Below are 52127 nucleotides of genomic sequence, written 5' to 3'. Positions count from 1 at the left end.
GCTTCGGCATCCTCCTGCGTATAAATGTCATTGGTGATGACGCCCACTGAACAAGCATCGCGCAGGGCTTCAGACAATGCAGCGGTCAAAGTGGTCTTTCCGGCTCCAACCGGACCACCGATGCCAACGCGAAGAGGGCCGTTCATACTGCTCATGTTCGGAATATCCTTGAATACTGTGTTTCGTGTCTCATCGACGCGATGTCCGTCAGGAACGTAGTCGAACTCAATTCTTCCAAACCTGCCACTTGCGTACTTTCGGTGATATGAGCGCATAGCGGTTTCTTGAATATTCGGCTCGTCCGGAAATGCTCTTGCAATAACGTCGAGAGGGGCCCGGAGTACTCAATACGTAACAAACCTGCTTGCGGACCTCCGGGTGTGTTGCAAAAGAAAAGTACGCCATCACTAGTTCGGCAAATGAGTTGGCCGCTTTCAACCAAGGCACGATAGCGTTCACCGCCTCTTCGTCCGTGTCATCACAACCCAGTTCGATTAGCAAAGATGTCTTCCAGCCAAGCTTCAAAACGCTGTTTGGCTACCGCATCCGCTTTTGTGTTTTGCCCTGAAATCAAATAGTGGCTCTGTTCTATTGGAACTGCTTCACCAACTATGGCGACCTTTCTTCCGGTCTCAACTGCGGTTTTGGCAAACCTCTCGATAACGATCGCATTGCCGCCACCTGCGGCCACGATGTCCACTGCGGCAATTGTCGTGTCGACCACAAAGGTTGATGCGAATTGGGTTTGTCGAACCCCGATTGCGGAAAAATACCGTTCCCACATTTGCTGGAAGCCCAGAATGTGAATGAGTGGCCGTTGTTGCAGATCTTCGATGGAAGGGGTTTCTTCCTCGACCTTCTTGGGGGCAATAGGGACGATACGTTCAGTAGATATTTTCCGAGAGGGGATTTCATTCCAATCGCCACTTCCTGTCCTCAGTTCGACATCGACATTTTCGCGGCCTGCGGATTCAGCCCAAATGTTCGAGATCAGCTTTATGGAAATATCGGGATGAATCCGCAAAAACTCTGGCAACCTATGGGCGAGAAACAAGGTCGCCGTGGATATTGGCGCACGCACGACCAGCTCGTGCTTCTGGTTTGATCCGAAAAGGCTGATCGTTGACAGATCGATGTCTCTTAGGGCTTGCCGCACAGAAAAAGCGTATGCCTGACCAACTTCGGTCAGGCTTAGGTTTCGTGCGGCGCGATAAAACAAGGGGCAGCCAAGTTGTGCTTCCAGCGAGCGGACATGCAGGCTGAGTGCCGATTGCGTGATACCCAGCTCGGCTGCGGCAGCAGTAAAGCTCAGATGCCGCGCGGCGCATTCAAAGGACCGAAGCCAGATAGGGTTAGGAGATTGCGGCATTCTTAGCACCAAAAATTTTCGCTGATACTTGCCGATTTTATTCGTTTTACACAATGCCATCAACGTTTGTACTTTTTGCGAAGTAACATCTTTGCCGATCATCCGGCGGGAAATGAAACAGGGAACCACGCGCATGAAAGTTGGATTTATTGGTCTTGGAAATGTCGGCGGGAAACTCAGTGGCAGTTTGCTGCGGAACGGCATTGATCTAACGGTGCATGACCTCAACCCCGAACTTGTGGATGATTTCGTTTCGCGTGGGGCGGCTCGGGGTGAAAGCCCGGCCCAACTGATGCGCGATTGCGATGCTGTTATCACTTGCCTGCCATCGCCCGCTGCCTCGGATGCCGTCATGCAACAGATGCTGTCCGAGGTGAAGCCTGGCAAAATCTGGATGGAGATGTCCACCACTGACGAAGCCGAGGTCAAACGCCTGGGCGCAATGGTGATGGATGCGGGTGGTGCAGCCGTGGATTGCCCGGTATCGGGCGGATGCCACCGTGCGGCGACGGGCAATATCTCGATCTTTGCGGGCTGTGACCGTGCTACGTTTGACCGCATCGCGCCTTTCCTGAAAACCATGGGGCGCCGCATTCTGCACACTGGTGATCTGGGCTCGGCTTCGGTTTTGAAAGTGGTGACGAACTATCTGGCCACGGCCAATCTTGTCACTTGCTGCGAAGCGCTGGTCACCGCCAAGGCGGCCGGTATGGACCTCAACACGACCTATGAGGCGATGAAAATTAGCTCCGGCACGTCATTCGTACATGAAACCGAAAGCCAGGTGATCCTGAACGGCAGCCGGGACATTTCTTTCACCATGGATCTGGTCAAAAAGGATGCCGGTCTGTTCCAGCAGGTGGCTGACCGTCACAATGTGCCGCTGGAAATCTCGCCTATGCTGGTTCAGATCTTTGAGGATGGCATCGAACGCTATGGCGAGCGTTGTTTTTCGCCCAACATCATCAAACGTCTGGAAGAGGCCACTGGTCTGGACATTCTCGCCCCCGGTTTCCCGCCGGAAATGACGGATGATGAGCCGGAAGAACCCGGTTACGAGGTGATCCCGCAAGGCTCCGAGCGCAAAGCCGCTGAATAGGAAAGGGACAGCGGTTTTGAAACGGATCTATACTTTTGGAGGGCACCCGGCGACGCGTAACTTGACGGTGGCGGATATCTCAGTGCTATTCTGATCGTGCTGATCTTACCCAGCCATACTGTTCACATGATTTTCCTCGGCTATTGGCTGATGCTGGGCGCGGCATCTTCGCATTCGGGATATGAGGCGATCTGGGCGCGTGATCGTCAGGCCCTGCTGATCGGCGCATTTTTTCACCAGCTTCATCATCGCTATTACGAGTGCAATTACGGCAATGCGGAAATGCCCTGGGACAAGTGGTTCGGGACGTATCATGACGGTTCCGAGGACGCCACAAAGCGTACTCGGAACCGTAAGCGTGAAATGCACGCTAGCGGCAGATAACCAAAGCTCCAAATACTGAAGTTCGTTTGCAATGCGTTGGTCGGATTGGGCTCACTTTCGGGAGCTTCTGTCGGGAAGACTTCGCTAAAAGAGGGCAGAAAAAGTTTTCCCTATTCAAAGAGATAGAAGCGTTTTGCTGTGCCGTGGAAAACATCGTCCTGGTTTGATGCCGGGATGAGTTCCTGGTGCCTGGAAACAACTTCTTTGTAAGTTGAACTGAGGCTGTCGACCGGAAAATTCGACCCGAACATGCAACGGTCGGCACCAAACTGTGACAGGCAGGTTGCAACGATTGGTGAGACGCTTTCAGCGCTCCAGTTATGATCAAACATTCCGAGGCCGGAGAGTTTGCAACAGACTTGCGGGAGGTTTGACAACGACATTAACCCGTCCGCCCATCTCTGCAAGCCTTGTGCGGTTCGGTCGTGGGGGGACCCTGCATGGCAAAGAGCAATCCGGGTTTCTGAGGCCTGCGACAACACATCTGCGGTCATTTCCATTAACTCAGGCAGCAGTTGAAGATCGAAGGATAGCCCGCGTGAGCCCATTTGTTTCAGTCCAGCCAAGAACTTTGGGTCTTCAAGCAGCGTGTTTGTGCCGGTGATTGCATCCTCGCCCGGAGCACGGCCGATAATCTGACGAACGCCACGTACAGACGGCAGGGTTTGAAGCCGGTCGAGTTGTTTGTCCAGATCATCAGCGGTCAGATCGCAGAACGCCACTTGCACCAATGGCCAGTCCGGGAACTGGTCGGCCACTGATTGCACCCATTGCGCTTCGGCCCAGGGGTCAGCCGCGCCGACCTGAATATGTACCGAAGCGCCGAAACGCTCGGCTTCGGCGTCTGCGCGAAACTCCGGCAGCAAATAGTTTCGTTGGATGGGGGAGGGGTCGCCAAAGAAACGCGCGACGCCCTTTTCCATGAGCCAAGGGTAGGTCACGGCAGACAGGTCCCACAAGTGGTGATGCGCATCAATCCTCATGGTGTTTCGATCCCTGTGGTGCGTTCCAGAATATCGACACCTTGCGCTTTCCAGAAGTGCAACAGGTCGATGAAGACCCAGTTCTCCGCCAGTTTGTCACCAGCGCGGCGATAGATATCGATCACCCTGAATTCGCCGGGTTTGTCGGTTGCTGGCATGCCCATGAACCCGCCGGACGGAGTGGCCGTGAAGTTGGGCCAGCCAAAGAACCCTCCATAATGCCCCTCGGCCAAACGGCAGACATGATTGGTCTTTGATCGGTCTGCGAATGAGGCGCGGAACGGGCCTGAGTGCTGCTTGGCATAGCGTTCTATCGTGTAGGTCGCGCCGATCCCTTCGGGTCCCCACCAGATCATGTCTTGGTGCCAAGTTTGGGCCAATTCATCCTCAAGCGACAACCCACTGTCCCATTGGCCGAGATCCGAGATCATCGCGTTGATGACCGCCAGGGTCTTTTCGCCTTCTTCAGCAGGTTGTGCGTTCAGCAGCAGGCCGTTATGGGGTCTTGGTCCGGGTTGCACCAAATGCGTCGCGGTTTGCGGAGGGAACGGGTTTTGCCCGGCTTGCACCATCAGGTGCGGTATGTCGAAATACATCGCTGTTTCGACAATCCTGTCACCGGCGACCTTGTAGAACGCGCAATAGCGCAGTAATGCCAGCTTGCCAGTTGGGCGAATGCCCAGCCACGGGCGATCGAACAGCCCCATCAAATGCCCCATGGACACGACCCAGACATCAGCATCGTCCCGCAGAGAGTTTTGCCCCGCAAACAGGATATCTACACGGTTTTGCACGCGGGTCAGGCTGCTTTTTAGTGGCTGCCAGAACTGCCGGGCAACCTGTTCGGGGTCATTGATTTTGTTGAATGGATGAAAGCCGCGCCACTTCAGTTCCGGGGCGCAATATTGGCTCATTACCTTCGGGATTTCTTGTTCTGTCGCGGAATCCAACGCGGTGTGAAACGCAGAGACGAGTTTTTTTTCTGTCTGAAAGGTCACGGAATTTGCCATTGTGATCAAAGTTTTACGAGAGGCACGAAGCCGGGTTGAGTCGGGTATTTGCGTTAGTTTTGCATACGTATGCAAAAAAGTCTTGCCTGAATTGACGTATGCGAATTACAGTTTTGCAAACGTATGCAAAATGATTCCTTGCAGGGGGCACCATGGCGGAAATTCAATTGCGGAACGTCGGCAAGCGATGGGGCTCATTCGTTGGGGTTCACAATTTCGACCTGACCATTGCAGATCGCGAGTTTCTGGTACTGCTCGGCCCCTCGGGCTGCGGCAAGACCACCACGATGCGGATGATCGCTGGACTTGAGGACGTGACCGAGGGCGAAATCCTGGTCGATGGCAATGTGATCAACGATCTGGAGCCGAAGGACCGCGACGTTGCGATGGTGTTCCAGAGCTATGCGCTCTACCCGAACATGAACGTCTATGAAAACATCCGCTTTCCGCTGAAGGTGCGCGGCATCGACCCGTCGACCCACGACGAAAAGGTACGCCGCGCCAGCGCGATGGTAGAGCTGGACGATTTTCTGCATCGCAAACCCGCCGAGCTATCAGGTGGTCAGCGACAGCGTGTAGCACTCGCCCGTGCCATTGTGCGCGAACCAAACGTGTTCCTGATGGACGAACCGCTGTCGAATCTTGACGCCAAACTGCGGGTCTCGACCCGGGCGCAGATCAAGAACCTCAGTCACGAGCTGGCGGTGACGACGATTTATGTGACCCATGACCAGATCGAAGCGATGACGCTGGCCGACCGCGTTGTGGTGATGAAACAGGGCGTGGTGCAGCAGGTCGGCAGCCCCACGGAAATCTATGACATGCCGGCAAACACGTTTGTGGCCAGCTTCATCGGTTCACCCGCGATGAATTTGATGGATGGCGACGTTTCAGGCGGAATGTTCCGTGCCGAACACGTCGAAATCCCAGTGGATGCCCCAGACGGTCCTATGACGCTGGGCTTCCGCGCCGAGGATGCCAGCCTTGCCGAAGGGCAGGGCCAAATCACTGCACCCATTTACACGCTGGAATTGCTGGGCGACGCGACCATGATTTCGGTGCGGGTCGGTGGTGCTCTGGTCTCGGTCAAAGCCGATAAAGCCTACCGCGCCGAGATTGGCGAGCCGGTCTCGTTCTCGGTGCCGCAAGAAATCTGTCACCTCTTTGAAGCTGAAAGCGGTGCGCGGATTGGGGAACACCCCCACAAACAGCCCAAACGGGCTTAACACCGGTCCGGACGTCGACGACGGACCGATCCTGACAGGGAGAAACGCATGAAACTCAAGACGATCCTTATGGCAGGTGCCATGTCCATCGCCGCCACCGGCGCATGGGCGGAATGCGCCTTCGAAAACGACGTGCCACTGAAGTCGCTGTCCGCCGGGTTTGAAGCCTGGAAAGCGGTCACCGATGCGATGGCGGAATGCGGCAACTTCAGTGCTTCGCTGGACCAGGAATTCCGTGAAAAGCAACCCGAGGCCTTTGCGGCTGATCCCGCACTTTATCAGATCGGCGGTGTATCGAACGCAACACTGGTCCCCTTGCTGAACGCGGGCACGATCCGCCCGCTGGACGATCTGGTTGAAAAATACGGTCAGGACTTGCTGCCTAACCAGTTGATCAAGGTGGACGGCAAGACCATGGCCATTGCGATGATGGTGAACGCTCAGCACCTGATGTATCGCGATGATGTTCTGGCCGAGCTGGGCATCGAAGAACCCAAAACATATGGCGACGTTCTTTCTGCTGCCGCCAAGATCAAAGAAGCCGGCGTCATGGACTATCCCATCGGTGGGACGTTCAAAACCGGTTGGAACCTTGGCCAGGAATTCATCAACATGTACCTGGGCGAGGGCGGTTCGTTCTTTGGCGACGGCAACATGCCTGCAATCAACAACGAGCAGGGCGTGGCCGCGCTGGAAACACTGAAGGCCATGACCGAGTATATGGACCCGGAGTATCTGGTTTCTGACTCGACCTATGTTCAGCAGCAGTTCCAGCAGGGCAAGATCGCCATGGCCAACTTGTGGGCCAGCCGTGCCGCAGCCATGAACGATGAGGCCGAAAGCCAGGTCGTTGGCAAGGTGACCATGGCCGCGGCTCCAATGGGATCGGCGGTTCCGGCGACCACAATCTGGTGGGACGGTATTGTTCTGGCTTCGAACATGAGCGACGAAGAAGCGGATGCTGCCTTCCGCGTCGCACTTGAGGGCATGGACACCGATACGGTCAGTGCGAACAACGATGTCGCCGTATGGCTGAGCACGGCCTATTCGGCAGGTCCTTTGGCTGCAGGTGCTGCAGCGTCCGCTGAAGGCGGTGCCAAGGCTTACCCGGCTTCCGGTCCTATGGGCATCATGCACACCTCGTTGGGTAACGGACTGGCGGACTACCTGACCGGTGCCAAAGACGCACAAACGACTCTGGCTGATATCGAGGCAGACTACGTCACTGCCGCGAAAGAAGCAGGCCTGATCAGCAACTGATCCTCTCATGGGAGGGCTCTGGCCCTCCCATCCCTTTCCCCCGAGAACCATTAGAAAGGCAGAGCCATGAACTTCCGGACATTTGCTGCTTTTGTCGGTCCCTCTGTCTTTATGATGCTTCTCTTTATCGCGTTCCCTTTGGTCAGCGTGTTCCAGCAGAGTTTCTATGTCACCCAGCCGATCTATGAGACCGTCGAAAAGGAAACCTGCACCCCTGGTTTTGTGACGCAGACCTGCGTGACTGAGCAGGTGTCACAACCGAAGCTTGACGAGCATGGCGAGATCATTACGCAAACCCAGTATGTCGGGCTGCAAAGCTATCGGAATGTTTTGGAACCTGAACGTGCATGGCGTGCCATAAGCGACGGCAGTTGGCATGTGCTGTCGACGATCAATTTCTGGAAGGCCCTGCGGTTCACGCTGACATTTACTCTGATCACTCTGCCGCTGGTGGTCGGTTGCGGGCTAGGGATCGCGATCCTGATCAACAATGCCGCGCGATCGATCCGCGGACCGGTGATTTTTGTCTCACTACTGCCATTCATCATCACGCCGGTGATCGGAGTGTTGTCAATCAATTGGCTGTTCCGTGGCGACGGTATCCTGACTGCGATGATGGAATGGTGGCTGAATCGCGATATCGCCCTGTTTGCCCAAGCCTGGACCATAGAAGTTCTCATGATGATCTACCGCGTCTGGCACGTGGCGCCCTTTGCGGCCATCATCTTCTATGCCGGTCTGCAAACGGTCAACCAGGACAGTCTGGAAAGCGCTGTTATCGATGGGGCAACACGCTGGCAGCGGCTGAAATATATCGTCATCCCGCATCTGATGCCGCTGATCATCTTTGTATCGATGATCCACCTGATGGACAGCTACCGCGTGTTCGAAGAGATCGTTGGTTTCTCGAGCCAAGGCTACGTGATCTCACTGCAGTGGCTGACATTTGACTACCTGACGCCGGATCAGGCGGGCAACAGGTCGATCAGCCGGGCCTCAGCCAACTCAATGCTGACCATGATTGGCGTTGTCATCCTGCTTATCCTGCCGCTGCGCCGCACATGGCGTGATCATAAAGGAGGCCACTGACATGTCCTCGCGCGCGCTTCGCCAACCGCTCAGCCTGCGGCTGACCTCGAACATCTTTCTGGCGCTTTGGTGCCTGATCGCGGCCTTCCCGATCTTCTGGATCGTGGTGATGAGCTTCAAGTCGCCGGTCGATGCGTTCGACAGTAACGCGTTGAACGTGATTTTTGGCCCGGCCACGCTGGGCGTCGGTAAGGGACTGTCGCTGCTGGATATTATTCTGGGTGTCGCGGTGATCTGGGCGACGATAATCATCGCCACCAAAACCCTACCGTCGATGGTAAAATCCTACTCGAAGCCCGGACAGGAATGGTTCGGCTGGGTCATTGGCGTACTGGTCGTTTTGGTGGGCTTTCTCGTAGTGTTCTTTATTGTCCTGCCTGCCATTCTAAGCGTGCTCAACCCATGGTTCGGGCCCTTGGGTCGGGACGTGCTTGGCCTGACCACGGAACACTACAAAACCGTCTGGATCGACCGGGGTTTTTCGAACAATTTCAAAAATTCGCTGATTGTGACAACAGGCGTGGTGACAGTCTCGCTGACCGTAGGCACGCTGGCGGGCTATGGTCTGGCGCGCTCGGGTTCGACCCTGGCGTTCTGGATCCTGATCGTGGCGCTGGTGTTCCGCGCGCTACCGCATTCGGTACTGGTGGCCGGTTATCTGCCAGTGTTCATCAATTCGGCCGAATGGCTGGCCCCGATCCTGGGTGAAAATGCACCGACACTTTACGGCAAGCCATTTGCGGTGATTGCTGTTCTGGTTGCGATCAATCAGCCATTCACGATCTGGATGCTGCGCTCGTTCTTTCAGAATATCCCGGCAGAGCTGGATGAGGCCGCGCGCGTTGATGGTTGCAGCCATTTTCAGGCCTTCCGCCGTGTGATCATGCCGGTAATGTGGCCGGGGGTGATCACCACAGGTCTGTTCAGCTTCCTGCTGGCTTATAACGACTTTCTTGTCACTGCACTGCTGCTGGACGCGCAGAACCAGACCATGGTTCCCGCCATTGTCGGCATGTTCAACCGCGAGACGACTACAACCGACCAAGTGGTCGCGGTTGCCGCCGCCGTGTCGATCACTGCGCCGCTGATCTTCCTTGTGCTGATCTTCCAGCGCCAGATCGTCAGCGGTCTGACAGCCGGAGCGGTCAAAGGCTAATGAGCAACCATGCACGCCATAACGCCATGTCGCGCCACCCGGCGCTGAACAGGATGCCGAGGGACTTTCTGAGTATCGGGGCTGTGATCCCCAAACTCTCTCTCTGGCAACCTGAAAGGACATAGACATGAAAGGTTCCCGTCCCGAACAAGCGGTTCTGACCCGCGACACGGACATGAGCAAAACCGAAGACACGCGCCGCGTGATCGAAACCATGGTGGATGGTCTGAACGATCACCGCATTGATGACATCGGAGAATTCTTCACCCAAGGCTTCCGCTGGATGGGCAATCAAGGCTGCGGCACCAAAACCGGGCTGAAAGAGTTTCAGGAAAACTGGCAGCGCCCGTTTCAGGCGGCGTTTTCGGACAAGACCTGCATCGATGAGGCCCGTCTATACATGGGCGAATGGGCAGCAGCCTTTGGTCGTCAGGAAGCAACCCATACGGGTGAGTTTCTGGGCATCGCCCCTACCGGCAAGCGGGTCGAGATCCGCTACATGGATTTTTGGAAAGTCGTTGACGGCAAGATCGTCGACAACTGGGTGAATGTCGATTTCGCACATGTCGCGGCGCAACTGGGCGTCGACCTGTTCAACGGCCAAGGCTGGGAAGCATTTGACCGGGGTGAGAAATGTCCACCCCGGCCCGAAAACTGAGGATTGGAAACATGGCAATCGAGTATCTTAAACGCGGCAAATCCGATGCGGACCGGGCGGAAGATGATGCCAAGACCCGCGCCGTGGTTGAGGCGACGCTGAAAGACATCGAAACCCGCGGTGATGCTGCGGTGCGTGAGTTGAGTGAGAAGTTCGACAACTACTCGCCAGCCTCGTTCCGCCTGAGCCAGAAGGAAATCGATGACTTGATCGGTCAACTGACCGATAGGGAACTGGCCGACATAAAATTCGCACAGGAACAGGTGCGCAACTTTGCGCAGGCTCAGCGGGATTCAATGCTGGACATCGAGGTTGAAACCCTGCCGGGCGTGATCCTTGGCCATAAGAACATCCCCGTACAATCGGTCGGGTGTTACGTCCCCGGCGGCAAGTTCCCAATGGTGGCGTCGGCCCATATGTCCGTGGCCACGGCCTCAGTTGCCGGTGTCCCTCGGATCATTGCCTGCACGCCTCCGTTCAAAGGCAAGCCGAACCCAGCAGTGATTGCGGCCATGCATTTGGGTGGCGCGCATGAGATCTACGTTATGGGTGGCATTCAGGCCATTGGCGCGATGGCTTTGGGCACTGAGACTATTGATCCGGTTCACATGCTGGTTGGCCCCGGTAACGCCTTTGTCGCGGAAGCCAAGCGCCAGCTGTTCGGGCGCGTCGGTATTGATCTGTTTGCAGGTCCCACCGAAACTATGGTGATCGCCGACGAGACCGCAGCAGATGCCGAGCTGTGCGCAACCGACCTGCTGGGGCAGGCCGAACATGGCTATAACAGCCCCTGTGTGTTGCTGACCAACTCTCACAAGCTTGCCAAAGAGACACTGTCCGAGGTGGGCCGCCTGTTGCGTATCCTGCCGACTGCAGACACAGCGAAAGTGTCATGGGATGAATATGGCGAGGTGATCGTCTGCGACACATATGATGAGATGCTGCAAGTCGCAGATGACATCGCCTCGGAACATGTGCAGGTGATGACGGATCGCGACGATTGGTTTCTGGAGAATATGACCTGCTATGGCGCGTTGTTCCTTGGTCCACGCACCAACGTGTCAAACGGGGACAAGGTGATTGGTACGAACCACACCCTGCCAACGAAGAAGGCTGGGCGCTATACCGGTGGGCTTTGGGTTGGGAAGTACCTGAAAACGCACAGTTATCAGAAAGTTCTGACCAACGAGGCGGCGACACTGATCGGCGAATACGGCTCACGTCTGTGCATGTTGGAAGGTTTTGTAGGCCACGCAGAACAGTGCAACGTCCGCGTGCGTCGCTATGGCGGCATCAATGTGCCCTATGGCGAACCCGCGCCTTATCGGGATGCCGCTGAATGAGTGATAGGCATACTCAGCATAAGGCCCTGATCGCTCCGCTCAGGGCTGCGATGTATGATTTTTCCGAGGCCGGTGTTCGCGCGGCACTGGCCGAGGTAACGGCCTCGGACGCTGTTTTCCACCTGTGCCATCCCTTTGGCGACAGCATTGGCAGCGACGCTTTCTATGACTGCGCCTATAAAGACCTGTTGACTGCCTGGCCCGATCTGGAACGGCGGGATTACATCGTCATGGGTGGACCGGATGAACATGGTTCTGACTGGATTGGATGCGGCGGCTACTACACCGGTACATTCACCGGCCCGTGGCTGGACATCCCGCCGACAGGTCACCAGGTCACCATGCGGTTTCATGAGTTTTACCGTTTCGAAAACGGCAAAGTTGCTGAAATGCAAGCCCTTTGGGATATCCCCGAGGTGATGATGCAGGCCAATGCCTGGCCCATGGCCCCCAGTCTTGGCCGCGAATGGCATGTGCCCGGACCGGCCGCGCAGGACGGGTTGGTGCCTGGGCCCTGCAATGAGGCCAAAGGCAAAGAGACCTGCAAGCATATCATCGACATGCTGGAGCACCTCAAGAAACACCCGTCGCAAGGCGGCCCTGAGGTGATGGAGATGGAGCGGTTCTGGCATCCCCGTATGAACTGGTACGGCCCCTCAGGCATCGGCACCGGACGGGGCTATGCAGGCTTCCGCAACTGGCACCAGATTCCGTTTCTGAACGGGATGCCGGATCGCGGGCAGTACGTGGACGATATCACCTATCACTTCTTCGGCGATGGCGAATACGCTGCCGTGACCGGCTGGCCTAATATGATCCAGACTGTCACTGATGACGGATGGATGGGGATCGCGCCCTCGGGCAAGAAGATCACTATGCGCAGCCTCGATTTCTGGCGGCTGGAAAACGGGCGCATTCGTGAAAACTGGGTGCTGGTCGATCTTCTGGATGCGTATCGCCAGCTAGGCGTTGACGTCTTTGCCCGTCTGCGGGAATTCAACAAGGCCCGAAACATTGGGCGCATTGATATACCGAATGGAATGAGCTGATGACTGAACTGCCGCGCACCCCTTCGTTTTCCCTCACAGGAAAGACCGCCCTGGTGACAGGGGCCTCTTCGGGCATTGGGCAGGGCTGTGCCGTGGCGCTGGCCGAGGCGGGCGCGCATGTCGTCTGTGCGGCCAGAGGCGAAGATCGGTTGAATGCAACTGTCGCTGCTCTGCAGGCAGAGGGGTGGTCGGCCGAGGCGCTGGTTCTGGATCAGGGCGATCTGGATGCGCTAAAGCAGCTTTTTGAAACGCGCAGCTTTGATGTCGTGGTGAATTCGGCCGGGGTTGCACGGCACAGTGCTGCTATTGAGACAACGCCTGAGGATTTCGATGTTGTAACGGGCGTCAATCTGCGTTCGGCTTACTTCCTGTCGGCCTATGCCGCTCGTGCCTTGATCGAGGATGAAAGGCCAGGTTCGATCATCCACATCTCCAGCCAAATGGGGCATGTTGGAGGGGTCGAACGGGCGCTCTATTGTGCGACCAAGCATGGGCTTGAGGGGATGGTAAAATCGATGGCCATCGAATGGGGCAAACAGGGCATTCGGATCAACACGGTCTGCCCGACGTTCATTCGAACGCCTCTGACCCAATCCACCTTTGACAACCCAGAACGCGCCGCATGGATCATGGACAAGATCAAACTGGGTCGCGTGGGCGAGGTCGAGGATATCATGGGTGCGGTACGCTACCTTGCCTCGGATGCCTCAGCGCTGGTTACAGGCACTTCGATGTTGATTGACGGAGGTTGGACGGCAGACTGATGGCTGAGAAAGTAACATCACTTCAGGTCGCCCAGCTTGCCGGTGTCAGCCAGTCTGCCGTCAGCCGCGTCTTCACGCCCGGTGCCTCGGTCAGCAAGAAGACGGAAGAGAAAGTGCGCAAAGCCGCGACCGAACTTGGCTATCGCCCCAATGTGTTGGCGCGCGCGATGGTGTCGGGCAAAAGCCGCATCATTGGTTTGGTCGTCGCCTATCTGGACAACTATTTCTATCCCGAAGCGCTTGAGAAGTTGTCGAACGAGTTGCAGGAGCAGGGGTATCACGTCCTGATCTTCATGGCCTCCAGAACCGCCGGAAACATTGACGACGTTATGGAGGAAATTCTTGATTATCAGGTTGATGGCGTGATCCTGGCCTCGGTCGCGATGTCGTCCGATATCGCAACGCGGTGCCAACAAGCTGGTGTGCCGGTCGTACTGTTCAACCGTAGTCAGGATATCGACGGGATCACCTCGGTGACCTCTGACAATTATTCCGGCGGTCGCAAGGTCGCCGAGTTCTTTGTTGCCGCAGGCCACAGTCGCATCGCTTACATTGCCGGTTGGCAGGGTGCCTCAACCCAGCGAGACCGCGAGGCCGGTTTTCGCGCCGCACTCGGTGATGCAGGTCAGGATTTGTACGCCTACGAAATCGGAGAGTTCCTGACCGAAAATGCGCGATTGGCCGCGCGCCGCATGTTTGACGTTGAACCGCAAAAACGACCCGACGCGGTGTTCGTCGCCAATGACCATATGGCGCTTGCCGTGATGGACGTCGTTCGGTTTGAACTCGGAATGCGTATACCAGAAGACGTTTCTATCGTTGGATACGATGACGTACCGCAGGCCGGATGGCTTGCCTATAACCTCACCACCATTCGTCAACGCGCCAACCTGATGGTTGCGGAAACCGTTGATGCCTTGTTGGACCATATTGAAAACCCGGCAGTTGCCGCAGCCCGCAAGGTCGCGATTGATGGACCGTTGATCGTGCGCACCTCGGCACGGCTGCCCAAAGGCTGGACCCCGCAAAGGATGAAAACATGAAAGGCTTTGATCCCAAGTTCCGGGATTTTCCCGACTATATCATCGGAATTACCAAAGAGATCTGGGAAGACCGGGGCATCGCAACCCTGCACGAGTATTACAGCGAAGATATCGTCGTTCGCTCACCCGGTTCGGTGGTTTTGGGAAATCAGAATGTGATCGGCGCCACGATGGCGACCCTGGCCGAGTTTCCGGATCGGCAGTTGATGGGTGAAGATGTGATCTGGTCGGGCACGCCGGAAGAGGGCATGCTGAGCTCTCACCGCATCCTTTCCACGGCCACGCATCTGGCCGAGGGGGTTTACGGCAAACCTTCGGGTACAAAACTATGCTATCGAATTCTGGCCGACTGCCACGCCATCGACAACCAGATCAACGACGAATGGTTGATCCGCGATCAGGGCGCGATTGTGCGGCAGATGGGCTGGGACCCAAAGGAATACGCCGCTGATCTGATTGCGCGCGAGGGCGGTAAGGACAGCTGTACCAAGCCTCTGACCCCCGAAATCGACCAGCCCGGCCCCTACAAGGGTCGCGGAAATGATAATGCGTGGGGGCAGCGATATGCTGATATCCTGACCCGGATCATGAACGCCGATATGGGCGCAATCGCGGCCGAATATGACCGTGCGGTGCAGTCTGAATATGTGGGCGGCGTCACGGGGCATGGCTGGGATGCCGTCGACCGGTTCTGGATGGGGCTTCGGGCGAGTTTTCCGAATGCTGAATTCAAGATTGAACACCAGATCGGGCGCGACGACCCGGATATGCCGCCGCGATCAGCAATTCGCTGGAGCCTTTGGGGTAAGCATGACGGCTGGGGCATGTTCGGGGCGCCGACAGGGGCACAGGTTTACGTCCTCGGGATCAGCCATGCCGAGTTTGGCGCACTGATTGCGGGGCAGCCGCAGTTGCGCCGTGAATACACTCTGTTCGATGAAACCTCGGTCTGGAAACAGATCCTGTTGCAGAGCGGGGAGGTCTGAGTGGCCCGTCCGGTCGCATATCGTAACCTTGCAGGTGGTCTGCGTGAAACCGGAGCCCGTCGACGTTTCCATATGTTCCGTCAAAGCCTGCGGGCGCGGCGGCTGAATCTGCGCCCGCCAGGGGAGTGAGCGCCTGTGCCGTCTGAGCACACGAGCTTGCATTCCTGAAAACAAAAAGTCGGATCATACGTTATGACCAAATCAGCCATCACTTCCCGCATTGTCCGCTACGGCGAGCTACAACCCTGTAAAACCGCATTTATCGATGCCCATACGCCGGGCAGCGATCAGAAAGAGAATTTCACGATCATCGGCGGTGGCGTCTCGGAATCTCCAGATCAGCACGTGCACATCACCGACAAGATCGGCTTCAACATCGGTGCCGCGGGTCAGCCGCCGAAATGCCGGAACTCACTGCACAGCCACACAACGGCCGAGGTTTTCTTTGTTGCCAAAGGACGCTGGCGCTTTTTCTGGGGCCGTTATGGCACCGCTGGTGAGTTCATCGCCGAGGAGGGCGATATTTTCAACATCCCTACCGGCATCTTCCGTGGTTTTGAAAACGTTAGCCAGGACTACGGTATGATCATGGCGATCCTAGGCGGTGACGACGCGGGCGGGGGCGTGACTTGGGCCCCTCAGGTCATCGAAGATGCGCAGGCGCATGGTCTGATGCTGGGCGACAATGGCGTTCTGTACGACACCAAGAAAGGGCAGGAGTTGCCTCATAATGTGCACCCAATGCCCTTGCTGACCGAAGAGCAGTTGAAGGGCTACCCTGAGGTTCCGGTTGAGGAAGTCGTCGGCAAATATGTTGCACGGTATTGGGATTTGATGGCGTTGTCGGCCAACAAGCCTGCGCAGGTGATTGGTGAGAGCGGGCTGATCAAGGATAAGCCGGGGTTTGCGGTAGACTTTCTTGGCCGGGGGTCCTCTGTGACCGAACCGATTGCGGCGGATAAACCTGTGGTTCTGATGCCAGCCAGCGGTCACTGGCATATCTCGATCGACGGGCACGAAGCCACAATTTCGACAGGTGACACGGCTCTGGTTCTGCCCGGTGAATCCTATAGCATTCAGCCATCAATGACCGGGCAGGCGGGCCTGTACCGGATCACTGCAACCGATGAACCGGCAGGAGCGACCTGGACAGGATGAGCGCAGACCCGAACGACACCCAAGCCATATATGAGCGGCAAGCCACAGAGTATGACAAGCGTCGCTCAAAAGCCCTTTTCGAGGCGCGCTGGCTGGCGCGCTTCACGGCCAGCCTCAAATCGGGTGACCACGTACTGGATCTGGGCTGTGGCACAGGCGATCCCATTGCGCGCTGGTTTATGGCCGAAGGGTTTGACGTCACGGGTGTCGATTTTTCCGCAGCCATGCTGGCCATCGCCAAAGAACGCTGGCCGGACGGGGATTGGCGGAAAGCTGACATGCGGGATTTTGAGCTGGATCAGCAATTCGATGGGATCATCGCCTGGAACAGCTTTTTTCACCTGACGGCAGATGAGCAGAAGGGCTGCATCACCCGCATGGCACGCCATTTACATAACGGTGGAATGCTGATGCTGACCGTAGGTCCACGCGCCGGGGAAGTCAGCGGCACGGTCGGATCAGAGCTTGTCTACCACGCCTCGTTGTCCCCGGCCGGTTATGCAGCGTGCCTTGAAGAGAACGGGCTGCAATTGACCGGTTTTTTGGCCGAAGACCCCGAAACCCAAAGCCATACTGTGCTGATGGCACGAAAACTGTAAGGAGGTCTTTATGGCCGTAAAAACCACACATGTTGGGTCTTTGCCCCGAACACAGGACGTCGTGGATCTTATCTTTGCCAGGGAAAACGGTGAACCATATGAAGCAGCCGCGTTTGACACGTGTATGACCGCCGCAGTCTCTGAAACGGTGCGCAAACAGGTCGAAGCCGGCGTTGATATAGTCAGCGACGGTGAGACTTCGAAGATTTCTTATGCGACCTATGTCAAGGACCGCTACACCGGGTTTTCCGGTGACAGCCCTCGAAACGCGCCGGCAGATTTGAAGATGTTCCCCGGATTTTTGCAGCGGCTGGCCAATGATGGCGGCACGCCGCAATACGCCCGACCAATGTGCACCGGCGAGGTGCGATCAAAAGGGCAGGGCGAGTTAGAGAAAGACATTGCCAACCTCAAAGCGGCTATGGCGCAGCATGGGGCCGAGCGCGGTTTCATGAATGCCGCGTCCCCGGGCGTGATCTCTTTGTTTTTGCAAAATGATTTCTACTCCACGCGTGAGGCATATCTGGCGGCGCTGGCCGATGCCATGAAGGAGGAATACGAAACCATCGTGGCCGCTGGTCTGGATCTGCAACTGGATTGTCCCGACCTGGCCCTGTCGCGCCATATGCTGTTCACAGACCTTTCAGACGACGCGTTCGTCAAAATCGCCGATATGCATGTCGAGGCGCTTAACCACGCGCTTCAGAACGTCCCGCACGATCGCGTGCGGGTACATATCTGCTGGGGCAACTACGAGGGTCCGCACTGCTGCGATATTGCGATGGACAAGGTGTTCAGCACCCTGATGGCGACCAAGTCGCGCTATGTCCTGTTTGAGACCTCGAACCCGCGTCACGCCCACGAGTGGACCGTGTTCCGCGACCGCAAATCTGAGATACCCGATGACAAGGTTCTGGTCCCCGGGGTGGTCGACACCACCACCAATTTCGTCGAGCATCCCGAGCTTGTGGCCCAACGGATCGAACGTTTTACGGGAATCGTCGGCGCGGACCGGGTGATAGCAGGCAGCGATTGCGGCTTTGGCACCTTTGCGGGCTTCGGCGCGGTTGACCCTCAGATCGCCTACGCCAAGTTGGCCGCGCTATCTGAGGGGGCCAAGCTGGCCTCGGCATGATACCCGTGATTTTCTTGCCGGGCATGATGTGTGACGCCCGCCTTTTTGGCCCGCAAATCGACGCACTGTCTGGCAGGATGCCTGTGATGACATTCCAGTTGTCGCGACACGACAGCGTGCAAGCCATTGCAGATGACATTCTGCAAAATACGCCGTCTGAATTCGCGCTGGCAGGATTGTCGATGGGCGGTATCGTGGCAATGGAAGTATTGCGTCAGGCCCCGGAACGTGTTTCGCGCCTGGCTTTGCTCGACACAAATCCACTGGCTGAAAAGCCAGAGGTCAAAGCCCGCCGCGCGCCCCAGATTGCAGCCGTTCGCGACGGCAAGCTGAGGTCGGTGATGCGGGACGAGATGAAGCCCAGTTACCTGTCGGACGGGCCCAACCGAGGGGCTATCCTGGATCTATGCATGGCAATGGCCACCGACTTGGGCCCTGACGTATTCTTACGCCAATCGCAGGCGCTGATGGATCGCCCGGACCAAAGCGCGACGCTGAAAGCTTACATGGGAAAGGCTTTGGTTCTGTGTGGGCAAGAAGATCGGCTGTGCCCCGTGGAGCGCCACCAGATGATGCACGATCTATTGCCAGACAGCACGCTGGAGATCATCGAAGGTGCAGGGCATCTGCCGACACTGGAACAACCCCAAAAAACCACAGCGGCCTTGATCCGTTGGTTGGAGGACACATGACGCCATCCCTTTTGTCCCTGCTTCGCAAGGTCGATACCCCCACCGTCTGCAATGCCATTGAGGTGGCGCAAGGCAAGCGCGGGTTCGATGATTTCACGCGCGGAACCATGCTGTGTTCAGCGCCTGAGGAACCTCCGATCGTCGGCTATGCCCGCACGGCCAAAATCGCGGCAGTCAATCCACCGACTGAGCCGCCTGACGTCATCAAGACCCGGCGTATGGCCTATTACAAATACATGGCAGAAGCGCCCAATCCGTGCGTCGCGGTGATCGAGGATATGGATTATCCGGATTGCATCGGAGCCTATTGGGGTGAAATCAATACATCCGTCCACAAGGGTTTTGGTATGTCCGGTGTCGTAACCAATGGCGTCATGCGTGATCTGGGAGACTTACCCAAGGGGTTCCCGGTTGTTGCCGGTTCCGTCGGGCCAAGCCACGGTTTCGTCCACGTCCGCGAGATTGATACACCGGTTTCCGTTTTTGGTCTGACAGTTAATCCTGGTGAACTGGTGCACGCCGACCGTCATGGCGCGTTGGTCGTACCCGGTGATGTCGTCGATCAGTTAGAAGCCGCAATCCAAAAGCTATTGGTGACAGAACGCATCGTCTTGGATGCAGCCCGCCAACCGGAGTTTGATTTTGATGCTTTTGAGACCGCTTGGGCGGCCTTCGAAAAAGCCAGGGTCTGATTATAGGGGCAGACATTCCGCATGCAGGTTGGGCGGGCAAAAACACTATCAAGGCATTGCTGACTTACGCAGAGACTTGGCCTGGTTTTCTCACCCAGCTTTCATCCGCTCTTTGGGTTGGCCCCTAGAACCTAAGGGCCGAGATGCAGCAGGTTGTTTGGGCATTTCACACATGGTGCCCTTTTCCCCCTTGTTTCGAATTTGCCAAATAGCTGGTGCCGCCGCGCCTCAGAGCTTCTGCTCGACGAGGGCGAACAGCTCAATTGGATGCGCAACTCCACGAATGTCGTGAAACCCGCAAGAAGCAAACAGATCATCCGAAGCGCCAGCAACGGTTGACGTTGCCAAAACTCTTCGGCCAATAGATTTTGTCAAACCCTCAATTCGGCTGGCGACGTTCACCGCGCCACCAAGTACAGTAAAATCCAGTCTTCCGGGGCTGCCGATGTTGCCATAACTGACTTGCCCTGCGTTGATCCCGATACCAACGTCCAGAGCCGGTTTTCCGGCTTCCGCGCGACTGCAGTTGAGGGCGGTCAGACCAGCCAAAACACTTTGCGCGGCATACGCAGCTTTGCGACATCGGTCAGCGCGATCAGCTTGCGTGGCGATGGTGAAAATCGACAGAATACCGTCACCCATAAATTTAAGAACATCGCCTCCATTCTCTTCCACTGACTGAACAACTAGATCGAAGTATCCGCTCAGCGCATCAAAAACTTCCTCTTCAGGTGCGCTGTCCGATAGCGCTGTAAAGCCGCGTAAATCTGAGAACATGACCACGGCCTCAAGCGTTGTACGTTCCCCTCGTTTGATGCGCCCGTTCCAAACGCTGTCCGAGGGTCCATCGCCAAGGTAGGTTCGCAGAAGGCCTTTGGACGATTTGCGCATTGTGACAGGTTCCAAAGCCGAAGACAGCGCGGGCAGCGCGTCCTCGATCAATTTCAGATGCAGTGGCGAGAACCCTTCTGGTGCTTGGGTGACAAATGTGCAGCCGTGTAGTGACCTGTCGCCGTAATAAAGCAGGGTGGCATAATAGTCGGTGCCGCCCTGCTCGGCGAATTCCAGGTAGGATGAATGCTCTGTCTTTGAATCCAGCTGGCGTAGACTTTTGTGAAGTGGCTTTCGGTGTTCCAGAATATACTCAAATGAGCTTCCAACGTACCCGTCGGTCAACATCGTCTCATGTGTGACGTCATAGCTTTCGGTTCCATCAGGTGTCCAAACCACACCCCAAGCGATGAGTAAGGGATTGGCGAAGCGCTGGCCAATATTGACCCGCCAGAGCGGGACACCCGCCTTTATCAAGGACGAGCAGAAATGCGACACCACTTTCACGGGATCGCCTGATTGGCGCCCTTCAGTGATCATCCAGCTTGTCAGTTGGGCTACGGAGTCCATTATTTCAAACTAGTCGCTAGGGCTGGATGCACAAAGGAAATTGGGCCTGTGATGGGCCGATTTGAACCAATTGAGGCCCGCGCATGATGCCAGGCGCGTTTAGGCTTGGCGCAAATTCAGGAGGCGATCCATCGAAGATCTCAAAACACAAACAGCTTGTTTTGCACGACCTGGCCCCAGATTGGGCTACCCGCTTCAAGCGCCTTGCCAAGGACGGCTTGGCAAGGCCGTGGTCATGTCCCGCTTGATCCCCAGGATGCATTCGCGTTTTAAGGGCGGTCGTCAAAAACGGGTTTGTAACCATTCGCAAAAAGCGGTCGAAACGTGTGATCCTGTCGTACCTGTTTTGTGTTGCAAGACGTAGTGGGCCTGGCCTGTATCAACGGGGGCACCGACAATTCTGATCTGGCGGCCGCTTGCGATGGCCTGCTGCGCGAACCGGTTGATCATAATAGTGCAGCCGCTTTCCGCGGCCACCAATTCGCAGGCGGCAACCGAGGTATCGACGATAAAGCGCGGGGATACATCTGCATTGGGTAGACCACGGGCCGACAGATACCGCGCCCAATGGTCGTCAAACCCCAGAACGTGGATGGCAGCGTGTGCCATCAGGTCTTCGGGTGTTTTGATCATTGGCGCGGTGCGCACACCGCAAACTGGAACGATGAATTCATCAGAAAGCTTGACCATGCGCGTGTCGGAATGGGTTTGCGGAGCCAACTGGATGTCAACGTCCACGGGATGCCCTTCCTGGCCGCTCTGCCACAGAGAGGTGACAAGTTTGATCCCGATACCGGGATGGGCGGTCTGAAAGGTGGCAAGTTGCGGCGCTAGCCAAATGATCATGGCCGCCGACGCCCGCACAACGATCGTCGTCTCCAAGGCAGGCCCAAACAGCCCGTTTGTGGAAAACGCAATGTGCTCCAATGAATCCCGCACCGATATCAAATAGGCCCGGCCGATTTCCGTCAGTTGCAGGCTTTTCGCCTTGCGAATGAACAGTTTCTGCCCCAGCTGACCTTCCAGCGCCTTCATGTGCTGACTGACAGCCGTTTGTGTCAGCCCCAGCTCTCGACTGGCGGCGGTAAAGCTAAGATGACGCGCGGCGGCCTCGAAAGTGCGAAGCCAGTTCAGGTTGAGATTGCTTTTCATTGCCCATTCATAAGTTTTTTATGTGCATGGAGGCAAATTCTTTCATTTTCCTTCATTTTGGGCGGCGGCTAGACAGAATTACCGACGACGAAGTCGACCAGACAAAAAGGAGCGATCTATGCCGGAGATCAATCAAGATACAGACACCGACATGGTTTTGAACCTTGTGGATCTGGCGCGCTATCCCATTGCGGATCTGGAAAGTACTGAGGGCGCTGCGTTTCTCAAGACCTGTCAGGATCAGATGGAGGAACATGGCTGGTGCAATCTGGATGGGTTTATCCGTCCCGAAGCACTGGCTGCTCTGGCCGATGAATCCAACGCCTTGCTACGCACCGCTGACGTGCTGACCATCAAGCGCAACATCTATCAGGGCGCAATTGATCCGTCGCTGCCCAAGGATGATCCGCGTCGTAAGGAATATACGCATGTGGCAACGCAATTGGCGGACGATCAGTTGCCGAATGAAACGCTCATCCAACAGCTTTATCAGTCGCCGCGTTTGACGGACTTTGTGCGCCGCGTCCAAAAGAAAGAGGTGCTGCATCGTTGCGCCGATGAGTTTCAGGCGCTGAATGTCGTCGCCCTGCATCCAGGAAGCTGGCACGCCTGGCACTATGATACGACGGAATGCACCGTGACGCTGCTGTTGCAGGCCGCTGAAACTGGCGGTGATTTTGCCTTCTTGCCGAACTCGCGCACCGACGAAACCGAAGACCGCGAGGCGGTGGATCGTTTGCTTGCTGGTGATATGTCCCATGCACAGAAGTTTGACCGGGGTGCCGGTACTTTTACCCTGTTTCGCGGTGGCTATTCATTGCACGGGGTGACAGAGGTCGAAGGGTCGACCCCTCGTGTCACCGCGATCATGACCTATGACGAACAGGAAGGCCGTGTGATCAGCGATGACATCAACATTCGGATCTATGGTGATCGCGTCAAAAATATTCTCGCGGAACGCGCAGCCTCCACTATCAACGCATAAAGGACCAAGCCATGAAAACTGCTCTACTCGTCATTGATGTGCAAATGGCGCTGGCTCATGAGGATGCAGCCGGTGCAGTGCGATCTTGCCCCGAAGCAGGCGACAATATCGGCCGGCTTCTCAGCCGGTTTCGCGCGCAAGGTGACAAGATCCTCCATGTGCATCACCACGGGCTTGACCCCGACGATCCATTTCATGCGGATGCGCCTGGTGCGGCTGTTCAACCTTTTGCGGCACCGCAGGGGGACGAGCCGGTGATCATCAAATACGTCTCCAGCGCCTTTGCCGGAACCTCGCTCGAGGCTGATCTGCGCGCCGACAATATTGAGCGTGTGGTCATCTGCGGGGCCACAGCAAATCACTGCGCCGAGTCCGCCGCGCGCTCTGCAAGCAGTCTGGGCTTTGAGATGGTCTATGCCTCTGACGCCGTCTGGGCTTATGACGCGACCGGGCCGGACGGGGTGACCCACAGCGCCGAACAGATCCATTCCGTCACGCTTGCCAACCTGCAGGGTGAGTTTGGTGAGGTATGTTCGACCGACACCATCCTTAACGCGTAAGCAATATAACTAACCCCGAGGACCGCGAAGATGCGCATTGGATTTATTGGGCTTGGCACCATGGGCGGCCCGGCAGCCCTGAACCTGATCAAGGGCGGGCATGACCTAACGGTCTGCGACCTTGATCGGAATCGGGCAGAAGAGCACCTGGCGTTTGGGGCGAAGTGGGCAGAGACCCCTGCGGCAGCCGCGCAAGCGGCGGACATCGTGTTCACCATGGTCTTTGGACCAAAGCAAATCGAACAAGTAGCAGGTGGCGACGATGGGCTGCGATCCGCCATGTCCGCAGGGCAGGTTTGGGTGGATATGACAACCAACAAACCCGCCTTTGTGCGCGAGCTTGCCGCCACCTTTGCTGAGATCGGAGTGCAGTTGATTGATGCGCCAGTCACTGGTGCCGTCGATGGTGCACGCACCGGCAACATGCCCCAATTTGCAGGTGGGGACGAAGCGACCGTCGCGCGAATTCGCCCCGTGATGGAACTGATGGGGCCGCTTCACTACATGGGCTCCAGCGGCAGTGGGTCCGTGACGAAACTGGCCAGCAACCAGCTTTGGGCCATCCATGCGACAGCCATGGGTGAAGCACTTGTGATGGCGGTGAAATCAGGTGTTGATCTGTCACGGGCCTGGGACGCGCTCAAGATCGGAGCCAGCGAAAGCTGGTGCATGCATCACGACGCCCCGTCCGTTTTTGCCGGACATTATGATCCGTCCTTCACACTGGACCTGTGCCAAAAGGATCTGGGCCTGATCGTCGAGGCCTGCGACGACGCCGGCACCGCCGCCCCTGCCACACGGCTGGTATGCACGCAATTCGAAGCAGCCCGCGAAAAATACGGGGGTGACAAGGGCGAATTGCATGTGGTGAAGCTTGAAGAAGACAATGCCGGCGTGTCACTTCGCCTTGACGGGGATTGGATCCCGCACTGGGAAAAATAACAAGGGGCCCAATCTGGGCCCTAACCCCGAGGACGCGTGACACTGGTTAATGAGCGCATCTGCTGCCTAGCATTCGAAGGGCCGCTTTGAAGCGGTAGCTGACGTAAATGTTGATCTTTATCATTCAAACCCAACATCCTGAGCAGGAATGCCCAAACCGACTTTCTTTCTCCCCATGACAACAGATGTGCGAAAGCGACGGACGTTTGAGTTGTCGAAGAACAGTCGCTTCGTGAGTTCCTGAAAATCATCCATATCCTTTGCTGTGCAGACCAGACAGAAGTCGGCGTCTCCGGTGATGTAATAGCACTGCTGTACCATAGGCTCTGATTGCGCCTGACGTGAGAATGCGTCGATCTGATCCTGACGCTCGCGTTCCAATTCGACCATGACTATGAAGCTCATCGCGACACCCAGCTTTTTGGGATCAACGATCGCGACTTCTGAAAGAATTGCGCCCGAGGTTCTGAGCGCCTTCAATCGCCGCTGAACAGAGGCCACAGACAAGCCGGTTTCGGACGCAAGCGCTTCGAGGCCCATCTTGGCATCGGTTTGCATCAACTGAAGCAGATTTCGGTCAAACTGATCAAGTTTCATGATGATTTCCCTTGGCGCGAGAAAATTTCCCGAAGATTAGGAAAAAATGACCATAATAGATCACCTTTCGCGTGTACAACTTTCTGTATGAAAAATCCAACGATGCTCGATGTTGCAAAACCGCTGGCTCTGCTGGCTGCATGCCCCGCCTATAAACCAAGTCCGTTGGAGACACGCAGTCTCCAAGACAGACCTATTCTGATCAAGGACGAAACCAACAGGATGGGATTGGGTGCTTTCAAAGCGCTCGGGGGCGTTTACGCTGTTGCTAAGCTTATAGAAGCGCGGGTTGGTCACCCTTTGGAACCAAACGCTTTTTTGGACGATTCCGTGAAGGCCATCGCACGCTCGATGACTTTTGTCTGTGCCAGTGCCGGCAATCATGGCATGGCCGTGGCCGCTGGTGCGCGGCTGTTTGGCGCAAAAGCCCGCATTCATCTTGCCGAAACGGTGCCAGAGGATTTTGCAATTCGCCTTCGGGGTAAGGGTGCTGAAGTTGTCCGATCAGGTGACGATTACGAGGCGAGCGTTGCGGCAGCCATAGCCGACGCCGAGGTGTCCGGCGCAATCCACCTCGCCGATGGATCTTGGCCTGGCTATACGGAACCTCCGCGGTTGGTCATGGAAGGCTATACCATCATCGCCGAAGAAATGCGGACAGAGTTGGAAAGCTCCGGAAATTGGCCAAGCCACGTTTACTTGCAGGCAGGCGTTGGTGGGCTGGCTGCGGGGATCGCTTACATGATCCGGTCCACCTGGGCGGTTCAGCCAAAGATCATAGTCGTCGAACCTGATGCGGCCCCTTGCCTTGCCGAAAGCGCCCTGGCCGGACAAATCGTAACGGTTGAGGGCCCGGTGTCCAATATGGGGCGCTTGGACTGCAAAACGCCTTCTATGTTGGCTTTGGAAATTCTTGAACGGTGCGCCGACGACTGGGTTACGGTCGCTGACCTGCAGGCCTTGGACGCTGTAAAACATGCGCGTGATCTGGGCTTTTCCACCACGCCGTCTGGCGCAGCGGGGCTTGCAGCCTTGTTGACGGACGAGGCTAAATTGCCGTTGATCGTGCTGTCCGAAGGAGACGTTCCCGATGCTTGATCTCGTTGCGTTTCGCCGTGATCTGCATGCCCACCCGGAAACAGGCTTCGACCTTGACCGGACGTCGGATCTGATCGCGGCCGAGTTGGAACGCGCGGGGCTTGAGGTCACCCGGGGCGTGGGCCGCACGGGCATTGTGGCCACCTTGCGCCGTGGTCCGGACGAAACCGCAATCGGTTTTCGAGCCGATATGGACGCGCTGCCGATACAAGAGGCCACCAACTTGCGGTACCGCTCGGGAACGGAAGGCAAGTTTCATGGATGTGGCCACGATGGCCACAGCACAATGCTGCTGGGTGCCGCGCTGGAGCTTTCGGCGGACCCGTCTTTTGACCGCACCATTCACTTCATCTTTCAGCCCGACGAAGAGTACGGAAACGGGGCAGCCGCGATGATCGCGGACGGTTTGTTTGAACGTTTCCCGATGGTCGCGATCTTCGGCCTTCACAACATGCCCGGAATGGAGCTTGGTCACTTTGCCACTCAAGCGGGCTCATTCTGCGCGTTCGAGGATAATTTTGAGATCCGCGTTCAGGGTCAGGGCGGGCACGCGTCGATGCCGGAAAAAGGCGTTGATCCGATTGTGACTGGGGCCGCAATTGTGCAGCAGTTGCAATCGATCGTCTCTCGCTCGGTTCCAGCGAGCGAGCATGCAGTGGTTTCCGTAACGGAGTTCCTGACAGACGGTGCACGAAACATCCTGCCCAGCAACGTAACCCTCAAGGGGGATTGCCGGGGCTTTTCCAGAGATGTGTCCGAGAATATCGAGCGCAGAATGCGCGCCATAGTCGCCGGTGTATGTGCAGCACAAGGCGCTGAGGCGGAGGTTGACTACTCAACTTCCTTCCGGCCATTGGTGAACGATGCTAGAGCCACTGACATGATCGCGGATGCTGCTCGTGATGTTGGTAGCGTTGATGCGGATTACGGTCGGGTAGGATTCTCTGAAGATTTTGCAGAGTTTCTTGCGCACCGCCCCGGGGCCTTCATCCTGATGGGCAACGGATTGGAAGGGAACAATTCAATGCCGCTTCATAACCCGTCGTATGATTTTAACGACGAGGCGATCAGACATGGGATCGCGTTTTGGACCAGCACCGCGCGGCGGGAATTTTGATGGCAAGTGGTGCCTGAATAAGCCCTAATAGCGGGCATTTTAGCCGTCCAAGTTCCCAATCGAACCATCGGCCGATCTCATGCGGCGAACGTTTTCTTTGCTGGGCCATTTTATCTGGTGACCACCGCCAGTGCCGCACCGAAACCCAGATACATTGCGTGACGCAGTTGGCGCAAAGCCTCATGGTCCGAACTTCAACCCGGTGGATGGCGGCAAGTCTGTTTCGTACCGCCGTCTGCGCCATGTGAACCAAAACCACTGGGCGGGTGCTTTTGTCTTATGCCGACGGCAGTTCCCAAAGGTTAATAGATCGTTAACATATCTCGGTACTTGATTGCGCGGCGATCTTCTTGTTTTACTGAAAATCAAATCAACCCATGCCCAAACGCGGTGTGAATATACAGTGACAATCGGTACCAAAACTCTGAATCTACAGAACTTTATGACGATGCGGGCAATGGAGTAGCAAGATGGATCAAGACGACGGATCATCACGCAATGAGTTTGGGAACCCCGGCTCGATTGACGATATGGTGGCGATGTATCTGGAGGCGCTTGAGGGTGTTCTGGGCTCGTTGCGGGACTACAGCGAAAAGGGTGCGCGGGTCGAACCCGACGTGATGTTTCTACTTGCGCAGGCGCAAGCCCGGTGGCTCAGTTCAGCTTTGCGGTATTGGCAGCAGATTGCGACCATCGTCTCGACCCAAGGGACAGACGCGATCGAAGCAACCATACCCAACGCGGATGGCCCGTCATTGGAGGCCAGACAGCTGATCGTGCTGGACAAGGCCCGTGCCGTGTTGCGCGAGATATCGGATCTGTCGCTGAGTGAGGCAAAACTGTTGCAACGTGATCTTATGGAAATCGAGGCCGAGCTTCGCAAGTCAGTCGGTCCCGACGGTGACGACCGGGAAGGCCCCCATCGCTATGCAAAATCCAAACCATGAATAACGAAGGTGCCCGCGCCGATTGGGTGATACCGGAACTGGGATTTGAGTCTGAGACCGAACGGTTGCGCACTGCCATCGGCGCGTGGGTTGAATCCACACCCGAAGAGATGCGGCCGCAGTTGGAAGAACAGTTTCTAGCCGGCTCAAAGTACTTTCGCCCGTTGACCATCTTTGCCTGTCAGACGTCTGTCGGCAGCGAAGAGATCACGGATGAAACCATCCAGGCGGCTGTAACGCTTGAGCTGTTTCACAACATGACGCTGGTTGTGGACGACATTTTGGACCAGTCGGACGAGCGGCGTGGCAAACCGACCATGCACACGGCCTTTGGGCAACTTGCGGCGCTGATGACGTCCGGGTTCATGGTTGCGGAAGGCTATCGGATGATGGCGACCGACCCGCAGGTTGTCGGGTTGTTGTCCGAGCTGATGTCGCGACTTGGCGCGGCCGAGATCGCGCAGTGGAACAGCCGCACGATGCCGCGCGGGGTCGAAGATTGGCGCAAGCTGGCGCAGGAAGACACCGGTTCGATGTTCGAGGTCGCTGCTTGTCTCGGCGACCGTAGCGAGGGGCTGCGCCATTTCGGTGGTCTGCTGGGCACCCTATATCACGCCTGCGATGACGTGTCCGACGTGCGTGGAACTGAAGCCCTGGGTGGTGGGGGTGAAGAGGATATCCGCGACGGGATTCTAACCCTGCCGGCCGCGATAGCTGTACGCGAACCTGCAATTGCCGAAATGTTCCGCGATCCGAACCCGGGCAATTACGACGCGCTGGCCGAGGCCTTTCGCGCCGCTTTGCCAGAAGCCGAGGCCGAACTGGATCGGATCGCCGCCAGCGCAATAGCCGAGGCCAAACGATTTGCCCGGAACCCCAAAAAGCTGATCACGCTTGTGGATCGCACACGCGCTTTAGGCGAAGCCCGCTGATCACAAATAGGCGCGTGCTGCTTTCAGATATTGGCTGTCGAACCCTTCCTCGAACTGCGCCATGAGCGGTTCGATAAGCGCGCGTTGTGCGTCTTTGGCGGGCTGCAAAGATGCCAGACCCAGTGCTGCGCGCAGTTGCCATGCCAGCGCGGACCGGCTTTCGGCAGCGTCAAATGCAGCGCGATAATGCCGCTCTGCGCCACTGGTATTGCCACGTTTTTGCGCCAGCTCTGCTTTGACCAAGCTCAGGTCAAGTACGTGGTTCAGTTCGCCCCCATCCTGCAATGGTTGGTCCAGCCCGTCCAGAACACGTGCGGCATCCTCGATCCGGTCCTGCGCCAGCAGCAGGCGCGCGTGATTGGCCTCAAAGCAGACGCGGTGGTAATGGACACCGGCATTCTTACAGGCAGCAACGGCGGTGGCCGTGATCTTTTCGGCCTCTTCCAGTTGACCGAGTTTTGCCATGGCCCGGGCGCGCCAGAATGATGCCCAGACACCCAGGAACCTATAGCCATATTCTCCGGCAACTGCGCTGCATTCTTCTGTCAGGTCCATGACCTGTTCCCAGTCACCGTTCCAGTCATGGATACGGATCACCCCGTTCGACAGAGCATAGACAAGCGAATAGGGGTCCGGCAGCGACCGGGTGTAGTTCAGGATATCATTACCGACCTTCACCGCCTGATCCGGGCGACCCAGGGACCAAAGCGCCGCTGCCCGGAAGCATTCTGAGATTACTTTGGGTTCTGCGGCCGACAGGCGTGGCCCGGGCTGGTCCCAAATGCCTTCATCGTAAAGCTGAAGTACCCGTTCGCCATAACGCACCGACTCGGCGTAGTCGCCACGGTTGAAATTCGACCATGCCTGCATCGAGGCGGAATAGACTTCATAACGGGTGTTGCCACTGCGCGTAGCTTCGTCTGCAAGCGCCGCAAAGGTCTCGTGCCCCGAGCTTACGTCGCCACGCATGGTTTCAAATGCCCCGATGCCGTAAAGAACCGCAACGCGCAGGTCGGGGTCGTCAACATCCAGAAATAACTCGCGGGAACGCTCAAAAGCGGTCTGCGCCTGTGGCGAGGCGTAGCTGGTCGCCGCAAAATGCACCACGCCAATGGTCGACTGCAGTTGCAGCTCCAGCTTTGCGCGATCCGTCAGGTCATCGACCTCTCCAACATATTCCAAACCATTGCTGAGTTGAGCGAGCGCTTCTTTCATCGAAGCCCGGCCCCACGCGGATTTACCTGCCGTCAGCCAATAGGGGACTGATCGGTCACCAAGTCCGGCGGCAACAAAGTGGTTTGCCACCTGTTCCGGACCGGACTTGCAGCGTTCGGGGAATTTTTCTTCCAGTGTTTCGGCAATCTTGCCATGCAATCGTTGCCGCCGCCGCCGCAGTATGGATCGATACGCTGCCTCCTGAATCAAAGCGTGGCGGAACATCAGGCTTTGACCGGTTTGGTCCGGGTATGCGAGGTCTGCGTCACCCAGTTGCGAAAGCGAGTCAGAGAGCTCGGGCAGCGGAGTTCCGGTCACCTGAGACAGCAGGTCGACATCGAATTCCCGGCCGATCACAGCCCCGATCTGGGCGTATTCGCGGGCGGCCCCCAGCTTGTCGAGACGCGCCATCAAACTGTCTTGCAGGGTTTCAGGCACCAGATCCGCACTGTTTCTGAATTCCATCGCAGAGCGGGTCAGCTCTTCGGCAAATAGCGGCACGCCGTCCGATCGTTCCAGCAGTTGCTGGCGCTGTTCAGGGGAAAATGTATCCGACCCCGTCATGCTATCCAAAAGCTCTTCGACTTCTGCGGGTTTGAGGCGCGCCAGTTCGCAGGTTACCAGGTGATCTGCCTGCCAGTCATGGGTGAATTCCGGTCTGCAGGTCACAAGCAATAGGATCTGGTGATCGGCAAGTTTGGCGGCGAAATTGGTCAGCAAATCCAGCGATGTGGGATCGATCCAGTGCAGGTCTTCGAAATGCACCAGAAGAGGTGCCCGCTTAGACTGTACGATGACCTGTTCGATCAACATGTCGATCGTACGGGTCTTTTGCAGCTCGGGCGACAGGTTCAGCGGTGGATACCTGTCACAGGGCAGAGAAAACAACGACGCCATTAAGGCGCGCGCTTCGTTCAGATTATCTTCGGCGACTACCAGTTTTTCCAGCTTGTCTAACCGGGCGTCACTGTCATCGTCTTCAGTGAACCCAAGCAAGGTCTCGATCTGACGGCGGATGGGATACAGGGCCGTGTTCTCGAAGTAGGGCGCGGATTGCAGGTGAAGCACGGTGGCGCCTTCGCCCTTGGCCTGATCAACCACCTCATATGTTAGGCGGCTTTTGCCAATGCCGGCCTCACCAGAGACAAGGCAGACACGCCCCTTGCCTGATTTGGCATCCTCCCAAGCTGACATCAGGTGCGTCCGCTCGGGCGTGCGACCGACCAGTGGTGTAAGTTGCCGCCGTGCCGAGTTGACGGTGAACCGGTCCTGACGCTGGGCCGTGGATATGACACGCCAAGCCACCTGGCCGGGGTCAAACCCTTTCAGATGGATGTTCTCTAGCGCTTCATAGACGAACATATCCCCCAACAGCGAGTGCGTCTTGTTGCCGATTACGATTTGCCCCGGCTTTGCCAACCCCTGTAGTCGGGCGGCAAGATTTGGCGTATCCCCAGCCACGGCAGAGGTTGAGTTCACTCCGATCTGGTCGAGATCACCGGCCACAACCAAGCCACTTGCAATGCCGATGCGGGCCTGCAGGCGGTCACCTGCTGCAGTATCCAGCCCGGCGACTGCCTCGACAATCTCCAAAGCCGCGCGGCATGCGCGTTCAGCCGCGTCCTCTTGGGCGACCGGATAGCCAAAATAGACCACAACGCCATCACCAAGGTATTGGGCCACGTGCCCCCTGGCATCTTTGACCAACTGCGAAACAGTATCCTGATACAATGCCATAAGATCGCGATAGTCTTCGGGATCAAGCCGCGCCGACAGGGCGGTCGAGCCAACCAGATCACAAAACATGATTGTAAGGTGCCGCCGTTCGGCGCTTTCCTCACCCGTCATAGCTCCGCTGGGTCTGGGCTGTGCCGCGTCCGGCTTCATCGCCGCGATCGCCTTGCTGATCTTGAGCCGATGACCCAACACCGTGACACCCATTTCTCTGAGATGGTCACCGGTCACATCTTCAAGAATGTCCAGGTCGATACCGTTCTCATCAAATAGTGTGGTGTATTGTGGCAGGCCAATTTCGTTCAGCCATGCCGCAATTGATTTAGTAGTCATCAGTCGTCTCTTATTCGTGCGAGGTATTCTTGGTTACTTTTTACGGGGCTTGCCGTCTTCTGTATAGTTCCAGAACATTGGACCCAGGCCCAAAGTCTTTTCGTTCCACTTACTTGCAGGCAGCCAATCCGTAAACAGCGAACCAAGATTCTCGGGGTCTGGTGTGAATTTTGACTTCGGAAACTTGAAATCTTTCGGTGGCCATAGCTTATTGATCCCCAGCGCTTTGTCCGCAAGCGTCCAGGCTTTGGCACTGGCGGCATAAGGTGCCCAGGCGATCTTGAGCGTCTGAAACATCTGACTGGGATAGAAATCGGGTGTGATTACTTCGACTGGTTTACCCGCATCGCCTTTGTCCGGTTCTCTCTGCGCGGCCTGACGGACGCCTTCGGCTGCGATCAGCCCTGTCGCACAGGCTCCTTCGACGGTCGAAACATCTGCGAAATTTCTGACGTAAGTCCCGGCAAGAAACAGGTTCTGGAACTTAGTCTCGACCTCGGGGCGATGTTCCCAGCTGCCGGTTAGATTGGCAAAAAGCTCTTCGCCCGTATTTGTGTCGACAGAGGTCTGGAACAGATCGATATCGGCCTCGGTTATCTCTAACTTGGCAGTGATTTCTCGCAGAATATAGTCGATCGCGGTTTTGGGGTTTTTGAGATCCAGAATGAGGTTCTGGTTTTCGTCTCGGCGTTCGGGTTTTACAGACAACAGCGATTTGAAATCCGATACCGTCACATAAAGGAATGTGTTTTTGAGGCCCCATGTCGCCGAGTAGTTTAGGAACGTCATCTCATAGGGCGTATCCATGAAAACCACCACTTCTGTAGGGATGCCGGGTAGTTTCCGCTTGAGATAAAGCTCCACCGACGCCATCGGCTCGGCCTCCAGATACCGCAACTGGCCCAGAGCAGGGTCGGCATTGTACAAATCATCGGTCACCATCGATGCCATCCCACCAGGTGTAATGCTGATGATCACGTTCTCATCGCTTACATCTTCGACGATGTCTTTCTTTGCGACCTTCCAATCGGGATTAACCGATGGCGACTTGGTCACCTTGTCGAACACCAGCCGCTCGATCCGAGTTCCATCCTCACTGGGATGAACTTCGCGAAGTCGGTGACGGTACTTGAGTTCGAACCGGTCACCAAACTGCTTGAGCTTGGTATGGAAAGGATCAATCAGGGTGTCCTTCTTGGAACCATCAAACAGCCAGAGCTGCGGAACCGGAACGCGGTTGCCATATTTCAGGAATGTTTTGTAGCTGCGCGCTGAGGCTTGCCAACTGTCGATGGCCCAGACGGTCTGCCAGATCTTCTCATGAAGTTGGGCGACCTCATCGGTGCAATAGGGCCGTCCACGCAACCAGCCGTTGAACGACATTCGGTCAAGCTTGTCATCTTCACTGTCCGGGATCGAAAGCAGATCGACCATCGAATACATAAACAGGAAGAGTTCAGCAGGCGGCGCCGCGCCACCGGTGAGATTGCGATAGAAATCCTGAATGCCGCCCGGGTTTACCATTTCCGGCATGTTGTCGAGATCACCGTCATAGAGGAACTTGAAGGCTTCGCGTGGTGTGAAGTTGTCTTCAATTCCCAGGTCTTCTGCGACCGACCAGAAGTTGTAATACCAATTGCACAGCATGTGATAGCTATGTTCGCGCGGATAATCGCCGTGGTCGTGCTCCTTGTGGGACCGCAACATTCCACCAATGAAATTGTCCTGCTCATACAGCGTGACATGGTATCCCCGCTCCAACAAACGAAGAGCCGCGGTGAGCCCGGCAATCCCGGCCCCGACGATAGTTACCTTATGCATGCTCACTCCCCCGGTTTTCTGCGTCACAAGCCTGCAATAGCAGACCGGCGCCGTCAAAACTTGTCTAAGGTTACGCTGCTTCAGGCATCAAAGGAAACTATTTCAGAGTGTTGCGGGAAAATGATCTGCATGACGAATGGTGCAAAGGGTCATGTCGCCGCCGTGAAGCGAAGGATCAGTAACTAGGGTATAGACCTGGGCGCAACTGAAACTACAAGATTCGGAGGACGAGGCTTGGAGCCCACGATGTTCCCTTCGATTAGGCAAAGCTCGTGAAATTGCAACAGCAGTTGGCAGCCGAGCCACCAGTTATTAATCCGCGCAAATAACCGTCTCGGCCCAATCGAAATGTAGTTTGTCTAGACAGACGGAGCTATCAGAGCTGATTGATATGATTTGAGAACCGGCTTTGATTAAACTAAACCCACAAGGCCAGACACTGTATTTCCTGGGCGTCCGGCTACGCTGATACCGCCGATGATGGCAGCTGTGCCGAAGATTATGGGCAGCCTTTTCTGCCACGTGGTTCGTAGACAATAAATGATGCCCTTTCTTCGGGCCGGAGCGACAAAGGGAACTGCCGCGTTTTTTTTACCACTCTGTTTCTACGGGGGCGGCTATTACGGTCGCAAGACTAACCTTGTAGGGGTGGGTCCGAGTTGGGCCGAAGCCCGTGACGTTGACTAGGATCAAGTCACGCTCGAAGCTTTCTACCGGTGCTCGATTTCACCAGGCCTGCAGATCATACCTTCTTTTCAGTTCATCGAAGACCCAATGCTGAACCTGGCGCAATCCAGCGTCACCCTGATCGACCTGCCGAAGCGGATCGTTTTCTGCGGAAGGCCTGTCCATTTTTGTGGCAGGTGGCGCTTGGAGCAGAGTTTGTCGCCCCTCAGATGGATGATTCTTGGGGTCAACAGAGTGTCAAAACGTTTGTTTTCAGTTTTTTTACATAAATTGTCATAAAAATGTATGAAATTTCAATTAGTTACCCTCGCCTACGGGAAACCCCCAATATCTGATCACAGATCGATTCGTTAACGTTAAATCATCCAAAGAGTTACTGCGGACAATACCACTTTTCCCCGATGAGGGGCTGGCTACTTACCCCCTCGGCCGGCCCCTCAACCGCCTTCCCCAATCCCCCTGCCAGCAAATTTTTCCCCTATCCTTGCAATGCCTCAAGGACGAGCGCGGGTAGTTTATGCGTGTCATCATAGCTGAACCTGTGTGGGATCTCTTCCACCGGGGTTTTTCGGTAGCCTTCCGAAAACAAAAGAAAGGGCACGTTTGCACGACGCGCAGTTTCGGCATCCACTTCGCTGTCTCCGACATAGAGCCGGGGTCCGGCGTTGGCGACCGCGTTGAAGCTTGCCTCAAGGTGCGCGGGGTCTGGTTTGCGAACGGGTAGTGTGTCGCCGCCAAACACTGTTTCGAAGTGATGCGCCAGATCCAGTGCGTCCAGGATATGACGTGCGGGTGCCTCAGGTTTGTTAGTGCATACGCCCAGAACGCAGCCCATTTCGCGCAGTTGCGTCAGAGCTTGCGGGACGCCTGGGTAAGGGATCGTTTTGTCGCTGGAGGCGGCAGAGTAATGGGCCAGTGTGAGTTTGGTCAATTCGCTATGCTGCTCGATCGGCAGGTCGTGATGGCGGATCATGCGTTCGACCAGTTTTGGCAGGCCGTTGCCCACAAATTGTTTGATCGTGCTTTCCGGCAACGGGGCGATGCCGATATCCAGCAATGTCCGGTTGGCGGCCGCTGCAATGTCCGGAAGACTGTCCACCAGCGTTCCGTCCAGGTCGAACATGATTGTTGCCGTCATCGGTTTCCCCGTCGGTTAATGCGCGTGAGCCAGACCTAACCTGCATAAAATCCTTGCGCAATCACCCCACATCCGCGGTTTCCATCGAATAGGGTTGACATACCTGACTAAATTAATCAGATTAACGGAAAGACCCCCTCAGCCAACCCAGTTCGGGTCAGCCATATTGTTGAAAGCGCGAACAAATTAAGGCCCTTCGCCCGAGAACCTACTGGAGTTGTCCTGATGAATGTGCAGACCCCGAATCCCAGCCAGTCCTATGCGGTGTCCATGCTTCCGGCACACAAGGCCGAAGATCTGACCAAGGGTGGCAACCTGGCCCACATCGAACTGGGCGATCAACTATATACCTTGCGTATCACACGCGCCGGCAAGCTGATCCTGACAAAATGAGCACGCATTCCTCGCGCGGTGGCGCTGCGGTTGGGCGTCTGTCCGACCTCAGCCCAATCGAAGCCGGTGCTGTGATGTATTTGCGATTGTGGAGCGAAAGTCCCGAGGCCCGTGCGGATGCTGCAAGCGATTTCGAAATTGCGCTTGGTCTGGATCAGGGGCGGGCGGCAATGATGACGCTGGATCGTTTGTGCGGGCTGTGTGCCCATCACGGCCGTCGCCCGTTGGTGCGGCATGGTCTTGGCTGTTCCTGCCTTGGTGCAGATGAAAACTGTTTCGCCCAGATGATTGCTGCCGCCTCGGAAGGGGCGCGTGAAGACGCGATGATGATGGCAACGCTGATCGTTCGACCAGACTTTGCCCCGGCACTGGCGTCACTGTCCGAAGAGATGGGTATGGTGCTGCGTCGGATGACAGCGTCAGTGCCCTTGCCGACAACTGGGCACAAAACCCCCTCGGCCGTACTGCATTAAGTGGCAGGCGGCTTCAAAACCCCGACTCTGGCGAGCCGGGGTTTTGTTGTTTCAGCAGCACCCGCAGCCCGCGTGATGATGATCATGATCGCAAGTCGGGGCAGGGGCAAAGTCACCGACTTCGGACAAAACCTCGCGCAGGGTCCAAAGGATCATGTCGACGTCTTCCGCCTCGATGGTTAAAGGCGGGCGGATTTTCAGGATGTTGTCCTTGGGCCCTTCGCTGCCGATCAGGATACGGTGATCGCGCATCCGGTTCTTGACGTAACTGCAGATTTCGGTGCCCTCGGATCCGTCTGGATTGATCAGCTCCACACCAAGAAACAAGCCCATGCCGCGCACGTCACCGACACAGGCGAAATCAGCCTCGATCTGACGGAGCCCATCCATCAGCTGCTCACCCATGGCACGGGCGTTATCTTGCAGGCCTTCGTCATCGACGATGTCCAGTACCTCTTTTCCGATCCGGCAGGACAGGGTTGAGCCGCCAAAAGTCGAAAAGAACTCGATGCCGTTGTTGAAACTGTCGGCGATGGCTTTGGTCGTGACCAGTACGCCCAGCGGATGGCCGTTTCCGATGGGTTTACCCATGACAACGATATCCGGCAGCGCTCCCTGGTGTTCAAAGCCGAAATAGTGGTCACCAAGGCGACCCAGCCCGGTCTGCACCTCATCAGCAATACAAACCCCGCCGACCGCACGGACTTTGTCGTAGACGGCTGGCAGATACCCTTTGGGTGGGATGATCTGGCCCCCAACCGAGGGGAAGGTCTCGGCGATAAAGCCAGCCAACCCTTGGCCTTTGTCCTGTAGCACGGCAATAGCCGGATCCACGAGATCGGCGAATTTCTGTGCCCGGTCAGGATCGTCGCGCTTGAATGAGCCCCGGTGGTCGTCTGCAACCTCGACCAGTTCGACCCAATCGGCCTGGCCAATCCCGCCCGGTTTGTTGAACTTGTAGGCAGAGATCGCCACCGCCGCATTCGTATTGCCGTGGTACCCGTGGTCAGGCGTTACGATGCCTTTGGCCCCGGTATGCGCGCGCGCCAGACGCAAGGCCAGCTCGTTGGCCTCGGTGCCCGAGTTGACGAAAAAGCACACCTCGAAATGATCCGGTAGCTTGGACAGGATTTTGTCAGCGAAGGCTGTCTGCGCCGGGTGCAGGTAGCGAGTGTTCGAATTCATCCGCTTAAGCTGATCTGCCGCGACCACTTGAATGCGCGGATGAGCGTGGCCCACATGGGGGACGTTGTTATAGGCGTCCAGATAGGGGCGCCCCCATTCGTCGAACAGATGATGCTTCCAACCGCGGACCAGCATGACCGGATCATCATAGGTCAGGCTAAGGTTGCCACCGAAATGGTCATGCCGCCCTTGCAGGATCGCCTGCTTGTCGGTCGGGCGATAGAACACTTTGTCGTCCGGCAGGTTCAATAGCGCCGCCGGGTTCGGGCAAACGGCGTGCCACAACTCCATTTCATCAGGATCGCCGACACCGGGCCAGTCGTTCTGCATCCCGTCAGTTGTCAGGGCCAGTTGGAAATGCACATGCGGGGCCCAGCCGCCATTCTGCGTGGCGTCCCCCAGCCGTGCAAAAGCCGCGCCCTGCGCGACCGGATCACCCGGTTTCAGCCGGCCACAGACCTCGGGGTCGAGATGACCGTAGAGCGTATAGAACGGATCACCCTCGGGTGTTTCATGGTGCAGGATCACTACGCCGCCATAATCCAGATGCGTATCGCGGTTTTCGACTGCCTCGACCCGGCCACTCATCGGTGCATGCAAAACAGTTCCGTCATGGGCGAATACGTCTACGGCCAAATGCACCGTTCGCCTGTCAGAGGCCTTCCACGGTCCTTTGCGGAACGCCGGCTCGGCATAGATCAGGCGCGGTTCGTTGTAGTAACCCAGCCAAAGGCCTTCTCCGAACTCCTCGCCGACGCGCGCGGCTTCGTCTAACGGCATGTGAAACGGGTTCTGGGGCCAGGTCGAGTTTTCAACCGACAGAGATCCCATCGGAATATCGCTCAGATCCTGTTCGAACATCTGTGCGAATTGACCGCGATGCTCGGCCAGATAGGCGTGGATGCGTTCGGCCCCGTCGGTCACCGGCAATCCGCAGGCGGCGCGCAGCCGGGCGGACATCAAGCCGCCATTCACCGTATCGTTCTCTAGGAAGCGCCACGCAGGGGCCTGACTGATGGTCACATAAGGGTCGTCCGGATTGTCCGCCGCCATCAAGGTCGAGTTCACCACGGACACGGCCAGCCTCATCCGCAGCAGCGGCCAGATCAGATCGACCTCGTCAGCACGCAGACGGTTGGCCGCGTGATAGCCACGCACCAACGTCGTCAATGCCCGCTCGGGTTTTGGGTGGTCCAGGACGATATACGCCCCGGCAATTGCCAGATCGCAGATACGCGGTGCGGCGCACATATCACCAAGATCAATCAAGCCAGAGACAGCTTGCCGCTGACCCAGTTCACCGTCGACCAATATGTTGTAGTCGTTGGCATCATTGTGGATGGCTTGTTTTGACAATCCAGCCAGAGGGCCCGAGATGGCATCGAATTCAACGCAAATCTCTGACAACATCGCCCGCCGTGCAGGGTCGGCAATGGCATCCAGCTTGTCCGAAATCCAGCCCGCTTGTGTCAGATCCCATTTGAAATCCGCGCGGTGCAGCCCGTCATGAGTAAACCGTTCCAGTGCCCGGTCGGTTGCCCCCAGAACGCGGCCCAGTTTCAGGATCAGTTCCTCGGATTTCGGCGCAGTCTTGGCATAGCATTGGCCGGGCAGGCATTCGAGCAACCAAACCAGTCGGGGTTGCCCTTCTTTATCAGAGATTTCCGGCAATAGCGTGCCGTTGATATCCGGAAAAACACTGGGAAAGGGCAGTCCCGGTGCCTCGGCGGCGATGTGTTTCAACGCCTTGATCTGCAGGTCAATGAACTCTGCCTCGCAACCCGCGCGCATGACTTTCAGCACGTAGTCCTGGCCATTGGTGGCCTTGACCAGAAAGTTGAGGTCATATTCGCCGTCCAGCCGGTTCAGTTCGGCCTCAAGCCCCCAATGGGTGCGCAGGGCGCGGGCCCAGAATTCGGTCAACTCGGTCATCAGTGCGACGGTCCTTTAATCCAGCGCGCGCAGGCGTTTGATCAGCGAGGACGTGTCCCAGCGTCCGCCGCCCAATTTCTGAACGTCCTTGTAAAACTGATCGACCAGAGCGGTCACAGGCAGTGAAGCCCCCGTTTCATTGGCCGTATCCAGACAGATGCCAAGATCCTTACGCATCCAGTCCACCGCAAACCCATGTTCGAAATGGTCATCCAGCATCGTTTCATATCGGTTTGTCATCTGCCAACTGCCTGCGGCGCCCTGACTGATAACTTCAACGACTGCGCGGCCATCAAGGCCCGCCTTCTCGGCAAAGTGCAGCGCTTCACTGAGGCCCTGCACCAGACCGGCAATAGCGATCTGGTTGCACATCTTGGTCATCTGACCTGCGCCGCTGTCGCCGATGCGACGGCAAATCTTGGAATAGACCTGCATGATCGGTTCAGCCGCGTCATACGCCGCCTGATCCCCACCGCACATAATTGACAGAACCGCGTTTTCTGCCCCTGCCTGACCGCCCGAGATCGGAGCGTCCACAAAAGCGATGCCTTGTGTTTGTCCAGCTTCGTACAACTCGCGCGTCACCATGGCGGAAACAGTGGTGTGATCAACAAAGGTCGCCCCATTGGACATGCCGCTGAATGCGCCGTCTTCACCTGTACAAACCATCCGCAGGTCGTCGTCGTTACCGACACAGGCCATGACGAAATCTGCACCCTGCGCGGCCTCTCGGGGCGTTGTCGCCATGGCGCCACCATGTTGGGTGACCCAAGCTTCGGCCTTAGTGGCGGTGCGGTTGTAAACGGTCACCTCATGACCTGCGGCCTGCAAGTGACCGGCCATGGGATAGCCCATGACGCCCAGACCCAGAAACGCGACTTTTGCCATTTGGAGATCCTCTCTGCTGTCCGGTACCTGCCTTTTTCAGCGGGCCGGATTGTTTAGCAGAGACAAAGCAAAGCTGCGTCCAAAGGGCAACCCCGCGTCACGCTTTGCCGCCCAAATCCTGCAGGATCGGGCAATCGGGCCTGTCGTCCCCTGCGCAAGCGTCGATCAGATGGCTCAGAGTATCCCGCATGGCGTTCAGGTCAGCGATCTTGGCTTCGATCTGAGCCATATGCGCGCGGGCCACCTTTTTGACATCGGCGCTGGCACGGGTTTCGTCTTCGTACAATGCCATCAGCGTCCGGCAATCCTCGATCGTGAATCCTAAGGCGCGGGCGCGACCCAGGAAATTTAACTTGTGCACGTCCTGACTGCGAAACCTGCGGTATCCGTTGTCATCGCGCAGGGGCTTTACCAGGCCGATATCTTCGTAATACCGGATCGTCTTGGCGGGTAGGCCGGTCTGGTTTGAAACATCGCCGATATTCATGAAGTCACCGTTTGCGTTGCATGGCCTTGCGGGGTGTCAGGCAGGCTGGCCCGGACGCGCCGTAAGCGCAGCGCATTCGAGACGACAAAGACGCTGGACAATGCCATGGCCCCAGCCGCGAGGGCGGGGGACAGCAGATGGCCGCCAAAGGGGTAAAGAACACCTGCGGCAACCGGAATGAGCAAGATGTTGTAGCCAAACGCCCAGCCAAGGTTCTGCTTGATGTTGCGCATGGTTTTGCGGCTGATCTCGACCGCGTTTGCGACACCGCGCAGATCGCCCGACATCAGCACCACATCCGCAGTTTCAATCGCTACATCGGTGCCGGTTCCGATGGCGACGCCGATATCCGCCGAAGCCAGTGCCGGGGCATCGTTGATGCCATCCCCGACAAAGGCCAGTGCACCAAACGTGTCGCGCAGTGTATTGATTGCGGCAAGCTTACCATCGGGCAGTACCTCGGCCGTGACATGATCAATGCCCAGCTTGTCCGCCAGAGCCTGCGCCGTCCGGGCGTTGTCGCCTGTCACCATCGCCAAGGTCAGCCCCATTTCGTGCAACCGCCCAAGCGCCTGCTCAGTGCCAGGCTTGATCGGGTCCGCGACCGCAAGCATTGCAGCGGCCTGACCGCCGATGGCGACAAACAAAGGGGTTGCGCCTTCTTCGGCGCGCTGGTTGGCCTCGGCCATCAGGTCTATGACGGTTATGTCGTTCTGTTCCATCATTCTGGCCGAACCGATCAGCAACTTATGCCCCTCGACCACAGCCCGAACTCCCAGCCCCGTGAGAGACTCAAATTCTGATACCCTGGGCAATTCAGATGGTCCGGCACGAGTGATGGCAGTGGCAACGGGATGCTCTGACCTTGCCTCGACGGCGGCCGCCAAACGCAGAACACTGTCGCGGTCAAAGCCGTTTGCAGTCGTAACACTCTCCAGTTCCGGCCGGCCCAGCGTGAGTGTCCCGGTCTTGTCCAGCGCGACCACCTTGGCTTGCTGCAACTGCTGCAACGCATCGCCTTTGCGGAACAGCACACCCAATTCTGCCGCGCGGCCGGTGCCGACCATGATCGAGGTTGGTGTCGCAAGGCCCATGGCGCAAGGGCAGGCGATAATCAGAACCGAGACGCCGGCGACCAGCGCCAATGGCAAAGCCGGCTCTGGGCCAACGAACAACCAAACGGCAATTGTCAGCAGCGCAACAGCCATCACAACGGGCACAAATCGCGCAGTAATCCGGTCGACCAGCCCTTGGATCGGCAGCTTCGCCCCCTGCGCCTGTTCGACCATGTGGATGACCTGCGCCAACACCGTATCGGCACCAACGCGCGTTGCGCGTACCCGCAAGGCTCCGGTGCCATTCACCGTACCGCCAACGACCTGATCCAATGGCGACTTGCCCACCGGCACCGGTTCGCCCGTGATCATGCTTTCATCCACATAAGAGGTGCCGTCCAGAACCTCGGCATCCACGGGAACCCGTTCGCCCGGGCGGATCTGCAGGGTATCGCCTACTGTTATGTCGGCGATGGGGCGATCAATGAAATTTCCGTCCTGTTCGACCCGTGCCGTTTTGGGCTGCAACCCAACCAGCTTGCGGATCGCGGCCCCGGTCCGGCCTTTGGCGCGCGCTTCCATGACCCGACCCAGCAGTATGAGAACCACGATGACCGAGGCGGCCTCGAAATACACATTGGCGCTACCCTGCGGCAGGACCTGCGGGGCGAAGGTTGCGGTGACGGAAAACAAATAGGCGGCCCCCGTTCCTAAGGCGACCAGTGCGTTCATATCGGGCGATCCGCGCATCAGTGACGGAATACCCTTGGCGTAGAACACGCGCCCGGGGCCAATCAGAATGGCCGAGGTCAGTGCGAACTGGATGAGGTGGCTGGTTTGCGTGCCGATTGTGGCCTGGACCCAATGGTGGAAGGCCGGGATCATATGCCCGCCCATTTCCAGAATGAATACTGGCAGAGCCAATACCGCTGCGAAGATCGTTGTGCGGGTCAGCGCATGCGCTTCGTCGGATTTCGTGTGGTTTGTTTGGTCAGCCGTCATGCTGTCTGCCACGCGCGCAGGGTATCCCGCTGCCTCAGACAAACTGGCCAGCTTTTGCGGGTCGGTGGCCCCGTCGATAAACGTGACCACAGCGGTTTCGGTCGCAAGATTGACTTGTGCGTCGACGACCGCAGGATCAGCGGTCAGCGCTTTTTCGATCTTTGCCACGCACGAGGCGCAGGTCATCCCGCAAATTTTCAGGGTCGTCTGCTTGCTGGCCGCCGGATATCCGGCGTTGCTCAGGGCGTCGGTCAGTGTGTTGATCGGCCCGGTATATGTGACCTGCGCCGTTTCGGTCGCGAAGTTGACCGAGGCATCGGTCACTTCTGGCACCGATTGCAATGCGGCTTCTACACGCCCCACGCAGGACGCGCAGGACATGCCCGAGATTTTGAGTTGTGTTGTTTGCGGCGTAGCCATGCGACTCGTCCCGATGTGTTATCTGCCCTCCAAATGGGGGTTCCAGTCACAGGAAGGTCAAGAGGTATCGCGGATTTTCTTTTTTGCAACCCGCGCGTCGGCGTCACCTGTTTGCAAACATTTCTAACAAGAGAGAGTTGTAGGTTTCCGGCGGCGGCGATCTGACGGCCTCGGGGGAGGCAAAGAACGCGAGCGACACGGCGGCTGTGGTCAGCGCAATGCCTACAAGAATGAAACCGGCCATATTCAATGAAGATCGCGACATGGGCAAAGTCCTGGTTCGAGAGGTTCATCAGGCGCTGTTGGGTCAGGACCGTTTTGCCAGCTCCTGCTTCAACCTGTCGTTTTCGGCCTGAAGTTGCGCCAATTGCTGCCCTAGCGAGTTCAGATGTGGGCGAAGCTCGGCCTCGGTAAAGCGGGGCGTGATGTGGCGCGGGCAGTTCCAATCCAGCGCTTCGACCCGGATGATAACGGCACGTTCAGCCGGGGCATCGGCGCCGTCAGGATATAGGCTGGTTGTGGCATCTTCGCCCTCGGTGAACGCGACCCGGCCAAGGATTTTCAGGCGTCGCCTATTGGCGTAATCCATCAGGATCATTGCAACCCGGTCATTTCCATCCAGGTTACCGCGCGAAATATACTGTTTGTTGCCCGAAAAGTCGGCATAACCGATTGTCTGCGGTCCCAGAACTTTGAGAAACCCGGTTGGTCCGCCACGGTATTGCACATATGGCCAACCCGTTTCGGACACGGTGGATTGATAGAACCCGTCCTGCGCTTCGATAAAGGCCTTTTCAGGCTCGCCGATTTCGTGGCCTTGCTGTGGGCCACTTTCGATGAATTTGGCATAGGTCTTGGCAGACCCCATCCGTTCCTGATGGGCGCGGACAGCGGGGGTGAAGGTCAGTTCGGAAAAGGCGCGGGGCATGGGATGTCCTTTCAAAGTCCCAGATCGGACAGGCCGGGGTGATCGTCGGGGCGGGGGCCTTGCGGCCAGAAAAACAGACGTTCGGTTTCCGCAATCGGCAGGTCGTTCAGCGATGCATGGCGCTCGGCCATTCGACCATCTTCGGCAAATAGCCAGTTTTCGTTGCCATAAGACCGGAACCACTGACCGCTGTCGTCACGCCATTCATAAGCATAACGAACCGCAATGCGGTCACCGGAAAAGGCCCACAGCTCTTTGATCAACCGATAGTCCAGTTCCTTGTGCCACTTGCGTGTCAGAAAGGCATGGATGTCTGCATGGCCGCTTAGGAATTCTGCCCGATTTCTCCACTGGCTGTCTTCGGTATAGGCCGGGGTCACGACATCCGCATCACGTCTGTTCCAGGCGTTTTCCGCCAATCGCACTTTTTGCGTTGCGGTTTCCAGGGTGAACGGGGGCAGAGGAGGACGGTTCATTTGTAGGTCTTTCAAGCCAGAGAAGCTGCCATCAAGGCGATGGTCAAAAGAAGGGGGATGTACTGGTGCGAGAGAGGTCTGGTGCGGGGTCTCATATATTCGCTCCTGAGTTTACTGATCGGTACACTGTGCCCTAAATGTGTACAGATCGGTAACCTTTTTCAAGTGTTGAGTTGGATTTATTTGAACCCACATTTTCGTCTCCTAAGGGGAGTAAGTGAAAACAGCAGGTTAGGCTGCGTCTGTTGCAGCCATCGCCATGGTGCATTATGTACCGATCAGTACATACAGGAGCTGACAGATGCGCCCGAACAAACGTGACGAGCTGGTCCGCAAGGCATTGCAGGTCTTCTATCGTGACGGATTTCACGCCACCGGCATGGACAAGTTGGTGGTCGAGACGGGCGTGTCGAAAACGTCGATGTACAAACATTTCCGTACCAAGGAAGAGCTGATCCTGGCGGCTTTGCAGTTGCGGGATGAGAACTTTCGCAAATGGTTCCTGCAACGGGTAGATGAGCTAGCCGATACACCGGCCGAACGGCTGATCGCCAGTTTCGATGTGCTGGGCGAATGGTTTCAGGAGGACAGCTTTCGCGGATGCATGTTCATCAAGGCGGGCGCAGAGTATCAGGAACAAGATCACCCAATCCATTTGCAGGCAGCCGAACACAAGCATCTGATGCTCGAGTTTCTCACCGATTTGGCCCGCAAGGCAGGCGCACGTGATCCCGAGGCATTGGGATGCCAGCTGCTGCTCTTGCAAGAGGGCGCAATCGTAACGGCCGTCCTAGTAAAAAGTTGCGATCCTGCGCGAGATGCAAAGGCAGCGGCACAGGTTCTGCTGGATAATGCCCTGGTTTGACCGGGTTTAAACCTGTGAACGTAAGGTCTTGTACGAAAAAGACGTTGCGTAGCAATCCGGTGGATGGGTTGGTTTGCGCGGTGCCCAACGCTACCCTTATCGAAATTCGATTTGGGAGAAACCTACATGTCGCTATTCAAGCCTACCGCCAACTGGGTCACTGACGAACATCAGATGTTTGCCGAAATGGCAAACCGGTTCATGGACGACGAACTTGTACCCAATATCGAACGCTGGAACCAAAACGGCATGGTCGATCGCGAATTCTGGAACAAGGCCGGGGATATGGGTCTGATGGCCGGCGCTATTGCCGAGGAATATGGTGGCGTTGGCGGCGGGATTGGATTTGACGCGGTCACGATGTACGGGCAAGCCGCACGCGGTGACTCGGGTTGGGGTTTTGGAATTCAGTCGATTGTTGTCCACTACCTGAACGCCTATGGCAGCGAGGATCAAAAGCACAAATGGCTGCCCCGTCTGGCGTCCGGTGAAATGGTTGGCGCTTTGGCTATGACTGAGCCGGGAACAGGTTCGGACGTTCAGTCCGTTCGTACCACCGCAGACAAGGACGGAAATTCCTATCGCCTGAACGGATCCAAGATCTTTATAACCAACGGACAATCCGCCGATTTGATCCTGGTGGCTGCAAAGACGGATAAATCGCAAGGGTCCAAGGGCGTATCGCTGATCGCAGTAGAAACCGAAGGCGCAGAAGGATTTCGTCGGGGCCGAAACCTCAAGAAACTGGGGATGAAGGCCAACGATACGGCCGAGCTGTTCTTTGAAGACGTCAAGGTTCCGATGACGAACCTGATCGGACCAGAAGAAGGCCAGGGCTTCTATCAGATGATGAAGCAACTGCCCTGGGAACGCCTGACCATCGGTATCATGGCGCTGGGCGCGATCGACTTCGCAATTGCCGAGACAGTGCGTTATACGCAGGAACGCAAAGCTTTTGGTCAGCGCGTTATGGATTTTCAGAACACGCGTTTCAAATTGGCCGAGTGCAAAACCAAAGCCGAAGTTCTGCGCAGTTTCGTCAATGACTGCATCGCACAACTCGAGGCTGGTACATTAGATGCGGCGACGGCTTCTATGGTGAAATACTGGGGTTCAGAAGTGCAGAACGAGATCATGCACGAATGCCTTCAGTTGTTCGGTGGTTACGGGTTCATGATGGAATACCCGATTGCCCGGCTTTATGCGGATGCGCGGGTGCAGATGATCTACGGCGGCACCAATGAGATCATGAAGGAACTGATCGCCCGTTCGCTGGACAAGTAACGCACCCAAAGGGCTCCCGCCTGTCGTCAACATTTTGGGAAAACGTCTCCTCCTGTTGGGCCGGGCAGGTGCGGGCGCAGCCCGCACCTGCCCGGCCCCTCTGCCGTCCGCAGGACGCAAAGCCGGAGACTGTGCCGTGTTTAACTGTGCAGTTTTAGGTCAGAATGGGCCAACCTGACCTTGCAGCCATATCCGAAATGACCGTAGTGGTTCGGACTCAGGTCGTGACTGTGGCCAGACCAGAAAGAATTGCCCAAGACTGATGCGGGGTCCGTTCCATGCGGGAACCAATCTTTTGGTTTTCAGCTCGTCTTCGATCAGATAGCTGGGCAATAGCGCCGCTCCCAGCCCGTGAATCGTGGCCTGCACCATGGTCGAGAACTGATCGAACAGCATTCCCCGCATCCCTGATACGTCACGCCCTTGTGCCGCAAACCATCGCTCCCAAGCGTCCGGTCGAGTCTCTAGATGTAGCAATGGGGCCGTCATCAGCCAGCCCAAGTCCTGCTCCTGATCGGGCAACAGGTCCTGCGCGCAGACCGGAACCACATCTTCACGCATGATCGGCAGGTAGTTGACGCCCGGCCAGTTCTTTTGGCCGAAGTGGATGGCGGCATCAAAATGTTCGGTCTCGAAATCAAACGGCTTGAGGCATGTGCTCAGGTTTACGGTCACTTCGGGGTGGCGACGGGCAAAATCCTGCAGGCGCGGCGCCAGCCAGTGCATTCCAAAGGCGGGCAGGATGGACAGGTTCAGCGACCCGCCTGTTGGGTTGGCCTTCAGTTTCAGTGACGCTTGCGCAATTTGGTTTAGCGCTGCGCGCGCCACCTGAACATAATCTTTCGCGGCGGGGGTCAGGTGCAATCGCATCTGGTTTCGCTGAATGAGCGCGACGCCCAGTTGGTCCTCCATGGACTTCAACTGTCGGCTGATCGCGCTTTGGGTCAATGACAGCTCCTCGGCTGCAGCCGAGGCACTGCCGAGGCGATCAACCGCCTCCAGTGCCAGAAGTGAGGGGATCGAGGGTAGAAACCGACGGGGCGCAATCATATTACAAATCCTCATACCTTTCACACGGAATATCACTGGCAATTGCCGTGCACCAGCCCGATACAGAGGCGTGGAATCCAATGTGGATGTGGATCAATGACCCTAACGACCAGTATTCAAGAGTTTCAGCCCGCCGAACGGTTGGATGGCATTGAGCTGTCAGAGATCGTTCGCATTTCCGAACAGGCCGCGCGCCTTCGCGCGCAGGGTACCGACGTGATTGCGCTCAGCACTGGTGAGCCTGATTTTCCGACCCCGCAGCATGTTGTTGAGGCGGCACACCATGCAGCTTTGAACGGGCAGACGCGATACCCCGCAACGGCAGGAACGCCTGCCTTGCGATCAGCGATTGCGATTGAGGCTGGCGCGCGCCCCGAAAATGTAATCGTTTCGACGGGTGCCAAGCAGGTTTTGTCCTGCGCAATGATGGCATCTCTGAACCCCGGTGATGAAGTGATTATGGCCGCGCCATTCTGGACAAGCTATGCGGATATGGTCAGGTTGGCAGGCGGTGTTCCCGTAGTCGTTAGCTGTCCGGCGACGCAGAAATTCAAACTGACGCCGGATCAGTTGGAGGCCGCGATCACCCCGCGCACGCGTTGGCTACTGCTGAATTCCCCGTCCAATCCAACTGGCGCGGTCTATTCCAAGGCGGAATTGCAGGCGCTGGGCGCAATTTTGCAAAAACACCCTCAGGTCTGGGTGATTTCTGACGAGATCTATCAACACCTATCTTTTGTGCCTTTCACTCCCTTTGTGCAGGCCGTTCCCGAATTGGCGGAACGAACGTTGATCGTAAACGGCGTGTCCAAGGCCTATTCCATGACAGGCTGGCGCATCGGGTGGGGAATTGGCCCTGCTGAGTTGATCAAGGCGATGGTGGCTGTGCAGGGGCAAATCACGTCGGGGGCGTGTTCGATTGCCCAGGCTGCAGCATTGGAGGCCATCACCGGGCCACAAGGCTTGCTGGCAGAACGCCGTCGGGCAATGCGAGCGCGCCGCGATCTGGTTGTCGAAGGGCTAAACGCCGCTGGTCTGGAATGTGCCGTGCCGGATGGCGCGTTTTACGTCTTTCCCAAAACTCATGCGAAAATGGCCACAGACCATGAATTCTGTCGCTTTCTGCTGGATGAGGCGGGTGTGGCGCTGGTGCCGGGGCGTGCGTTTGGTATGCCGGGGCATTTGCGGCTTTCTTTTGCCTATGCCACCGAAAGCCTGCAAGAAGGTATGCGCCGTATCGCGGACGCTACCGTCAAATTGTAAACAAATAACTCCGGAAGGCACCCAATGGATCGCGCCCAGATCGTTCACGAGAATTTCCTGACCCGGGTAGCCAATCGCGACTTTCCCGACGGAGCAAAGCCGCGGCAGGGTCTGAGCAATACCGATGCGGTGTCGCTGTTCCGGTCACAGGTCCTTAGCCGTGCGTTGGACAGGACCAGCCGGGCCATGCAGAAGGCGGGGCAGGGGTTTTACACCATCGGATCATCCGGCCACGAAGGGATGGCCGCCGTGGCGCATACACTCCGCCCGACCGATATCGCATTTCTTCACTACCGGGACGCGGCATTTCAGATCGCGCGGTCGGAACAGGTGCCCGGTCAGCAGATCGCGTGGGACATGCTGCTGAGTTTTGCCTGTTCGAAAGAGGATCCGACCTCGGGCGGGCGGCATAAGGTACTGGGGTCCAAAGCGTTGACGATCCCGCCGCAAACCTCGACGATCGCCAGCCACTTGCCCAAGGCGGTGGGCGCTGCTTATTCGCTAGGCGCAGCGCGGAGACACGATCCTGAACACCGTGAACTGCCCTTGGACGGGATTGCGATGTGTTCCTTCGGGGATGCCTCGGCCAATCATTCTACAGCGCAAGGTGCGATCAACACCGCAGGCTGGACCAGCGTACAGTCGACGCCTCTGCCGCTGTTGTTTGTGTGTGAAGATAACGGGATTGGAATCTCGGTCAAAACGCCAAAAGGCTGGATACAGGCGTCGATGGAGCATCGCCCCGGGATCAAGTATTTTCAGGCCAACGGTCTGGATATCTATGAGACCTTCGCGGTGGCGCAAGACGCCGCCGAGTATGTCCGTACCCGCCGGAAACCGGCCTTCCTGCATCTGAAAACCGTGCGTCTTTACGGCCATGCGGGCGCAGATGTGCCGACCACGTACTTGCCGAAGTCCGAGGTTGAGGCGGACGAGGCCAACGACCCCCTGCTGCACTCGGTGCGCTTGCTGGAACAGGCCGGGGCGTTGGCGCCGGAACAGGCGTTGAAAATCTACGAAGACACCTGCGCCCGTACTGATCGCATCGCGGCGGAGGTCGCAACCCGTCCGCACCTGACCACCGCCTCTGAGGTTATGGCCAGCCTAATCCCGCCAAAACGGGCTTGTAAGCCCACGAACGGTCCCAGCGCCGACGCGCGCGCCAAGGCCTTTGGCGGCGACACGCGGGCAATGGATGATCCGCAACCCATGAGCCGTCTGATCAACTGGGCGCTGACCGATCTGATGCTGGAACACGGCGAGGTCGTCTGCATGGGCGAAGATGTCGGCCGCAAGGGCGGCGTCTATGGCGTGACCCAGAAACTGCATCAACGCTTTGGACCTGATCGGGTAATCGATACGCTGTTGGATGAGCAGTCCATTTTGGGACTGGCCATTGGTATGGGGCATAACGGGTTCATCCCGATCCCCGAAATCCAATTCCTCGCTTATCTGCACAATGCAGAGGATCAGATCAGAGGCGAAGCCGCGACCCTGCCCTTTTTCTCGAACGGGCAGTTCACCAACCCGATGGTTCTACGCATTGCGGGGCTTGGCTATCAGAAAGGGTTCGGCGGTCATTTCCACAACGACAATTCTCTAGCTGTCCTGCGCGATATTCCCGGCGTGATCATTGCCTGTCCATCGACAGGCGCGGATGCGGCGAAGATGCTGCGCGAATGCGTACGGCTGGCGCGCGAAGAACAGCGGGTCGTGGTCTTTCTGGAACCTATTGCGCTTTATCCGATGCGCGATCTGCACGATGCACAGGACGCAGGCTGGATGACGACGTATCCGTCGCCTGACCAGAGTATCGCGCTGGGTGAGGTTGGCGTGCATGGCGAGGGTAAAGATCTGGCCATGGTCACTTATGGAAACGGGCATTACCTGTCGAAACAGGCTCTGCCCGAGTTGGAGGCAGCAGGCGTGAAAACCCGTATCATCGACATTCGCTGGCTGGCACCTCTCCCGGTTGAGGCGCTGCGTCAGGCCACAAAGGGTTGCAAACACGTCCTGATCGTCGACGAATGCCGCGGCACTGGCAGCCAGTCCGAGGCGCTGATGACCTTTTT

At 57.0% G+C, this 52127-nt stretch carries 46 protein-coding genes and 1 pseudogene (1 of these 47 only partly in view); 30 read left to right on the top strand and 17 right to left on the bottom strand.

What is annotated here, in order from left to right:
* The coding region (locus AC2FLA_RS17610) for a GTP-binding protein (protein ID WP_496723960.1) at window positions 1–155 on the bottom strand (155 nt) is incomplete at its 3' end.
* A gap of 323 nt (window positions 156–478) precedes the next feature.
* Window positions 479–1471 (bottom strand): LysR substrate-binding domain-containing protein, encoded by a 993-nt coding sequence (locus tag AC2FLA_RS17605; RefSeq protein ID WP_496723956.1) that lies wholly within the window; start codon window positions 1469–1471, stop codon window positions 479–481.
* Between the two features lie 10 nt (window positions 1472–1481).
* Here AC2FLA_RS17605 and AC2FLA_RS17600 point away from each other — a divergent pair, with 10 nt between their 5' ends.
* Window positions 1482–2468 carry an NAD(P)-dependent oxidoreductase gene (locus AC2FLA_RS17600; protein ID WP_496723954.1) on the top strand — a complete coding sequence of 329 codons (987 nt, stop codon included), beginning with the start codon at window positions 1482–1484 and terminating at the stop codon, window positions 2466–2468.
* A 96-nt stretch (window positions 2469–2564) separates the two neighbouring features.
* The gene (locus tag AC2FLA_RS17595; protein WP_496723952.1) at window positions 2565–2852 is read left to right on the top strand and encodes a sterol desaturase family protein; all 288 of its coding nucleotides are present in this window, start codon (window positions 2565–2567) and stop codon (window positions 2850–2852) included.
* A gap of 110 nt (window positions 2853–2962) precedes the next feature.
* Here AC2FLA_RS17595 and AC2FLA_RS17590 read toward each other — a convergent pair whose 3' ends face one another.
* Window positions 2963–3835 (bottom strand): amidohydrolase family protein, encoded by an 873-nt coding sequence (locus tag AC2FLA_RS17590; protein ID WP_496723950.1) that lies wholly within the window; start codon window positions 3833–3835, stop codon window positions 2963–2965.
* Window positions 3832–4845 carry a nuclear transport factor 2 family protein gene (locus tag AC2FLA_RS17585; protein ID WP_496723948.1) on the bottom strand — a complete coding sequence of 338 codons (1014 nt, stop codon included), beginning with the start codon at window positions 4843–4845 and terminating at the stop codon, window positions 3832–3834. Before AC2FLA_RS17585 ends, AC2FLA_RS17590 begins: the two co-directional genes overlap by 4 nt.
* 152 nt (window positions 4846–4997) lie before the next feature.
* Here AC2FLA_RS17585 and AC2FLA_RS17580 point away from each other — a divergent pair, with 152 nt between their 5' ends.
* The 15 genes from AC2FLA_RS17580 to AC2FLA_RS17510 all read left to right on the top strand — a co-directional run bounded on the left by AC2FLA_RS17580 (window position 4998) and on the right by AC2FLA_RS17510 (window position 19695).
* Window positions 4998–6071, top strand: a complete 1074-nt coding sequence (locus tag AC2FLA_RS17580) for an ABC transporter ATP-binding protein (RefSeq protein ID WP_496723946.1) — start codon at window positions 4998–5000, stop codon at window positions 6069–6071.
* A gap of 48 nt (window positions 6072–6119) precedes the next feature.
* Window positions 6120–7331, top strand: coding sequence for an ABC transporter substrate-binding protein (locus tag AC2FLA_RS17575; RefSeq protein ID WP_496723944.1), 1212 nt, complete (start codon window positions 6120–6122; stop codon window positions 7329–7331).
* 66 nt (window positions 7332–7397) lie between these two features.
* Window positions 7398–8420: a carbohydrate ABC transporter permease gene (locus tag AC2FLA_RS17570; protein WP_108859139.1), complete on the top strand. Its 1023-nt coding sequence runs from the start codon at window positions 7398–7400 to the stop codon at window positions 8418–8420.
* A 1-nt stretch (window position 8421) separates the two neighbouring features.
* On the top strand, window positions 8422–9576 hold the full coding sequence (locus AC2FLA_RS17565; RefSeq protein ID WP_496723942.1) for a carbohydrate ABC transporter permease: 1155 nt from the start codon (window positions 8422–8424) through the stop codon (window positions 9574–9576).
* Window positions 9577–9703: 127 nt separating this feature from the next.
* Window positions 9704–10234: an ester cyclase gene (locus AC2FLA_RS17560; RefSeq protein WP_496698921.1), complete on the top strand. Its 531-nt coding sequence runs from the start codon at window positions 9704–9706 to the stop codon at window positions 10232–10234.
* An 11-nt stretch (window positions 10235–10245) separates the two neighbouring features.
* A complete protein-coding gene (hisD, locus tag AC2FLA_RS17555) occupies window positions 10246–11577 on the top strand; it encodes a histidinol dehydrogenase (protein ID WP_496723940.1) in 1332 nt (443 codons plus the stop codon).
* Window positions 11574–12626, top strand: a complete 1053-nt coding sequence (locus AC2FLA_RS17550) for an ester cyclase (protein ID WP_496723938.1) — start codon at window positions 11574–11576, stop codon at window positions 12624–12626. The genes hisD and AC2FLA_RS17550 overlap by 4 nt, the downstream gene beginning before the upstream one ends.
* Window positions 12626–13390 (top strand): SDR family NAD(P)-dependent oxidoreductase, encoded by a 765-nt coding sequence (locus tag AC2FLA_RS17545; protein ID WP_282169725.1) that lies wholly within the window; start codon window positions 12626–12628, stop codon window positions 13388–13390. Before AC2FLA_RS17550 ends, AC2FLA_RS17545 begins: the two co-directional genes overlap by 1 nt.
* Entirely contained in the window at window positions 13390–14433 is a 1044-nt protein-coding gene (locus AC2FLA_RS17540) for a LacI family DNA-binding transcriptional regulator (RefSeq protein WP_282120208.1), read from the top strand. Before AC2FLA_RS17545 ends, AC2FLA_RS17540 begins: the two co-directional genes overlap by 1 nt.
* Window positions 14430–15419 (top strand): nuclear transport factor 2 family protein, encoded by a 990-nt coding sequence (locus tag AC2FLA_RS17535; protein WP_496723935.1) that lies wholly within the window; start codon window positions 14430–14432, stop codon window positions 15417–15419. Before AC2FLA_RS17540 ends, AC2FLA_RS17535 begins: the two co-directional genes overlap by 4 nt.
* Window positions 15420–15611: 192 nt before the next feature.
* A complete protein-coding gene (locus AC2FLA_RS17530; RefSeq protein WP_496723933.1) occupies window positions 15612–16577 on the top strand; it encodes a cupin domain-containing protein in 966 nt (321 codons plus the stop codon).
* Window positions 16574–17176, top strand: a complete 603-nt coding sequence (locus tag AC2FLA_RS17525) for a class I SAM-dependent DNA methyltransferase (RefSeq protein ID WP_496723931.1) — start codon at window positions 16574–16576, stop codon at window positions 17174–17176. The genes AC2FLA_RS17530 and AC2FLA_RS17525 overlap by 4 nt, the downstream gene beginning before the upstream one ends.
* A 10-nt stretch (window positions 17177–17186) precedes the next feature.
* A complete protein-coding gene (locus tag AC2FLA_RS17520) occupies window positions 17187–18311 on the top strand; it encodes a cobalamin-independent methionine synthase II family protein (protein ID WP_496723929.1) in 1125 nt (374 codons plus the stop codon).
* Window positions 18308–19003 carry an alpha/beta fold hydrolase gene (locus AC2FLA_RS17515; protein WP_496723927.1) on the top strand — a complete coding sequence of 232 codons (696 nt, stop codon included), beginning with the start codon at window positions 18308–18310 and terminating at the stop codon, window positions 19001–19003. Before AC2FLA_RS17520 ends, AC2FLA_RS17515 begins: the two co-directional genes overlap by 4 nt.
* Window positions 19000–19695, top strand: coding sequence for an RraA family protein (locus AC2FLA_RS17510; RefSeq protein ID WP_496723925.1), 696 nt, complete (start codon window positions 19000–19002; stop codon window positions 19693–19695). The genes AC2FLA_RS17515 and AC2FLA_RS17510 overlap by 4 nt, the downstream gene beginning before the upstream one ends.
* A gap of 228 nt (window positions 19696–19923) precedes the next feature.
* Here AC2FLA_RS17510 and AC2FLA_RS17505 read toward each other — a convergent pair whose 3' ends face one another.
* Both AC2FLA_RS17505 and AC2FLA_RS17500 read right to left on the bottom strand, forming a co-directional pair.
* Complete coding sequence (locus tag AC2FLA_RS17505; RefSeq protein ID WP_496723923.1) at window positions 19924–21096, bottom strand: adenylate/guanylate cyclase domain-containing protein; 1173 nt, start codon at window positions 21094–21096, stop codon at window positions 19924–19926.
* A 282-nt stretch (window positions 21097–21378) separates the two neighbouring features.
* Window positions 21379–22248: a LysR family transcriptional regulator gene (locus AC2FLA_RS17500; RefSeq protein ID WP_496723921.1), complete on the bottom strand. Its 870-nt coding sequence runs from the start codon at window positions 22246–22248 to the stop codon at window positions 21379–21381.
* A gap of 118 nt (window positions 22249–22366) precedes the next feature.
* On the opposite strand from AC2FLA_RS17500, the gene AC2FLA_RS17495 reads away from it, so the two are divergent.
* The 3 genes from AC2FLA_RS17495 to AC2FLA_RS17485 are packed head-to-tail and all read left to right on the top strand — an operon-like array spanning window position 22367 to window position 24735.
* Window positions 22367–23233 (top strand): HalD/BesD family halogenase, encoded by an 867-nt coding sequence (locus tag AC2FLA_RS17495; RefSeq protein WP_496723919.1) that lies wholly within the window; start codon window positions 22367–22369, stop codon window positions 23231–23233.
* Window positions 23234–23244: 11 nt separating this feature from the next.
* Entirely contained in the window at window positions 23245–23793 is a 549-nt protein-coding gene (locus AC2FLA_RS17490; RefSeq protein ID WP_496723917.1) for an isochorismatase family protein, read from the top strand.
* A 30-nt stretch (window positions 23794–23823) separates the two neighbouring features.
* Window positions 23824–24735, top strand: coding sequence for an NAD(P)-dependent oxidoreductase (locus AC2FLA_RS17485; RefSeq protein ID WP_496723915.1), 912 nt, complete (start codon window positions 23824–23826; stop codon window positions 24733–24735).
* Between the two features lie 120 nt (window positions 24736–24855).
* Here the strand turns inward: AC2FLA_RS17485 and AC2FLA_RS17480 are convergent, their stop codons facing one another.
* Window positions 24856–25332 (bottom strand): Lrp/AsnC family transcriptional regulator, encoded by a 477-nt coding sequence (locus AC2FLA_RS17480; RefSeq protein ID WP_496723913.1) that lies wholly within the window; start codon window positions 25330–25332, stop codon window positions 24856–24858.
* Window positions 25333–25434: 102 nt separating this feature from the next.
* Here AC2FLA_RS17480 and AC2FLA_RS17475 point away from each other — a divergent pair, with 102 nt between their 5' ends.
* The 4 genes from AC2FLA_RS17475 (at window position 25435) to AC2FLA_RS17460 (ending at window position 29426) form a co-directional block, all read left to right on the top strand.
* A complete protein-coding gene (locus tag AC2FLA_RS17475; RefSeq protein ID WP_496723911.1) occupies window positions 25435–26430 on the top strand; it encodes a pyridoxal-phosphate dependent enzyme in 996 nt (331 codons plus the stop codon).
* The gene (locus AC2FLA_RS17470) at window positions 26423–27547 is read left to right on the top strand and encodes a M20 aminoacylase family protein (RefSeq protein ID WP_496723909.1); all 1125 of its coding nucleotides are present in this window, start codon (window positions 26423–26425) and stop codon (window positions 27545–27547) included. Before AC2FLA_RS17475 ends, AC2FLA_RS17470 begins: the two co-directional genes overlap by 8 nt.
* A 470-nt stretch (window positions 27548–28017) precedes the next feature.
* Window positions 28018–28494: a hypothetical protein gene (locus AC2FLA_RS17465; RefSeq protein ID WP_496723907.1), complete on the top strand. Its 477-nt coding sequence runs from the start codon at window positions 28018–28020 to the stop codon at window positions 28492–28494.
* Window positions 28491–29426 (top strand): polyprenyl synthetase family protein, encoded by a 936-nt coding sequence (locus AC2FLA_RS17460; RefSeq protein ID WP_496723905.1) that lies wholly within the window; start codon window positions 28491–28493, stop codon window positions 29424–29426. Before AC2FLA_RS17465 ends, AC2FLA_RS17460 begins: the two co-directional genes overlap by 4 nt.
* On the opposite strand, the gene AC2FLA_RS17455 is transcribed toward AC2FLA_RS17460, so the two are convergent.
* From AC2FLA_RS17455 to gph, 3 genes are all read right to left on the bottom strand, one after another.
* Complete coding sequence (locus AC2FLA_RS17455; protein WP_496723903.1) at window positions 29427–32708, bottom strand: adenylate/guanylate cyclase domain-containing protein; 3282 nt, start codon at window positions 32706–32708, stop codon at window positions 29427–29429.
* A 33-nt stretch (window positions 32709–32741) separates the two neighbouring features.
* Complete coding sequence (locus tag AC2FLA_RS17450; protein ID WP_496723901.1) at window positions 32742–34529, bottom strand: FAD-dependent oxidoreductase; 1788 nt, start codon at window positions 34527–34529, stop codon at window positions 32742–32744.
* A 1165-nt stretch (window positions 34530–35694) separates the two neighbouring features.
* Window positions 35695–36354 carry a phosphoglycolate phosphatase gene (gene gph / locus AC2FLA_RS17445; protein ID WP_496723899.1) on the bottom strand — a complete coding sequence of 220 codons (660 nt, stop codon included), beginning with the start codon at window positions 36352–36354 and terminating at the stop codon, window positions 35695–35697.
* Between the two features lie 225 nt (window positions 36355–36579).
* Between gph and hemP the strand changes: the two genes are divergently transcribed.
* Both hemP and AC2FLA_RS17435 read left to right on the top strand, forming a co-directional pair.
* The gene (hemP, locus tag AC2FLA_RS17440) at window positions 36580–36747 is read left to right on the top strand and encodes a hemin uptake protein HemP (protein WP_081894606.1); all 168 of its coding nucleotides are present in this window, start codon (window positions 36580–36582) and stop codon (window positions 36745–36747) included.
* Window positions 36744–37220: a hypothetical protein gene (locus AC2FLA_RS17435; protein ID WP_058275305.1), complete on the top strand. Its 477-nt coding sequence runs from the start codon at window positions 36744–36746 to the stop codon at window positions 37218–37220. The genes hemP and AC2FLA_RS17435 overlap by 4 nt, the downstream gene beginning before the upstream one ends.
* A gap of 51 nt (window positions 37221–37271) precedes the next feature.
* Here the strand turns inward: AC2FLA_RS17435 and AC2FLA_RS17430 are convergent, their stop codons facing one another.
* From AC2FLA_RS17430 to AC2FLA_RS17405, 6 genes and pseudogenes are all read right to left on the bottom strand, one after another.
* A complete protein-coding gene (locus AC2FLA_RS17430; RefSeq protein ID WP_496723896.1) occupies window positions 37272–40337 on the bottom strand; it encodes an aminotransferase class III-fold pyridoxal phosphate-dependent enzyme in 3066 nt (1021 codons plus the stop codon).
* Window positions 40338–40352: 15 nt separating this feature from the next.
* Window positions 40353–41228: pseudogene (locus AC2FLA_RS17425) on the bottom strand (NAD(P)-dependent oxidoreductase); the annotation flags it as partial.
* A 94-nt stretch (window positions 41229–41322) separates the two neighbouring features.
* The gene (gene cueR, locus AC2FLA_RS17420; RefSeq protein ID WP_282121076.1) at window positions 41323–41712 is read right to left on the bottom strand and encodes a Cu(I)-responsive transcriptional regulator; all 390 of its coding nucleotides are present in this window, start codon (window positions 41710–41712) and stop codon (window positions 41323–41325) included.
* Window positions 41709–44189 (bottom strand): heavy metal translocating P-type ATPase, encoded by a 2481-nt coding sequence (locus AC2FLA_RS17415; RefSeq protein ID WP_496723894.1) that lies wholly within the window; start codon window positions 44187–44189, stop codon window positions 41709–41711. The genes cueR and AC2FLA_RS17415 overlap by 4 nt, the downstream gene beginning before the upstream one ends.
* A gap of 307 nt (window positions 44190–44496) precedes the next feature.
* Window positions 44497–45117 (bottom strand): pyridoxamine 5'-phosphate oxidase family protein, encoded by a 621-nt coding sequence (locus AC2FLA_RS17410; protein ID WP_496723892.1) that lies wholly within the window; start codon window positions 45115–45117, stop codon window positions 44497–44499.
* 11 nt (window positions 45118–45128) lie between these two features.
* Window positions 45129–45593 (bottom strand): nuclear transport factor 2 family protein, encoded by a 465-nt coding sequence (locus AC2FLA_RS17405; RefSeq protein WP_496723891.1) that lies wholly within the window; start codon window positions 45591–45593, stop codon window positions 45129–45131.
* Between the two features lie 301 nt (window positions 45594–45894).
* Between AC2FLA_RS17405 and AC2FLA_RS17400 the strand changes: the two genes are divergently transcribed.
* Together AC2FLA_RS17400 and AC2FLA_RS17395 are read left to right on the top strand one after the other, a co-directional pair.
* Window positions 45895–46458 carry a TetR/AcrR family transcriptional regulator gene (locus AC2FLA_RS17400; RefSeq protein ID WP_496723890.1) on the top strand — a complete coding sequence of 188 codons (564 nt, stop codon included), beginning with the start codon at window positions 45895–45897 and terminating at the stop codon, window positions 46456–46458.
* A 126-nt stretch (window positions 46459–46584) separates the two neighbouring features.
* Entirely contained in the window at window positions 46585–47742 is a 1158-nt protein-coding gene (locus tag AC2FLA_RS17395) for an acyl-CoA dehydrogenase family protein (RefSeq protein ID WP_108859173.1), read from the top strand.
* 159 nt (window positions 47743–47901) lie between these two features.
* Here the strand turns inward: AC2FLA_RS17395 and AC2FLA_RS17390 are convergent, their stop codons facing one another.
* The gene (locus AC2FLA_RS17390; protein WP_496723889.1) at window positions 47902–48792 is read right to left on the bottom strand and encodes a LysR substrate-binding domain-containing protein; all 891 of its coding nucleotides are present in this window, start codon (window positions 48790–48792) and stop codon (window positions 47902–47904) included.
* 96 nt (window positions 48793–48888) lie between these two features.
* Between AC2FLA_RS17390 and AC2FLA_RS17385 the strand changes: the two genes are divergently transcribed.
* Both AC2FLA_RS17385 and AC2FLA_RS17380 read left to right on the top strand, forming a co-directional pair.
* A complete protein-coding gene (locus tag AC2FLA_RS17385) occupies window positions 48889–50055 on the top strand; it encodes a pyridoxal phosphate-dependent aminotransferase (protein ID WP_496723888.1) in 1167 nt (388 codons plus the stop codon).
* Window positions 50056–50079: 24 nt separating this feature from the next.
* Window positions 50080–52127: the 5' portion of a dehydrogenase E1 component subunit alpha/beta gene (locus AC2FLA_RS17380; RefSeq protein WP_496723887.1), read on the top strand. Its footprint extends 145 nt past the window's final position; the window shows 2048 of its 2193 coding nt (coding positions 1–2048); it begins with the start codon at window positions 50080–50082; its stop codon lies off the right edge, out of view.

This window comes from Ruegeria sp. CDSA033 (assembly GCF_059612305.1).
Note: the sequence above shows the minus strand (reverse complement) of the source record. Positions and strands in the feature narration are given on the sequence as shown.

Coding starts and splice junctions, on each gene's coding strand:
- AC2FLA_RS17605 (WP_496723956.1), bottom strand. CDS start 1,471: ATGATCGGCAAAGATGTTACTTCGCAAAAAGTACAAACGTTGATGGCA.
- AC2FLA_RS17600 (WP_496723954.1), top strand. CDS start 1,482: ATGAAACAGGGAACCACGCGCATGAAAGTTGGATTTATTGGTCTTGGA.
- AC2FLA_RS17590 (WP_496723950.1), bottom strand. CDS start 3,835: ATGAGGATTGATGCGCATCACCACTTGTGGGACCTGTCTGCCGTGACC.
- AC2FLA_RS17585 (WP_496723948.1), bottom strand. CDS start 4,845: ATGGCAAATTCCGTGACCTTTCAGACAGAAAAAAAACTCGTCTCTGCG.
- AC2FLA_RS17580 (WP_496723946.1), top strand. CDS start 4,998: ATGGCGGAAATTCAATTGCGGAACGTCGGCAAGCGATGGGGCTCATTC.
- AC2FLA_RS17575 (WP_496723944.1), top strand. CDS start 6,120: ATGAAACTCAAGACGATCCTTATGGCAGGTGCCATGTCCATCGCCGCC.
- AC2FLA_RS17570 (WP_108859139.1), top strand. CDS start 7,398: ATGAACTTCCGGACATTTGCTGCTTTTGTCGGTCCCTCTGTCTTTATG.
- AC2FLA_RS17565 (WP_496723942.1), top strand. CDS start 8,422: ATGTCCTCGCGCGCGCTTCGCCAACCGCTCAGCCTGCGGCTGACCTCG.
- AC2FLA_RS17560 (WP_496698921.1), top strand. CDS start 9,704: ATGAAAGGTTCCCGTCCCGAACAAGCGGTTCTGACCCGCGACACGGAC.
- hisD (WP_496723940.1), top strand. CDS start 10,246: ATGGCAATCGAGTATCTTAAACGCGGCAAATCCGATGCGGACCGGGCG.
- AC2FLA_RS17550 (WP_496723938.1), top strand. CDS start 11,574: ATGAGTGATAGGCATACTCAGCATAAGGCCCTGATCGCTCCGCTCAGG.
- AC2FLA_RS17545 (WP_282169725.1), top strand. CDS start 12,626: ATGACTGAACTGCCGCGCACCCCTTCGTTTTCCCTCACAGGAAAGACC.
- AC2FLA_RS17540 (WP_282120208.1), top strand. CDS start 13,390: ATGGCTGAGAAAGTAACATCACTTCAGGTCGCCCAGCTTGCCGGTGTC.
- AC2FLA_RS17535 (WP_496723935.1), top strand. CDS start 14,430: ATGAAAGGCTTTGATCCCAAGTTCCGGGATTTTCCCGACTATATCATC.
- AC2FLA_RS17530 (WP_496723933.1), top strand. CDS start 15,612: ATGACCAAATCAGCCATCACTTCCCGCATTGTCCGCTACGGCGAGCTA.
- AC2FLA_RS17525 (WP_496723931.1), top strand. CDS start 16,574: ATGAGCGCAGACCCGAACGACACCCAAGCCATATATGAGCGGCAAGCC.
- AC2FLA_RS17520 (WP_496723929.1), top strand. CDS start 17,187: ATGGCCGTAAAAACCACACATGTTGGGTCTTTGCCCCGAACACAGGAC.
- AC2FLA_RS17515 (WP_496723927.1), top strand. CDS start 18,308: ATGATACCCGTGATTTTCTTGCCGGGCATGATGTGTGACGCCCGCCTT.
- AC2FLA_RS17510 (WP_496723925.1), top strand. CDS start 19,000: ATGACGCCATCCCTTTTGTCCCTGCTTCGCAAGGTCGATACCCCCACC.
- AC2FLA_RS17505 (WP_496723923.1), bottom strand. CDS start 21,096: ATGGACTCCGTAGCCCAACTGACAAGCTGGATGATCACTGAAGGGCGC.
- AC2FLA_RS17500 (WP_496723921.1), bottom strand. CDS start 22,248: ATGAAAAGCAATCTCAACCTGAACTGGCTTCGCACTTTCGAGGCCGCC.
- AC2FLA_RS17495 (WP_496723919.1), top strand. CDS start 22,367: ATGCCGGAGATCAATCAAGATACAGACACCGACATGGTTTTGAACCTT.
- AC2FLA_RS17490 (WP_496723917.1), top strand. CDS start 23,245: ATGAAAACTGCTCTACTCGTCATTGATGTGCAAATGGCGCTGGCTCAT.
- AC2FLA_RS17485 (WP_496723915.1), top strand. CDS start 23,824: ATGCGCATTGGATTTATTGGGCTTGGCACCATGGGCGGCCCGGCAGCC.
- AC2FLA_RS17480 (WP_496723913.1), bottom strand. CDS start 25,332: ATGAAACTTGATCAGTTTGACCGAAATCTGCTTCAGTTGATGCAAACC.
- AC2FLA_RS17475 (WP_496723911.1), top strand. CDS start 25,435: ATGCTCGATGTTGCAAAACCGCTGGCTCTGCTGGCTGCATGCCCCGCC.
- AC2FLA_RS17470 (WP_496723909.1), top strand. CDS start 26,423: ATGCTTGATCTCGTTGCGTTTCGCCGTGATCTGCATGCCCACCCGGAA.
- AC2FLA_RS17465 (WP_496723907.1), top strand. CDS start 28,018: ATGGATCAAGACGACGGATCATCACGCAATGAGTTTGGGAACCCCGGC.
- AC2FLA_RS17460 (WP_496723905.1), top strand. CDS start 28,491: ATGAATAACGAAGGTGCCCGCGCCGATTGGGTGATACCGGAACTGGGA.
- AC2FLA_RS17455 (WP_496723903.1), bottom strand. CDS start 32,708: ATGACTACTAAATCAATTGCGGCATGGCTGAACGAAATTGGCCTGCCA.
- AC2FLA_RS17450 (WP_496723901.1), bottom strand. CDS start 34,529: ATGCATAAGGTAACTATCGTCGGGGCCGGGATTGCCGGGCTCACCGCG.
- gph (WP_496723899.1), bottom strand. CDS start 36,354: ATGACGGCAACAATCATGTTCGACCTGGACGGAACGCTGGTGGACAGT.
- hemP (WP_081894606.1), top strand. CDS start 36,580: ATGAATGTGCAGACCCCGAATCCCAGCCAGTCCTATGCGGTGTCCATG.
- AC2FLA_RS17435 (WP_058275305.1), top strand. CDS start 36,744: ATGAGCACGCATTCCTCGCGCGGTGGCGCTGCGGTTGGGCGTCTGTCC.
- AC2FLA_RS17430 (WP_496723896.1), bottom strand. CDS start 40,337: ATGACCGAGTTGACCGAATTCTGGGCCCGCGCCCTGCGCACCCATTGG.
- cueR (WP_282121076.1), bottom strand. CDS start 41,712: ATGAATATCGGCGATGTTTCAAACCAGACCGGCCTACCCGCCAAGACG.
- AC2FLA_RS17415 (WP_496723894.1), bottom strand. CDS start 44,189: ATGGCTACGCCGCAAACAACACAACTCAAAATCTCGGGCATGTCCTGC.
- AC2FLA_RS17410 (WP_496723892.1), bottom strand. CDS start 45,117: ATGCCCCGCGCCTTTTCCGAACTGACCTTCACCCCCGCTGTCCGCGCC.
- AC2FLA_RS17405 (WP_496723891.1), bottom strand. CDS start 45,593: ATGAACCGTCCTCCTCTGCCCCCGTTCACCCTGGAAACCGCAACGCAA.
- AC2FLA_RS17400 (WP_496723890.1), top strand. CDS start 45,895: ATGCGCCCGAACAAACGTGACGAGCTGGTCCGCAAGGCATTGCAGGTC.
- AC2FLA_RS17395 (WP_108859173.1), top strand. CDS start 46,585: ATGTCGCTATTCAAGCCTACCGCCAACTGGGTCACTGACGAACATCAG.
- AC2FLA_RS17390 (WP_496723889.1), bottom strand. CDS start 48,792: ATGATTGCGCCCCGTCGGTTTCTACCCTCGATCCCCTCACTTCTGGCA.
- AC2FLA_RS17385 (WP_496723888.1), top strand. CDS start 48,889: ATGACCCTAACGACCAGTATTCAAGAGTTTCAGCCCGCCGAACGGTTG.